The sequence below is a fragment of the Anaerolineales bacterium genome (genome assembly GCA_019637805.1).
Classification (GTDB): domain Bacteria; phylum Chloroflexota; class Anaerolineae; order Anaerolineales; family UBA11579; genus JAMCZK01.
Genome location: JAHBVB010000001.1, coordinates 903611 through 960319, shown reverse-complemented (window position 1 = coordinate 960319; position 56709 = coordinate 903611). Strand labels below are relative to the sequence as shown.

The following is a 56709-nucleotide window of genomic DNA, read 5'->3' as shown; positions in this document are numbered from 1 at the left end:
GGAGCCACCATCATCAGGTCGGCCAGCTCGTCGATCACCAGCACCATGTAAGGCAGCTTCTCGCCGCCTTGTTCCGCCATGCGGGCGTTGTAGTCTTTGATGTGGCGGGCGCCGATCTTGGCGAAGGCCTGGTAGCGCTTGTCCATCTCCGCCGTGGCCCACTGCAGTACACCGACCACACGGTCCAGTTCCACCACCACGGGGAAACGCAAGTGCGGGATGCCGTTGTAGCCGGTCAGTTCGACGCGCTTGGGGTCGACCATGATCAGGCGCAGTGTCTCCGGCGTATTGTTGAGCAGCAGGCAGCAGATCAGAGCGTTGACGCACACCGACTTGCCTGAGCCGGTGGCGCCCGCCACCAGCAGGTGCGGCATGCCGGCCAAGTCGGCGGCCACCGCCTGGCCGGCCACGTCCTGCCCCAGGGCGAAGCGCAGCGGAGAGCTCATGCGCTGGAAGGCGTCGCTCTCCATCACATCGCGCATCGCCACCGTAGCGACCTGCTCATTGGGCACCTCGATGCCCACATAGCCTTTGCCCGGCACAGGGGCCTGGATGCGGATGCGCGAGGCGGCCAGGGCCAGGGCCAGGTCGTCCGCCAGGGCGGCGATCTTGCCCACGCGCACGCGCGTGCGCCCGCCGCGCGTCTCCACGAATTCGGGTTCCACGCCAAACTGGGTAATGGTCGGGCCACGGTGGATCTCCACCACGCGGGCCGGGGCGCCAAATGAGCGCAATGTCTCTTCAATATTGGCGGCGCGCTCCGTGTCCAGGTTGGCGTTGTAGCTCAGCTTATCGCCGGGGTCGAGCATGTCTGCCAGGGTGGGCAGGACCCAAACCGGCTGCTCACCCTTGTCTTCCAGCACATCCGGCGCCTCGGCAAATTCATCTGCAGGTTCCGCCGGCCCACCGGGTGGGCCCATCAACGGCTCTGGGATGCCTTCCTCGGCAGCCAACGGTTCCAGGGGATCTGGCGCATAGCCCAACTCAGGCGCGTAGTCGGCGTAGGCTGCACCGCCTGCCCGGCGTTCGGCGCGGCGCGCCTGGCGGGCCTGCCAGGCTTGCAGGGCATCTTCCAATAAATTGAATAATGAGACTTCAAAGGTCAGCGACAAGGCGATCAGCAAGCCCGCCAGGGCCGCCACCCACAGGCCCACTTCGCCCAGCCCGTTGGCCAGCCAGCCGGTCAGCGCCGCGCCCAGCCGCCCGCCTGCGGCGCTCAGCGCCTGCAGCCAGACCAGCGTGGTGAAGAAGAGCAGGGCCGCCCCCAGCAGCCGGCGGGCGCGCAACGGCGGAATGCGCTCAAAACGGCGCAGCACCAGCCAAACACCCAGCAGCACCAGGCCGCCCAGGAAGACATACAGGCCCCAGCCCAGCAGCTGCCGCCAAAAATCCAGCCAGGCCGCGCCAAACCCGCCCGGCTCAACGGTCAGATCCAGCAGCAGGGTCAGGCCGCCGAACAAGGTCAGCAGGATGCCCAGGGCGTCCAGCTTACGGTCTGGCGAAATGCGGTACCAAAATTCCAAAAGAGCCGTGAACAAGTCTGGGCTGGAAGCGCTGTTGCGCTTCTTGCGCGGAGTGCTTTTGCGTTTTGCCATGACGCGCGAGTATAGCATTTGAGGAAAGAGGCAGCCGTGAACAGGGAACAGTTCTTGGTGTAGCGAGCCAGGTGCGACGCTTTTTGCGGGGATTTCAAGCTTCTCGCCATTCCCCAGTACAATATTCAGCCAACTTAACACGAGGTTCCTTTGTTCGAATTCGTTTTCCTGGGTACGTCCGCTTCAGCGCCTTCCGTGCATCGCGGCCTTTCGGCCCACGTCATCAAACACAACGAGATGCGCTTTCTGGTCGACTGCGGCGAAGGCACTCAGCGCCAGATCTTGCGTTCCGGCCTGGGTTTCAAGCGCCTCAACCACATCCTGGTGACCCACGGCCATCTCGACCATATTCTGGGGCTGGCCGGGCTGTTCTCCACCTTCACCCGCTGGGAAACCCTGGAAGATATTGAGATCATGGCAGGCAAGTGGACCCTGGAGCGCATTGACGCACTGCTCTACGGCGTGCGCGTAATCCCCAAGGGCAAGGGGCCGGTGAACGTCAGCCTGCGCGCCGTGCAGCCGGGCGTGATCTTCGAGGGCGACGACTTCGAGGTGCGCGCCTTTGCCGTCAGCCACCGCGGGCCGGACTGCCTGGGCTTCGTCTTTGAGGAGCACGCCCGCCGCCCCTTTCTGCCGGAAAAGGCCGAAACGCTGGGCGTGCCGCCCGGCCCGCTGCGCCGCGAGCTGGTCAACGGCCGGGCGGTGACGCTGGAGAACGGCACTGTCGTGCAGCCCGATGATGTACTGGGCGATGAGGTCAAGGGCGCCAAGCTGGTACACATTGGGGACACCGGCCGCACCGACGATATTTTGGAGCACTGCCGGGATGCGGATGCCCTGGTGATCGAAGCCACGTATCTGGAGGAAGAGCGCGAGATGGCCCGCGAATTCGCCCACCTGACCGCCCGCCAGTCCGCCGAGCTGGCGCGCGACGCCGGCGTGGGCAAGCTGCTGCTGACCCATATTTCGCGGCGCTACCGCGAGAGCGATGTATTGGCCGAGGCGCAGGCGGTCTTCCCCAATACGCATGTGGCGCGTGACTTTGACGCCTTTCAAATCAAGCGCGGGGAAGTCGTGAAAATAGACAACTAGCCCAGCACATCCCTCAACCACATGCGATAACAAATTAAAACAAAGGTGGCCGAGACTTCGGCCACCTTTGTTCCGTCGTATGACGTGCCCTACATCGCCCCGATGATCAAACCCATCACCGCAAAGACCACCGTGTTGTACCCAGCGTTGATCAACCATAGCTTGAACGGCTTGCCCTCGAACATATAGTTGACGCCAAAGGCTAACGCCACCCAGCCAAGGCCGACGGTGAGGCCATAGCTCAGCCCGGTCATCGCATCGGCGCCGGTGCCTATGTACGAGGCGAGAACGAAAGCCATGATGATCTCGAGGAGCAGTGAGCCGGCCAACAAGCGGCCCAGGTTCGGGGTCTCGCTGGTGCTAGCCTTGCCGGAACCCTTACTGCCCATGCCGATCAATTCCTGCCAGGGCTTGGCAAAAATGACCGTGTACCAAAGAAAACCTACAAAAAAAGCCGCCAGTGCGGCCAAGCCCACTGCTAGATAGTTCACTTCCATCATTTTGCTGCTCCTTAGCGATTCTCACAAAGATTTGTGCCTGCAGTATAGACTTGAATCAGGTATTACGCAAGTAAATACTTGCGTAACGTGCCACCTTTAATCTTTGACACTCTCTTACCGGCGAGATATACTCGCCATCAATTGAATAAGCATTGCCCAAGGCAATGCACTCATCCAGAGAGGTGGAGGCACATACACACACCTTCAGGATAGTCAAATAAAAGGCCCGCAAATGCGGGCCTTTTTGCTTTCCATATTACCGCCGACGAGCGTGTCGAGCTCGAAACCCAGGCGGCTGCCGCCGGCCTGTCGCTCAGCGACTACGCCCGCTCTAGGCTCTTCGATCGCTGAACCACACCCCACAAGCAAAAGCCCCCGGCGCTCGCCGGGGGCTTTGTGTTTCCATGGCAACGCTGCTTGCCATGCCTCGCTTGGTCAGCTAGGAAAGGTTTCTGCTGGCCAGCGGCGGAATGCGATCGAACAATTTGCGCAGCAGGTACTCGTAGATCAGGTGCGCCGTGGCCACATAGCCCGTCACCAGACCCACCAGGGCGCCCAACCAGCCCAGCACCGCCGCGGCAAAGTCAAAGTCCAGGCCCGACCAGGCCGGCAGCACCGGCAGGCTCAGCGCCGACCAGGCCGCCGCCAAAGCGAGGGCGCTCACCGCCGCCACCGCTCGGATGGCGCCCTCGCCCTGGATCGGCCGGCCGAGCTTGGCCGCCACCCAACGCAGCGCCTGCACCACGAAGGGCAGGGCCGCCAGCACATGGCCCATCGCCCGCAATTGCTCCTGTGAAAAATCCATCTCATCCACTCCTCGCGCCGAGGAAGGGTTTATCGTTTTCGGCCGCCCGGCCGCACCGCCTTCAGCTGGGCCTGCAGGTATTCCAGGTTGGCCTCTTGGCGCTGCACCATCGCCACCAGGCCGCCGCGCGGGTCCCCGTTGCCATTCAAGGTCTTGGCGATCTTGGCCACGTCGCTGCGGATCTCGGCGATATCGTCCCGCAGCCCGGCCTGGGCGCCGTCCCCCTCCGGGCCGGCCCGCCGCCTGACCATGTGGCCGATCATCTGGTTGAGCGCCGCGGTCAGGATCGACACGGCCCCCACCAGCGCCGCCAGCACCTCCGTATTCACACCCTCCAAGCCATCACCTCCTCTCCATCGCCCAGGGCCTACTCCAGCATGCGCGCCGGCTGCCGGCGGAAGATGCCGTATTGGTTGAACAGCTTCTTCTGCGCCCAGGTCAGCCCGCCCCCGGTGCTGGGGGTTTCGGCTTCCACGGGCAGCGGCTCGGGCGCGTCGAAATCGGCCCGCATCTGCTCGGCGGTGCCGTTGTACACATTCAGGTCCACGCTGTACGACCCAGCCACTCCATACGCAGCTCCCTCACCAGTGCCAGGGACTTCCCAACCCGCTTTGTCGCGGTAGTCGCCGCCGTACTGCCAAATGCAGTGGCCCTTAGTCCACTGGGTTATGGCCGCCCCCGGCCCAAGGGCGTAGTTGTAGTAGTAGCTGCGCTCAAACCAGCGGGCGATCCACATGCCGATGCTTGGGTCGCTGATCCACTTGGCCCCGCGGGCGATCATCGACATATACTCGCCGTGGCTGGTGTAGATCACCGGCTTATACCCACGCTGCACCAGCGCATCGTAAAAGGCCTTGAGCTCCTTGTCTGTGCTGGCGTCCAGCTTGTTGTTGATGTACTCGTAGTCGATCGCCAGCAGTTTGCTCAGGCGCTTGCCCTGGGTAGCGCGCAAGAAATTGTCCAGCTGTGCCCGCCACGGGATGCCACTGCGGTAGTAATGGTAGGCGCCAACCAGCAGGCCAGCCGCATCACAAACCGCCAGATGCTCGTCGAATTTCGGGTCCAGCCAGGTGCTGCCCTCGCTGGCCTTCAAGATCACAAAATCCACCGGCCGCACAGTTGGGTCGTAGCCCGGCTGCCAGCGGCTCAGGTCAATGCCCTGCGCAAAATCATTCCGTACTGCCATTGTTCTCACCTCATTGGTTGGTTGCGGCTGCGCCACCTTGCGCAGCCATTTCATCTCGATCCACGCCTGGCCGTTGCGCGAAAACATCGGGTAGATCACCCCCCGGTCCAGGATCGCATTGCCCAGCTCGACCTTGCCGGCTTTGCCATCCTCCAGCACGCGGATGCTCCTGACCGGCCTGTTGTACAGCCAGGGGTGCGTCGAGGGCGGAGGCCAGGGGCCTTTCATCGCCAGCGTCTCGATGCGCGCCCAGCCGTTTTTGATTTCGAGCACATTGACCACATTGCCGATCGTGGTGATCGGCTCGCCCACCGGCGGCTGCGGCCACGGCCCATCCGGAGGGATGTAGTACCTGACGTTCGCCTGCCGTTTGGCCGGCAGGTAAAACGCATTCGGCCCTTGATTAAAAGGCCCGCCAGCGATCCACAGGATTTCTTCATACGCTGCCCGGTCGGGTTGCAGCGACTCCAAATAGCGCAGCATTTCGGCGCTGAATTTGATCGGCTCTTTGGTGCCGTTGGGCTTGCTCAGGTACTGCACCACGGCCGGGTAAAAGCTGGCCCGGGCGCCCGGCGCCTGCTTCTGCGCCCAGGCATTGCTGGCATGGATCTCGCCCGGTGGCAGCACCACCTCATGCAAATTCAAGGTCGTCATGGTCTCTCCTCCTAAAACACCATCAACATATTGCTGCGGGTGTAACTGACTATCAACTGCGGGCGGTGGTCTACGGCCGCGTAGGCGTAACTGCGGATAGCGAACTGCGTGCCCGAGGACTGACCGCCAGCCGGCTGGGTGAGAGCAGTCTGTGCCAGGTCCGCAGAGTTCGCCAAGCCGAATTCCATAACTCCCCCCCGGTTAAACCAAGTCAAGGGAACGTCGTTAGCGCCCAGGCGCGGGGTGCCAACCGACGAATCATTTGTCGCCCCCATCGCGATGCCGTTGGCGGCAGTCTGCGACAAAATCTGAGCAAACTCCCCGCCAGCGCCACTGTAGGCAAACCCACCGGCCATCACTAACGACGTGGCTGGGTTGCTCAAGGTGAACCCGTTCAAAAGATGCGGCGTGAACAGGAACTGGACCCGCAGAATGGACGATGTGGCCAGCTGCGGGGCATCCGCCGCGTCAAAAACCAGGATGTGCCGCTGGCAGTACTCCTCCAGCGTACAACACGACCCCATCCGGGCCGTGCCCAGGTAGCTGCTATCAGAGCCACCGGCAATACCGGTGGCCGCATTGCGCGCCGCTGCCAATCCAGTCGCCCAGTTGGCATCGGCCTGACCATTCAGCCGCGAACGCGACCCGGACGTCGCAAAAAGCGTGACCGTCTCAATCATCTATGGGTCCCAGGTCACGGCCACGCAGCGCCACACAGACAGCGTCTCGCTATAGATAAACCCGAACAGCATCTGTTTGCCGGCAATCGTAGCCGTCAGCAACGGGGCCTGCACCGTGCTGATAAACCCCGTCCCCCAGTTGATCGTCTGCGACCCACCATTGTCCTTGATCCACACCAGCAACTTTTGCCCGTCTGTCGGGGTGCCACCCAAGTTGCTGGTCATATTGGTGATACCGGTGGCCAGCGCAGTGATCTGGTGCTGGTCGCAAAGGTCGGTGTTGATGGTTGGCGTGGCCGAGCTGACCTCATAGGTCACCCGCGGCGTGTTCTTCACCAGGTTCTCGTAGGCAATTCGTTTGACTTTGCCTGTCGGGGCCTCGCTGGTGTCGCTCACGTCCAGGATCACCGCCTGGTCCCCCACCGCAGCGACTTCCAGCTCATCCAGCCCGCTGATCGGGTTGCTGGCGATCTCGTCTGTCATTCGACCTCCGGGGCCACTTCGGGGAACAGGGTGCATTCCAGCAGGCGCCGCCCAACCTGTTTCAGGCGTTTGCCATTGATGAAAAAGTCTGCATCCACCGACAAGCTCTCGCTCAGGTGAATGCGGTCGCCCGGCTCCAGCTCCAGCGCCGCCAGCAAATGATCTTCATCAAAATTGGCGTTGAAGCTAAACCAGCCCACCTGCAAACGCGTGCGATTGAGCACCGGGAAGATCAGCTCCAACCGCGCCCGGGCATTCGCCTCCTGGTCCTCATAGGGCATCTCCAGCGTCATTTCGCTGTCGTTCACCGGGCTGTCCACCCCCTTCTCGATGGACGCCGGCTCAAAGAAACGGACACCAAAGCCCTTGATGGGAAAACTGTTGACAAAACCCGGGTTGGTCGAATCGCTGTTGTGAAACGGCACCTCGGCCGAGGTTGCCCCCGGCCGCACGATCACCGTCAGGTTGCCGTGCATGTCGTCGCTCTCGCCGTCATCCGTGCTGCCAAACGTATAGTCCCCGCTGTCCGGCAGGGTGATCACATCCATGCCGGCGATGCGCACACTAGTGCTATCCGGGTCCACATAATTGGCCGTGATCACCACCGTCTCGCCCGGCGGCACCTCGATCGGTCGGCTCACGCTCCACAACGTCTCTAGCTCAGTGCTGACTTTGCGCGGGTAAAAGGTGGCCACCACCCGGTCGACCGCATCCGCACTGCTCCAGCGCGGGTCCAGCCCTGTGACGCGTGTAAAATTAAATTTGACCTCGGTGTCTGCGATACGATCTTCCAGCGATTGGTTGAAGATCAGCGCCCCATGCGGACCGCTTTTCACCAGAATGTAGTCCAGGACCGTCGCCGCAATTTTCTGCAGTTCGCTGGTCGCCGTCGCCTTCTTCCGTGTGGCGGTGTCAAACCCGTAGGCCAGCACGGTCTCATTGGCAAACTCAGTGGGTGGCCGCCGGCGCAGCCCGTCCGCCAAAATTTGGTACAGCTCCCCGGCGGTCTTGCCCACCGCCAGCGCATTCAGGTTGGCCCGCGTAAATTCGCTGAAACGGCGCATCACGCCCTCCACGCGTACCGCCACAGACCGCTCTCCATACTCACCAGGCGCCGGCGCCAGGCTGACGATGTCGCCCAGCCCGAAATAGTAGCGTTTGCCCTGGTAGGTCACCCGCATCCGTGCCTGGCTGTTGCGCCCAAACCCCGGCCAGGCATCTGGGTGCTCCGGCGTATACCAGGCCTGGGTTTTCCGGGCATTGAAGGCGCTGTTGTCCAGCTTGAAACTGCCGGACCCGCTGCCGGCCAATCGGCCCAGCGGGTCGTGGTCGGTCTTGCCCCACTCGAAACTGGGCGGTGGGTCGCTGCGTACATCGGCGGTCACATCCACAAACCCGGGCTGGTCCAGGGTAATGCCCTCTGGCGGGATGTCCTCGAAATCCAGGAACCGCTCAGCCTGCGTGGGGTCGTCTATAAGTCCCCACCATATGTCGTCTAAATAAATATGGTCATTCAGGGCCGTATCAGAAAACAGTTTGCCAAACCGCGCAATAGATATTGATCTGGTGTCATTGTCTGCGTTGGTCACCTGATATTTCAGCACGTCGTTTTCATAAAATTGATACCCCCCGTTATTTGACCCATCGGAGATTTGGCAAACGAGTTTATATTCCGCCCCATCCACCAGCGTTATCCATGCCCCCTGAGGGAAATCGCCTGCATCATTGCGATATCCGGCTGCGATCCGGTACGGAACTGAGACCGTGTTGAGAATCAAGAAAAAGTTTCCAGCGCTATCCGGTGTTCCAATCTGAAGGGGCTGCAGATTCCCGTACCCCACATCCAGCTCGCTAGTGTTTATCTTTATTGCGGCAACCAGCAGTGCGGGAGTATCGGGTATATCCAAAATACCGGCGCGGACCGCGGTAGTGGAAATCGGCCCCACCTTCATCGAATTCTTCCCCCCCAACTTCCCAGACGCGTCAACCGACAGTCCCGTGCCCGTCAGAGAGTCAAACAAATTCTCCAGCAGCGGAGGGCCGCTCTCGGTGGTGAGCGGCCGCCCCAGCTCATCAGTCAACCAAGCCCCCATCCCAGTCACCTCGTAGCCGATCTCGTCCGGCGCTACATATCCCATCTACATCACCTGCGCCACGCCATCCCGGATCGCAGCCGGGAGGTCGTATTTGGTCATTTGGGTGTCCATCATCTGCTGCAAGATGGCTACAATTTTCAAGTTGCTTTTTTCCACGGCCGCATTGCTGGCCGTAATCTGGGCCGAGAATTCCTGGAAGCCGGCCTGGTACGACCCCGCCATCGCCCCCGAAACATCCGCCGCCGCGGCCGCGGCCTGCTCCAACACCATCGCTGCCGGCACCGCTTGCCCACCCGCGCTCACCGCCGCCGGGCGAGAAGCCGCCCGGGTCGGGCGCGTCACCGCGCTGGGCGCAATGTTGCCCACCGTGCCAAAAGCAGACGTGTTGCCAGGCTTGGTCACGTACTGGTTGCCGTCCAGCAAGTACCCGCCGCCGGCAAATCCCGCCTGGGGCGAGACGCCCATGCGCTTCAAGGCTTCCCAGGCCCGGTTGTCGATCACCTCCCACAGGCCCAGCTGGGGGTTCCACCACAAGCCCTCGGTGCCTTGCTCACCCACCTCATACAGTCCCACCCGCGGGTCCACCGGGCCGCCGCTGGCCCGCTGGTCGTACGACTTTCCATCTGCCTTGATCCCGGCATTACCCTTAGGAGTCCAGGACCCGCTGGCCGCTCCGGTAACCCCCACACCCACCAGGCTGGCGATCCAGGTGGCCCCCGTCGCCACAATATTGACCGTCGCCGAGACCTCTTTCATATGGATCAGGTCCAACCCGGCCTGCAGGTCGGTCACCAGTTGGCTCGCATCACCCAGCTCCACGCCCAGCGTGTTGGCAATGTTGGCCGCCGCCTCGCCGGCGTCGATCTTGCCCATCTCCACCTGCAGGTTCTGCGCCTCGGCGTACACCGAGCCAAACATCTCCCGGGCCTGTTGGTCGCTGATTTTGCCGGCCTCCCAGGCCGCCGCCACTTGCTCGCCGATTCCCTGCAATTCCAGGCCGCCGGCCATCTTCCATTCCAGGTCGCCCATCCAGCCGGCCACCTTATCGCCAAATTTCGGGTCGATCGCGTCCAAGGACTGCTGGATCCCGCCGGCCAGCGCCGCCCCGATCTCCTGGCCCGCCTCCGCCGCGCCGCCCACATCGCCCGCCAGCCCCTTCCAGCGCTGCATGTCCGTCATCCAGGCCTGCTGGCTGCCCCCCGCCGCCGTGATGCCGGCCCCCAGCTTGTGGTAGGCCTCGGCGCCTAGCTCGGCGTACAGCTGGTGCGCCTGCAACAGCTCCGCCCCGGTCAGCATCAGACCGTTGACATCGTACAGGGTCTGCACATAGCCGCTGCCATAGATCGGCGTGGCGCCCATCGCCTGCATCGCACGCGTCAGGTCGTTAATGTTCTCCAGACCGCTGGCGGCCACATCGATCACTGGCTCAGCCCACTCGCCCAGCTGCATCAGGAAATTTGTCCAGGCCGTGCCGGCCTGGGCTTCCAGCCGCAAAAAGCTGCCCAGGGTGCTGTCTGCCGCATGCCCCACCTTCAGCACCTGCTCTTCGGCCTGCTGCAGGAAGGCCTCGGTGAAGGCCGCTTCCACATCCAACCCGCTCGCCTTCAGCTTCTTCAACTTGTCGTCGAAGCCGTCCAGGCCTACGCCCAGCTGATCGAAACGCATCCGGCTCTGGTTGGCCAGGGTCAGCACCAGCTGGTTCTGGTTCATGTTCAGCGCGCTGCTGACCTTCGCCAGCCGCACCGCCTGCTCCTCGTCTTTGGCCAGGCCCAAGCCGATCAGATCGCTCACCGAGGCCCACATCTGCGCATCGCTGATCATGCCCCGCAGCTGTGGCCGCAGCTTGGCCTCCAGCGCCTCCCCGGTCGAGCCGATGCTCAGCGCCAGCCGGTCAAAGCGCTGTTTGTCATGTTCGGCCTGGGCGCCCTCTTTCGAGAGGTCGTAGGCCTTCTTGGTGGCCAGCGCCACCGCCCCGATCGCCAGGCTGCCCTGCGTGGCGCGCGTGATCATGCCAGCCAGATCTTTATCGATCTTCTGGATCTCCCCGGCGGTGTTGTTCACCGCCTGGAAAATAAGCCGGATCTGGGGATCACTCATGCGCGCACACTACTCCAACAAACCCAATTCTCGGGCGGCCAGCGCCGCCTCTTCCAGCACCCGCGCCGCCGCCGGGTGCTCCTGGTTCCACTGTGCCCAACCGCCCGGGGTCTTCTGCTGCGCCAGCGCCAGCCGGTACACCAGGTCGGCCTGCTCCAGGCAGGCCAGCTCGTAAAATCCCGGCGGCCGGCCGTAGACCGCCTCGGCCCCGAAGCGGTCTATTCGTCGGACGAAGCGGAGCTCTCGGCTGCTGGCGAGTCCAAGGGCTTCGGCGTAGGCGTAGCCGCTGACGCTTTTGGGACCGGCGCCGCGGCCTCCAGGTACACCGCCCGCACCTCATTCACCAACCAGGCAGCCAGCTTCACTGCCTCGCCCCGCGGCTGGGCCGGGAAACGGTCAGGGGAGAAGGCCTCCCAACCCTGCAGATCGAAACGCTCGATGCAGGCATACACGCCCGGCATCAGGGCGCCATACACCGCCATCAGGCCCGCGTTCTCGGGCAGCAGTTGCGCCCGCGCCAGGCCCTCTTCATAGGCGGCCACCTGCGGCAGGTACAGTGGATCGCGCAGCGTCACCGTACCGCTCCAGAGTTCACTGGGACTTGTGATTACTTTTCCCATTGTTAGCTCGGGTTGTGCGCCGCGACCGCCGCCGTGCCCCACTCCGGCTTCTTCGTGCCGGGGAACAGGCGCAGCTCGGCGCTGTAGGTCATCGCCTGCGGGTCCACCGCGTAATTGGCTACCGTCACCCCATCGTCAACACCGGCGCTGGCGATGCCGAACACCGGGTCGCCTGTCGTCCAGTAGCGCCGCATGCCGATGTACACCCCAAACACCAGCGGCGTATACAGGCCGTTCACCGGCACCAAAACCGTGTGGCTGCCGCTCAGCTTGGCCTCCTCGCCAGAGGCCGAGGCCGCCACGGCAGACCCCGTATCCATTGGCCCGCCAATGTTCAGCGGCATATCGCCCCGCCCCGCCAGCCAGGTCTTGAAGGCCTCCTGCAGTGCGCCCACGTCCACCCACTCCTGGGTGATCGCCACGCCCTGGATCGTGTTGACCGGCAGGTCGCGCATCACGTGGCCGGCGTCCTCGAGGGCAAATTTGAAAAACTTATTGACCGTACGACTGCTCATCTCATCCTCCAAAAGGTCTACTGACCGGGCAATCTATTGCCCAAAACTGCGCACAAAGGCCAGCGCGTATCTCGCATACGTGGCCTGGCCCAACACCACCTGCGGCCGCGTATAGCGCTCCACCGTCGTGCCCCGTGCCAGCGGCACGATTCCCGCCGCCGGCCCGGCCGCGATCGGCCCGCTGCTGGCCAGGTCGGCGAACTCGGCGTCCTCGTTCGTGTCCGCGTCCTGCAGTTTCAGCTCCACTTCGTCATCGGCATCGGCCAACATCCACAGCATGTAGCCGCCGTGGTTCGTGGCCGCCCCCGTGAAAGGGTTGTCCACGCCGGGGTCTTCATTGCCCGCCTCTACTGTGGCCAGCGGCTGCAGCAGCACCCCCCAGGGAATCGCATACAGGCTCTGCAGGCCGCCCAGGTTGCTGCTCGCAAAATCCATCTGCACCGTCAGGGTCTGCCCGGTCTGGCCCGGGTCCGCCAGGTAGTTGCCCTGCATAAACTCCCCGACAAAAGCGGGGTCGCCGGCAGCCGGCGCCAGCCCGCCCCGCCCAATCGCCGCCATTACCAACCGGTGCTCGCCCTCCCCACCGGCGAACACCTCATGCGGGCCGCTGACGGGCGTCGTGTCGAAGGCCACGTTCAGTTGGCCGATCGACAGCGTCACCTGGTTGGCCAGATAGGCGTACATCTCCACACCCACCGCCTCATCCCGCGCCCACTCGTGGTTCCAGGTCAGCGGCCCCAGGCTGCGGGCATAGCCGCTCATCTCGTAGCCATCCACCAGCACCCGCAGCGCCTTGGCTATGCTTCGGCTCATTCCGCCTCCTCTGCTGCCGGCCTACGGCTCTTCTTGGTGGCTGGTGTGGTCTTTACCGTATCCACCACCGCCGCCTCGCCCGCTTCCACCAGCGCTTCCTGGACCGCCGCCGGCAGCTCATCCAGCCAGGTGCCTGGCAGCACTCGGCGCCCATCCACCAGCTCGATCGGGCGGATCGCCCGCACACGTCCAGCCATCAGTTGATCAGCTCCTTGATCTGCACCCCAACGTCGAAACCAAAAAATTGCACATCATTCGGGGCCGGCACCACCCCAAAGGCGCTCACCGTCCCCATCACCACATCCACCGCCACGCCGCCCTCGAACGAGATTGCATGATGCTCGCGGAAGAATTTGTACAGCGCCGACACCAGCTGCACCATGCCCTCATAGTGTTCGGCCAGGCCCAGACCCTGGCCCACCTCGGCCACCAGCACCCGCCACACCAGCGTGTAGTCGATCGTCTCCTGCCCGCCCAGGCCGGCGCTGTAGCTATCACGCTGTGCATTGATCGCCCCGATGAATCCCGGCGCCGGCTGCATCAGCGGCAGCTGCGCCATCGCCGGCGCCGCCACCAGCTTCGCCGGCCCGCAGATCGTCAACCCGCTGGGCGGCGCCTTGGCCGCGATCGCAGCCGCCACCTGGCTGGGGTGGAAGGTCTCATCAACCATCAGGTCATCCTCCGGTACATCTTGAGGATCGCCATCGCCTGCTTGGGCGTGTCCTGCGGCGTAATCACCACGCCGGCCGGCGTCACCCGCGCCACCGCCTCGCTCCCTTGGCCGCTGCGCCGCATCTCGGCGGCCCGCACGATCTCCATGCACGCCAGGCAGATGTCCTCCGGCGGGGCCGCAAAGCGCCCCCAGCTGCCGGTCACCTGCACCAGCTCTTCAACGCCCCACCCGGGCACATCGGCCTTCAGCCGGATGCGATCCTTGTATTCGCCGTTCAGCGGCAGCAAGCGCACATCATTCACGGGGATCGCCGTTCCATCCGCATTCACCAGGCCGCTCAGCGTCTGCAGGGCGGCCTCCAGCGCCAGCTCTCGGCCGGCCGGCGGCTCATACAAACGTGTGGCCGCCTTGCCGCAAAAGGTCTGCCCGGTCTGCCGGTCGATGTAGCGGCTGGCGCTCTCGATCAGCGCCGCCAGCACCGCATCGTCCTTGATCACCTCCTCCGCAATGCCGCGATAGGCCTTGTACTCGGCCAGCGTGCAGTACCCGTCGCTGATCGTCGGCGGCACGTAAGGGGGGGTTTCGGGTTCTTCGGGCACCGGCTTACTCCTCGACTACTTCCGTTTCCACAGCAACGGCGGTGTCAGCCGCCTCCGCCTTCAAAACTTCCGCCACCAGGCTCTTGTGGTTAAAGCGGGCAATTGGCCCCGGTTGCACACCCAGCTCGGCCAACAGCTGCCTCAGCTGGTCCTTGCTCATCCTGGCCAGCTCAGACTCCCGGACGCTCAAGATCTTCTCGGCTCGGTCTTGGGCGATTTCATCCGGCTCAGGCCGGCCCTCGCCCTTGCGCAGCGGGCCGCGCTTCAGGCTGTAGGTCGCTTTCCGCGAGCTCGGCGCCGCATGCCCCGTCTCGATCAAGTGCTTGGCGTCCTCCTCGCCGGCCTCCACCACCATCCCAGGCGCCAGGTAAAACTCATTGCTGCGCCGGCCGCGGTAGCCGTTCAAGATCTCGATTCGCATCTAGCTTTCCTTTCAGTGCTCACGGGGCGGGCCTTATTGGCCCGCCCCGCAGCTTAGGCTATTCCTGCAGCGCCACCAGGGCCCCGCCCAGGTCATCCGCCACCACCGCGCCCATGTTTCCGTACACCAGGCCGCTGTCGCCGTTGTCCCACTTGGCCGCACCCACCATCACGCAGTCCTTCAGCAGGATGCGCTTGTTTGCTGGGTCCAGGCCGCCGGCCACCGCAAACGCCTGGGTCAGCGCCGTGCTGGCCAGGTTGATGAACGCGCAATCGCGGAATAGCTGGTAACGGTCCAGGCCAGCATTGCCCAGCAGTTCGACGAAGATCGCCCCGGCATGGCCGGCCTGTAGCGTGAAATCGCAATCAACAAAACGATTGCGCGCCGCGCCGCCCGTGGCCGCGAACACCAGGGCCGCCATGCCAGCCCCGGCCGCGATCGTGTCCACACCGATCGTGCAGCGCACAAAGGTGTTCTCGCTGCCGCCCGAGATCTGCAGGCTGGCCCCGCCATCGATCGCCTGGCTGGCGTGCCCGCCGCCGGCGAAATGTACGTTTTCGAAAAAGTTGCGCTGGCCGCTCACCCGCACATTCACCAGGCTGCCGTCATCATCCACTCCCTGGAAGATGTACAGGTTGGCAAACACACAGCCCTGCCCGCTGATTGTGATCAGTGGGCTCACATCCTCCGCGGCCTCCGCCTGGAAGATGCGCGCCCGCTGCCCGGCCTGGGTCGGGGCACAAACCCCCACCAGGTGGGCGTAGGATTTGCTCCAGGTGAAGCTCGCCTCCAGCTTCACGCTGCCCGCCCCGGCGATGTAGAACAGCACATCCTGCCGGCCGTCGCGCAGCGCCGCGTAAGCTGCCGGTAGCGTGCGGAACGCCGTCTCCGGGCTCAGCCCATCATCGGCATCATTGCCGCGCTCCGGGTCCAGGTAAAACGCCAGGCCGCCGCCCTGCGCCAGCAGGCCCTTCGCCAACTGGCCATCCACCAGGTCACTCAATCGGGCGCTGCCCCTGTGTAGTTGTTGCAACATAATTTCCTCCTCAGTGGGCTGGCCGGTCAGGCCAGCCCACTTTGATTTGCGGTTTTAGACCTTGACGTTGTAGGAGATTGCTGCGGCTTCTGCGTCGCGGTTGATCAGGCCCAGCATCGCCAGCGCCACGATCTCGTTCGCGTCGCTGGAGGGGTAGCGCGTCACCTCGATCGTCATCCGGCGCCAGTAGCCCAGGCGCCATTGGTCGTAGCGCACTGCCAGGATCGCGCCGCGCGTGTTGTTGGTCACTGTGTCCAGGTCGATCTTGCCTGCCGCATTGGCCTTCAGGCCATAGCTCGCGTCCTGGTTGACCCGATGCATGTTGCCGGTCGCCTGGACCTGGTAGCCCCAGATGCTCGTCAGGGTGCCTGCCTCGATTGTCGGCGCCGCAAACACATCACGCGTTTTCACCTCGGCCAGGCCCAGGCTTGCCCAGTGCGTCCACATGTCAAGGATGAATTCGACCTTGTCCTTGTTGCCTGCATTGCGGCCGCCCAGGCCCATCAACTTCACCGTCTCCAGGAAATCGCTGGCGTCAAAGGTCTCGCCGGCATCCCGCGCATTGCTGCCTGACCCACCCAGCAAGGCCAATTTCCGGAAGCCGTCCGCGATCAGGAAGGCCTCGTTCCCAGCCGGCGTACCGGCGATATCGTTGATGTTGGTGCTTGCGGTGGTGGTCTTGTCGCCATCGATCGCGATGTGATCGATCACCTCCTTGCCCTCCTGCACGATCGAAGCGCGCAGCTCTTCTGCCCACGGCACGAAGCTCTGCTCCTCCAGCTCGCCCGCGTAAACCGTGCGGGCGCCGATCTTGCCCATCGTCAGCTGGCGCTTGCCGGTGCCGCGCCGCGATGCCGGCACCGTCACTTCCGGGCGGCTCAGCGCCCCGTCCTCCAGGTCAGCTGCCTGGGCCACTTTGTAGAAACTCGGCGGGGCGCCCTCGAGGGGGATGTTGATCGCCTCCACCCCATGCGGCACTTCGACGGCAGGGATCTTGCCGGCAATGCTGCCCTCCTCAACGATCCGACGCCACAGGTCATTCGAGTAGGCTTCGCCCACCCACTCATCGCCATAATCAGCGAGCGTGGTCTGGTTCAGTTCATTGGCTTTCAGCGGCATCCCAGCCGCCTTCATCGCCCGCAGCACCCGGCTGTTCTGCCGGCGCTGCACCTCGGCCTTGGCTTCCACTGTGCGGATCGCCAGGGCCTTCAACGCCCCATCGCTCGCTCCGCCACGGGAGCGTCCGCCGGCCTTGGCCGCACTCAACACACCGATGGTCAGCGCCAGGGCGCCATCGTCCAGGTTGTCGTACTTGGCCGTTTCCGCATACTTCAGCAGGTCGGGAAGCTCGTCGGGGTTGTCTGGCAGCCGGCGGCCTTTGGTGGCCGACTCTTCCAGCGTTTTCTTCTCTTCCTCCCAGGCCGCCTGGGCCGCCTTAACCGCCGCGTCCTTGGCGTCCTCGATTTCCTTTTGGCGCTTTGCCTCGGCGTCCAGCTCGGCCTGCAGCGCCTTGCGGCCCTCCAGGCGCGCAGCCTCCAGCTGCGCTTGGCTAATTTCAGGTTCCATCGCTTTCACTCCTTTGGATTGGTTGGGTTGGTTGGTCTGGCTGGCCCCTGCTCCGCCGCGCCCAGGAGCTTCCTTGCCCCGGACCTCCGCGGCCTCTGGTTTGGTCTCCAGCCCCTCAGGCAGGTCGATGCCCGCCTGCTTGTAAATGCTCTTCAAAACCGGCAGCGCCACCGCATATGGGTTGGCCGGCGCCTGCCCCAGTGACAGATCCAGCAGGCTGATCTCGGCCACCGGCCATTCGCGGATATGCCCATCCTCATCGACCCGCACCAGGTGGTTCACCGAGCCAGATGAGGCCCTAAGCATTCCTTCGCGCGCTGCCTCCCATAGGCGCCGCGCCAAAGCGCTGGTTTGGTCCAGCAGGATGCGGTACCACACTCCGTCGCTGCGCTCCTCTGAGCTCACCGTGCGGCCCACGTATTTGGGCTCGCCGTCTGGCCCACGCCCATCCTCTCGATAACCGTGGTAGTACACCGCCACTGGCTCTGGGAAAAACTCTTCGCGTCGGTTGGTGCGCGGTGAGAAATACTGGCCGTCTGCATCGCGCCCATCGAATGGCCCGCCGTAGGGCATTCCCAGCACCTCCAGCACCATGTCGTCCAGGGCCTTGACCTTCATCGCTGCATCGATCCGGTATCTCTCCATGCCCGGCTCCTCCCACGAGCCAAAACAACAAAAAAAACGCCCGCCACCAGACTCCGTTTTTTGGAATCTAGTGGCGGGCGCTCATCTTCCGCCTGACTTCCCATGGGTTACCGGGAAGTAGCTCTATTGTCCGCCGCCAAGGCCTCAGCCCGGCGACATGCGCAACCTTACTGCAAAACCTCGGCGCCTGTCAAGCGCGGCGCTCTATTTCAACCCCAGCCGCTGCAGCCCGTGCTCGATCCAGCGCACATAGATCCGCCGGCCCTCGCCCAGCTTGCTGCGCGCCGCATCGATCAAGCGCCTCCAGCCCAGCGCGGCCATATGCCGCGCCTGCTTCACGCCGCCCAGGTGCTCCGCGTAGCTCGCCGCATTGCCCACCTCCGTGCGGTAGCCCCGCGCCGACACGCTGAAGCTGGCGCCGTAACGCTCCGAGCGCAGATCGTTGTACCCGTTGCTGTATTGCATGCCCACCCCGCGCTGGTAATAGGGCGCCGGGGGTTGGCTGCCCGGCCCGGTCGGTGGGTAGGCCAGCACACCATCCTGCTCCAGCACCACGCCGGCAAATTCCTTGCCGGCTGCCTCGGCCGAGCGCTCCAATTGCGGCGGCAAGGCCCTCAACATCGCCTGCACCTCCGGGCCGCCTTCGATCCGGATGTGGATCTCCGTCATCTCGCCTCCTCCAGGATCGCCGTGCGCACATGCGTCCAGCAACCGCAGCCCGGGTGCGTATCGCGCGGGCTGTGGTATTTTTGGCCGCTGCTCCGGTGCACGAATGGCTCGCCGGGCCGCCGCGAGACCCCATCCAAGCCCTGGCACACCGGGCACACATTCGGCGCCCGGTTGGTAAACCAGGTCTCCACCACCTCCACGTCCGGGAAATCTCTGGCCAGCTGCTCGCCGGCCAGCCGGTTGATCTCCCCATACGCCTGGGTGATCTCCGTGCGGGCCACCAGGATCGCCCGCTCTTTGCCGAACGGCAGCATCTCCACCAGGTCGCGCAGCCGCATGCCCGGCGTCTCCAAATACAGCGCCACCGCCTCCTGCACCGCTCGCAGCGTCGCCTGGTTGATGTTCGTGATCAGCTCCCCGAACTGGCTGCGCACATGGCCCGTGGCCAGGGTTTGATACAGCGCCAGGTCCAGCCCGATCGAGGCCTGCTGGGCGAACAGCTCCGTCGCATGGGCGCCGGCCTCGCTCAGCACCAGCAAGATCGCCGCCTCAGCCTCCTCATCGCTCAAGCCCAGCTCCCCCAGCTGCAGCCACAGGTCAGATTTTGCTGAGGGTCGAAGACCCTCAGCAAAATACAGCACCGCCGCTTGCTGCGCCGCGAACAGCTGCCGCACCGCCTTCGCCAGGCGGTCCTCCAGCCGCTCCTTCTGCGCCCGGCCCGGCTCGCGCCGGTCGCGCCGCTTGTAGGCCGCGTCCAACTCCACGCCCCGCGCCGCCAGCGCATCCGCGGCCTGGTCGATCTGCCGGTAGCTATCCAACATACAACGCGTCGGGGGGTGGCCGGCGGCCATTCCGCCGTGTGGCCGCTTCGACGGCTAGGGCGTCCTCCAGGTTGCGCAGCGCATCCACCCGGGTCATGCCCCAGCCTCTGCAGCCGCCCACCTGCGGGCTGTGTGCCTGGTAGCCCTTGCCGTCTCGCCGTATCTCAACAGTCACCTCTTTGGGGTCAAGCATCTTCTCTCACCTCATCGATCAGGTCTTGCAAACGCTGTTTCAGCGCCCAGTCTCCGCCCAGCACCTCGGCCTTCAACTCCGTTTGCTCAGCCTCGTCCAAGGTCTCAAACCGGAATTCGCCCACCTTCTCCGGTTTGCCTTCCTCCAACCGCTTCTGGGCATAGCGGCGGAACTGCTCTCGCTCCTTCTCAGCGCCCGGCCGGCGCACTGCCTTTTCGGCCGGCAGAGCCGTGTTCGTGTCCAGCCGTTCCAGGTCACCGCCCATATCCCGCGCCAGCTGCCCGCCCCGTCCTCCGGGCAGTGGAGCTTCGCTGTAGTACTTCTTGCGCACCTCGTCCACCGTGTGTGTGCGCTCGTAGGCCAGTTGCTCCCGCAGGCGCAGCTCGGTGTCCCTCGGCCGCACATCCTCAAAGTTGCCCAGCAGGTTCTTGCCGTAGCTCGGCAGCAGCTGGCTGGTGACTTTCTCGCCCAACAATTTGTGCAGCGGCCACACGCTCAGTTCGTAAAAAGCGTCCCGGCCGCTCTTTGAATTGGCCTCTGTGCTGTTCACCGCCAGCCAGCTGTTCAGCCCCGGCGCCAGCCAGTTGAAGATCTCCTCCTGGTTGGCCTCGCGACCGGCCAGGAATTCCATGTCCTTGCGCGTCATCGAGGTCGCCACCCAGTTCACGCCGCCAACCCCCACATTACGCAGCATCATCATCCGCTGCTCTTTGTCCGCCTGCTTCACCTGGGCCTTCAGCTCCGCCCACTCCTCATCGCCGATCGGATCAGGGAAAGCCAGCAGCCCGGGCACCCGTCCGCCCTGGTCGTGAAAATAACTCGTGTTGTGCTTCTGCATCGCTAGGTCGCCCTGCGCCACGATCGCCAGTTGCGAGATCCGCGACAGCCCCACGTACATATTCATCGAATGGAATTCGCGCGTGTGCAGCACCTCCCAGGGATCCAGATAAACGACTGGGGCGCCGCCGCCCGGATCGTACTTGTAGCCGCGGATCCCCTGCCTGCCGTCCGGCACCGGCTGTATTTTGTGGCTCGGCACCAGCCACATCTCCTGGATTGGCGCCGTGGCATGCGCTTTGTTTAGCCAGGCGTAGGCGTTGCCGGTTAACAGTTGGTACGAAAAGAACGCCCGCCAGAACTCGAAACCGGCCCACAGCGGGTTTGGCCGCCGGTGCAGCAGCTCGTAGGGATGGTTAGGAATATCGCGCGCCTCCTCGCCCTCCAGCTGCACCACGTTAAACAAGCCGCCGGCCGCCTGCTGCGCCACGGCCGAGATCGCCATGCTTACCCACGCCAGCCTTTGGTACAGGTCCTGCTGGTTGTAGGCCACCGCCAGGCTGGGCATCGCTCGCTCGCGGTCTCCACTCACCAACGCTGGCCCAGGCACCGTCGCTTTGGCCGGTGCCCCCACCGCCTGCCGGTAGGCGCCCACCGCCCCGCCCGCCACATTGCCCAGTACGCTGCCCAGCCCCAGCCCTAACTTGTCAAATATGCCCATGCCTGCTCCTCGTTTACGCGAAACCCACTAGCTTCGCGCCGCTGATCCCGTGCTTCTTCTCGTACTCGCGGGCCAGCTGCATGCCCTTGGTGATTGTGTCGATCTGGTCGTCCTTCTCACCCGGCCGCGGGAAGACGCTGGCCTCCTCCACAAAGTCCCGGTTCCACGGCCCGCGCACCAGGCAGACCCGCCCCAGGTCGTTCAGCGTCTGCAGCGGCAAAGCCATCTCTTCCTTGCCCGCCTCAGGTTTCACCGCATAGATCGGTCGGCTCTGCAGCTCCGCCCGCAAGTCCTGGATCGCTGCCAGCTGGAAGGCCACATTCTCCAGCCCCCAGATCTCGCCGGCCGGCACCTCCCCGGAGATCTCCACCAGCCGCCGCCGGCTCTCCGGCCAGGCCGCCCGCCAACGCCGCAGGTCGCGGATGTACAGCACCCCATCCGGGTCAAACGCGATCGCCGCCCCGCAGGTGTAGTCGGCCTTGGCGCTCTCGCTGGTCGCCAGGTCCCACACCCGGAACCAGCGCAAGTTCTCCGGCGCCCGGTCTACCATCTGCCATTCCTTCGCAAAAAAACCGCCCGTGCGCGGCCGCGGTGTTTGCATGTGCAGCGCCAGCCAGTCGTGCGCCGCCGTGTTCGCCCGGATCTGGCGCACCTGCTCTGGTCCGTACTTGCCCGGCCACAGCACCTCGCCAGGCTGCCGGTCTAACGGGTCTTTCAAGTTCAAATAAATGCCTTGGGCCAGGGCCGACCGCTGCTCGCTCTCATCCTTGGCGTATTCGCTTTCCTCCGGGGCCACCGTCGGCAGGCTCAGCACCCGCCACTGGTCCGCATCCGGGTTGTGCAGCATCTCTCTCATCAGGTATCCGGCCAGGTCGTTTGGGTGCCAGCGCGTCTGCACCAGCACCACCGCCGCAAAGTCCTCCAGCCGCTGGTAAGCCACCGAGCTCCACCAATCGATCACCTTTTGCCGGTAGGCCGCGCTCTCGGCCTGCTCGCGGTCTTTATACGGATCATCGATCACCATCAGGTGCGCGCCCTTGCCGGTCAACGGCCCGCCCACGCCTGCCGCCGCCAGGCCGCCGCGGTGCGGAACCGCCAGCTCCCAGCCGCTCACCGCCCGGCTGTCCGGGTCCAACCCCACCGGCTCATCCACCAGCGCCTTTTGGCCAAAGATGCCGGCATACTGCTCCGAGAGAATAATGTCGCGCACCGCCCGCGAATTGCCGTGCGCCAGGTCGGCGCCGTAAGACGCCAGGATCACCCGCATGTCCGGGTTCTTCCCCAGGAACCAGGCCGGGAACACCTTGGACACCTTTTCGCTCTTGCCGTAGCGCGGTGGGGTCAGGACGATGTGCCGCCCGTAGCCCTCCCGGCCGCGCGTGCGCACATAGCGCTCGGCGTCCTCCAGGGCATGGTCGATCAGCCGGTGGAATCGCTGCGTCTCGTACCAGGGCAGCAGGTACTCTGTGGCCGCGGTCAGCCGCCGCCGGCCCAGCTCGCGCCGCGCCAGCTCGCGCTTGGCGTCCGTCGGGCTAACCAGCGTGTTTGGTTGGCTCAGCATCACTGCCGTTCGGCTCCCCTTCTTTGGCCAGCACGCCCCAGTCGCCCTGGCTCAGCTGGATCAGTTCCTCATCGCTCAGGTCCTCAACCCCACGCTTGGTTTTGAAATCACCCTTCAGCAGCATCGCCTTCAGCTGGCTGATCGGCACATAGTCCCCCGTCATTTCCAGGAACATCTTGCGGTCCGGGTGCGCCTTGTAATCTGCCTCAGCCGCCACTTCTTTAAGTGCCGCCAACACATCTGCCCGCGCATGGTACAGCTCGGCCGATTGCAGCATCCCCACCGTCGTCTCGATCATGGGGTTCTTCTGTCGCCACACGCTCAGCCTCCGGTCGCTGCTCAGCCCCAGCACCTGCGTGGCCAGCTCTTCCTGCGTCGGTGGCCAGCGGTTTTTGCGCGGGCTGGCCAGCCAGGCGATAAAAGTCGCCTGCCGCCACGGCCAGCCGCGGCCCAGCAGCCACACAAAACTGTCCAGCCACTTTGGCAGCTCATGCGGCAGCGACGCGCCGTCCTTTGCGGCCCAGGCTCGCCTATCGCCCCGCACCAACAACATCAGGGCCTCTCGAGCTGCCGCGCTGATATCCGCCGCGTCCTGTGCGCTGGGTGCCCCGTCGTCCTCCAGCGCATCAAACTCCGCCCCCAGCCCCAGCTGGGTGTAGGTCATGTCCTTGTTCTCGATCGGCACCCTGGGCCTCCCAAACAAAAAAAACGCCCGCCACCAGACTCCGTTTTTTGGAATCTAGTGGCGGGCGCTCATCTTCCGCCGGACTTCCCATGGATTACCGGGAAGTAGCTCTCTTGTCAGCCGTCAGCTTATCACGCTAACAAATGCAATGTCAATCAAAAAGGCCGCCGGAGGGCTCCGGCGGCCTTTTTTTCTAGGGTTTAGCCATCAATACTCGTTCTACCAGCAAAACGAATAGTCCGGCAAGAACCGCTACGGCAAAGGGTTCCAAACCCATGATTGCCCTCCTTTCTGTTGTCTCAAGAAGAAACATCAGAAAGCGGCGGGAATGGTGTATCCTATTGAAAAACTTGACAATCCTAAGCACACAGCCTTATTATTGTCGTACACCGTGCAGAAAATGCACCGTTTCCCGCAACCGCCGCGAGTGCTAGCTCGTGGCGGTTTGCTTTCATCAGGGAACAAATTCTTGCTCCTGACACATAATACTGTAGCTTTTCACACGACGACCTTAAAAACTTGTTTGCCTTACGGAATTCAAATCTAACTTAAACAAAAACCTTAGAACAAACTCAAGTAATAAACAATTTTTATTTTTTTTCTTCTGAGTCTTTTTTACCTCAGCGATGGCATCTCCAGCCGCTCGCCCAGCGCAAACTCCTCCGGCCCCGGTCCATACCAGGCCCGCTCCACCACCCACGCCCGCAGCATCGTCTCGCTGACCCCCAACGGCTGCAGGAAGGTCACCGCCATCCGCAAGATCAGGTCCACATAGCGGCTGGTGTCTATCTGCTTGCCGCGCAAGCCGCCCCCGCCTTCCCAGGCATGCACCCGCGGCTCGCCGCGCACATACACAAAGCGCACCAGCTGGCCGGCCCGCACCGGCCGACCGGCCGCCTCCATCTGCAGCCCGGCCGTCGCCGCGCTGGACCGCACCCGATAGTCCCCCGGTGGTTTGCTGATGTTCACACTGGCCACCAGCTTCTCCAGCGGCACCCCGCCGCTGCGCATCTCATCCACCCGCTGCCGCAGCAAGGTCACCACATCCTGCACCCGGCCGGCTGGGTGGCCGCTCCCGCCCAGGCACTCCAGCAATTCCTGTTCCAGCTCGCTCACCAGCCGCGGTGTATCGTGCCGCCGGCTGGGTGTGCCGCGCACCTTCCAGCTGCCATCCTCCAGTTGGCCAAAGTAGCGGTTCGGCACTGGCACCTCTGCGTTGCCGCGTGCCGGCAGGAACGCCACGAACTTGTAGCGCGCCTCCACCGAGATCGGCAGGCCGATATCCTTCTCCACCTTGTCCAGCACGCGCCGCACCTCCTCCTGGCTGATCGGCCGCTCATCGGCCCGCTTGATCCACAGCGAGTCCACGTACATGTGCAGCACCTCAAAGCCCAGCTCTTCGACAATGCGCATGGTCCGCAGCAAGGCGTCCCGGCTGAACGCCGTGATCGCCTCATGCGCCTCAACCTTGCCTTCCCGGAAATTCTTATAGCCCTGGTAGCCAAAGCACACCACCAGCAACCACTTCAGCGCCGTATTGCGTGCCTCCAGCGCCTGGTACTCCAGGCTGTCCTTCGCCATCTCGGCCAGCATCGCTTTGATCGCCAGGCGTTTCTCCAGCAACGGCGCCAGCGTCTCCGCCACCACGCCCCGCCGGGTCTGGTCGATCACCAGGTCGATCTCCGGCACCTTCTTGACCACCTCGCTGGCCACCCCCACCGTCTCGGGCGAGACGTTCCACAGCGCCATGATCGAGGGATACATCGAGGAGTAATCGATCTGCACCACGTGGCAATGCAGGCCCAGTGTAGGTTGGTAGATCAGCCCGCCCTTGTCGGCCGCATACAGCTGCCGCAGCGTCTTTGGGCTTTCCACCCGCAGCTTCTCATACGGCACCAGGTGGCCGCGCCGCAGCGTGGTCAGCGTGAACATCGCCGTGATGCCGGACCCGGGCGATTTGCGTGCCATCTCCTGCACCGGCATCGCACTCACCTGGGCCTGCTCGATGGCGCCCTGCACCCCATAGTGGCTGTAGGTCGTGGCGTTCTTCCCGTCGATGTGCCAGCGCCCGAACAGGTGGGTCTGCTGCCCGCGGTAGATCACCCGCCCATAGGAGAAATAGCTGTTCTCCCGGATCTCCCGGGGCGGCCGGCTCTTGTCCCGATTGGGGTTGAATTCCATGCCGGCCTTCTTGGCCGCCCGCCGCAGCAAGGGGAACAACCAGGTGTCGCCTCGCTCAGCCAGGATCAGGTCAGGGTCCTCCAACGCCAACAAGCTGTTCATCCCACTGATCAGCAGCCGCGCAGAGCTCAGCGGGATCTGGTGCTGACGCTGCTCGCTCTGCAGGTGCAGCACCCGCGGCCGCTCATGCAGCGGGTCCGTGTCCGGGAAAATGCGCAGCAACCGCAGGCTGGGCTCCTCCGGGAAGACCTCCCAGCGGCTGTTCAGCGGCCGTATTGCCTTTACCCAGCCATCCTCGATATCCACTTCGCACAGGCTCATCGGGAAAACATCGAAGGCGGCCGCATAGCGCAGCGACACGCTCAGATCGCAGTCGAAATAGGTCAGCTGCGGAAAGCGCTCCTCCACCTCCCGGAACAGCCGCGGCTGCAGGGCTGGGTTCAACACCGTGATCGCCATCACATCAAAAACCTGCCCGGTCGAGTCTTGCCTGCTGGTTCGTTCGCGCAGCGTGTGCACCGGCTGCTTGCGCAGGTAATCCCACAGCTGGCGCAGCACGGCGAAGTCGCCCGTGGCATAGAACGTGATCGGGAATGCCTGCTGCAGCTGCAGCCGCCGGCCGTCTTTGCAGGCCAGCCACAGCACCAGGCCGCGCCGGCGCTCGTCGGCATACAGGTCCAACAGCCAGCCGATCTCTGTGCTCACTCTCCGCCCTCCAGTTGCGCCCGCAGCTCGTCCAGCTGTTTTTGCTGCTCCAGCTGCATCGCCAGCAGCACCATCTCGAAGGGCAGCAGGTGCCCGCTCATCGTGATCGCTGCAATGTGCCGCCGGGCGCCGCTGAACAGCCGCCGCAGGATCATGCGCTCCTCTGGCGTGAGCGCCTTGCCCACCGGCCCCAGCTGGCTCTCCATCTGGCGGATGAAGTCGGTCACGGTCTGCGTCGTGCGCCCCATCAGAACAGCCTCAGTTCTGCCGGCGCGGCCAGCCGTTCGCTCGGCTCATCCACCAGGTCGGCGGCATCGACCAGCGCCTGCAACAAGTGCGCCCGCGGCCCATCGGCCGGCTGGCCGTTGCGCACGCTGGCCAGCACTGGGGCTTTCAGCCGGCGGATCTCCTGCAGGCACTCCGCCACCAGCAAGCCGCTGCGGCGGTGGCTCACCGCCTCGTCGTAGAAGGTGGCCAGCATGTCCATGATGATCAGCGGAGGGCCAGCCTCCTGGGCCTGCAGGGCTCGCAGCACCTCCACACAGGTGAAGGCTCGCACCACCCGGATACGGTCCGCGTAGGTCATCAGGTCAGGGGTATGGGCTCGTATTCGATAGGCGATCCGGATCGGGTCGAAGTGGTTGCCGCCATCCAGCACGTGCACCGGGCCGGCAAATGCCAGGGCTGCGATCAGGTCCAGCAATGCTTCCCGTTGGGGGTGCGGGCCAACCAGCACCGCAAACAGCGGCCGGCCTGGGGCCATCAAGCGCATCAGATCCATGCGCTGGACTCTAACAGAACACCTGTGCTATGATAAGTCTTGTCAAGCAGTTGGCGCCCAAAATGAGCGAAATTAGCCCCCATTCCATGCCGGCGGAGCTGCTGGCTTTCCGCAACACCCTCCGCCAGGCCGACCAGCAAGCTTTCGACCAGCTCTACCTGGCTGCGGCCGAGAACCTCAAGCTCATGGACCAATTGCCCCTGGTCATCCCCCTGGAGAAAGTCCTCCTGGCCATCCTCATCGAGCAGCAAAAGATGATCAATCAGTTAGTGAAAAGATAAGGTCATTTTCACAGCAACCATCCCAGGATCGCGCCGAAAATAACTGAAATCAGGCTCCAAATAATTGTGGTAGGGTTTACTTGGTCCGCAAAAATAAGCATTCGTGAGCCTGGGGCATCAGGTTTGCCTGACCAAAGCTCAAAATTTTCTTCGCCCTGCACTGAAAACCGATATTCTGCTTTGAAAGCTTGAATGTTTTCAAAATGCGGAAATTCTCTCACTTCGTCTTGCCTTGTCCTTATGTAGAGATCAAGCTGCGAAAGAAAAACAATGTTGAGCTCATAGGGAACATCGGTCACCTCCAGCTCAAAGGGCAGTGGCGAGCCTGTGTTGTATGGGAAAGTCCAATATTGAAACGGGGTAAGACGCCTCCAGTCGGTTGGTCTGGCTTGAATGCTGAACTTACTAGGATGCAGAACTTTGAGAAACCTCGCCACAATATCCTCTCCGAAGAACTTATTCTAAGGCACCTAGTCGCAAAGCAATTTCTTGCTGATACTCCTCGGCTGCTTGGGCGATCAGATGCTCCAGGCACTCGGAGGCTGTCTCAAACCGAACCCGTTCATCCCGGCCAACCCTGAAGGCAGGCAGGTGATCAGGAATAGGTTGGGTGTCGTAGGCAAAATGACTGCCCTGCTTCAGTACCCAACCATTCATCCACCCCCCAATCTGCAACACAATCGGCAGAAATTCGTCGACATTATCGGTCTGCAAAGGGACAACACCTTGCTCCCTATCAGGATGGCGTTCGGCTGCATTTGCAGCAATTGCACGCAGCCCAAGCTCGCCGTATAAAGGCCTGTCCACATGCAAAGACCTTAATGCCTGCAGGGTTCCAGATACATGCACCCTTACCTCAGCCCCCACAGCATTTTGAAAAACAAAATTCCTGTAGTCACCTGTGCTCAACTCTTCACGCAAGAATCTCATAACTCCCCTCCGTTTGTTATTTTACCTTCTTCCTCGCCTTGCCTTTGGCTTTCTTGGCGGCCGTTTCCGCAGCAACGGCCTTATGCTCGCGCTCAGCAGCTTGCCGAACATCATTTGGCAACTCGAAACCCCAAAACTTGGCCTGCCCCTCCAGATAGGTGGCTATCTTTTGCCAGTAACTATCCCCATCCAACGTCGGCTCAGGCATGTGTCGCCAAAGCGTATACCACGCAACCATTTCCCGGCGCTGCTCCGACTTAAAGCTCTTCCCCCATGTGGACGGCAAATCATAGGGCCTTGCCTCGTCCATATAATCCTTCAGGACCTGCTGAGGTACGCCCTCCAATCGGTCGGCGAAGTGCTCGCCGGCCACCGTTCGCAAAAAAGCCTTTACCGCCGGCTTCCGCCGTGAGCGCAGCCGGGCTTTGCGATCAGCTTCTCCATACGGCGACCCGTATTGCTGCCCCGCCGCCTTCAGCGCCCCACCCACCAAAACCGGCACGATGTTGTTGGGGAGGCCTTTAAACTCTCGCCATGTATCATCGTTTACCAACAAGCGCACTTCGGCAAAATCTTTTTTCTCCAATATTTTTTCCCAGCTATCGCCATAGCCAACCATTGCATATTTGCCATCTCCTTTTTGATAAGGTGGAACTCCAGTTTTCTTGCTGGCCTGTGCTAAAAGCATTCCAAACCAGGCATTGCTTTTTTGATCGTAGCAAGCCGCCAGGCCGCAATATTGATTGCGCCGCAATGTCACCCGGAATTTGCAGCCTGAGCAGGCAGGTGGAGACTTCAGGTGCTCCGCTACCTCAGGATCAAACTGCCCTTCCTCCACCAGGGGGAATTGGCCAAATCCCCCTGCCTTGAGGTCGAGCTTCCAACGGCCCTTTCTAACTTTTTTCTCGGACTCTCTCGCAAGCAGGATAGTCTTTTGTCTGAGAGCTGATTCAGCAGAAGTCTCGATGTTGCCATCGTGCCAACTATCCGCCTTCTGAAGCACGGCCTGCAGCTCCTGGTCATCAAATCCGACTTTCAAAAGCGACACTAAAACCCTCGCATTCCCCTCGCTCAGTTCCCCGCCCGCCAGCTTCTCCTGCACCGGTTTCGGCAACTCCAGCAGCCGCACCTTCCCGCGCACCGTGCTCGCCTGCAGGCCGAACAGTTCGCCGGCCTCCTCGCTGGTCGCCTCGAACTGCTCCATGTAGGTCTTCAGCGCATGCGCCACCTCGATCGCGTTCAGCTGCCGGCGCTTCAGGTTCTCAGCCAGCCCCAGCTCAAACATCTGCCGGTCGTCCAGCTCGCCCACCACCTCCAGCGGCATCTGCGCATACTGGCTGTCTTGCTTGGCCAACAGTCGGAAGGCGGCCAGCCGCGTATGCCCGAACACCAGCTGCCAGCGGTCGCCGGCCCGCCGCGCCGAGGGCCGCTCCAGCAGCCCGCTGCGCTGGATGCTCGCCGCCAGCTCCGCCACCGCGGCCGGGTCCTCTGCCTGCCGCATCTGGTACGGGTTTGGGTCGATCAACTTCAAATCCACCATCACTTGCTCACCCATCGCTTTGCTCCTTCCGCGCCGCTCGGCGCTCCAAAAAATCCTGCGTCGCATACGCCGCCGCATGCCAGGTGCGCGTGCGTCCGCAGCGGCTGCAGCGCACCACCGCCTTGCCCGTCAGCGTCACCAGGCTGGCCTCCACCAACGTCTTCGGCGGCCAGTCGGTCGGCGGCCACGCCCGCGGCAGCAGCACCAGGCTGCGTACCTTTCGCGGCCGCTCCGGCACCAGCCCCAGCGTGTACCCACACTTGCAGGTCCACCGCGCCGGCCGCCCATCAGTCTCCATCGCCGGCCTCCAGCAACGCTGCCATCTTCTCCGGCGACAACCGCCTCCAACGACGTACGCCTGGCAATCCCAGTAGCTCGATCACGTCAAAGCTCTCTCCTGTCCCCCATGCGGATCTCGGCATACGTCCATCCTCGCGCCAGTGCTCCACCCAAACCGTGTCCGCCGGCAGCTCAAACGCTTTCTGCAGCTCAGCCACAAGACGTTCGCAGGCATTCGTCACGCTGGTGCCGGTGTTCTCGGCCAACTCACTGACCACCACTACCGAGGGCTTGCCCGCGGGCGCAAAGATGCGCACCTGGCACACCGCGTCCGCCTTGCCACTCCAAGTCGAGGCATAGCGGTAGCGCAAGTTATCGGTCAGCGCCGGGTGCCCGTCCAAATCAAACATTCCAACCTCCACTCAGTTCCATAACAGCCACAGGGTGTGCACGTCCTGCCCGCTGCGCCGGTCCACCCAGGCCCAGGCCTGCGCATTCGCTGGCGCCAGCCCCAGGTAGTGCTCCGCATCCACCGGCCGCCCCAGCCGCACGACCCGCAGCTGGCACAGGCCGCTGCGGCTAACCTGGTTCACGGTCACATGCTCACCCCGGGCCGCTTCAACCGTCTCGATCGCTTTGCCGCCCAGGTACGCCAGCTGCAGCCGGCCACCGGCCAGGCCCGCCGGCGACATGTCTTCCCAGCCGCGGTAATCCGCCTCGCCATAGATCTCCTCCTCCACCGCCCAGGTCACCTCCAGCGGCAGCAGTCGGGCCGCCTCGGCGGAGATCCCCACACCATCTAGCAGCGGCAGCACGCGCTCAGTCATCGCCACCCTCACCTGCAAACGTCGACTCTCGGCACTCTGTCGCCAGTCGGAGTAGGTCCACCGGCTCGCCCAGCAACTCCCGCAGGGCTTCCTCTGCCTCGACCAGCTCGGCCTGCATTTCGCTCAGACACATACACAGGGCCTCCAGTTCCGAGCTACACAGGGGCCGGTAGCCCGCCTTCCTGATAATCTTCACAGCGTTCTCGCTCGCTCCCCCCAGGATCGCGATTGCTCCAGCCAGCCTGGTGCGGCCCACACGTGCAGTTCCCGTGCCGCTGAAACCTGGCACGGGCGGCATTCGGGACCAAAGCCGGGCATTCGCCGCCAGCAATCGCGCCTGCAGCCGGTCCCCCGCCGGCACCACCACATCCGCTACCTCACCGCAGTGCGGGCAAAAGCCAACCTCTCCGGTTTTCACACGCTCATCCGCCATAACTCAACCCTGCCTTTCGCTTGTGCCATATCCCGCGAACAACCGCCCGCGGTGGACATAGGGGACGTAGGGGACGTACATACCCCCAGCCCCTGTTTGATTTGCGCATAGCCGCGTCCTTCTTGGGCGCAGCCCTTTATCTAAATCGCGCGCGTTTGCCATTCCCAGCGTCGCGCCGCTCGCCCCGCCTGGTCCCGAATCGCGCCTCGAATCCCCCGCGCGGTGGACGTCGCGGTCGATTCGGTGGACGTCGCGCGCGCGACGTCCACCAGAAGCAGCAGGAGCCACGTCGCCAAGGCCCTTTTTTTCGTCTTTCGCGGTTAAACAGACACTAAGTGCTACACATCCACCGGCGCAGATGCTTGCAATTACCCGTAAATGGGCCTCTCTCCGCGACGACAAAACATATCCATCATCCCCGCATGGACGTCCACTACGTCCACTACCTCCACCAATTACGGGTAAATTCCGCCTCCGCCGTGCCCCTGCATCAGCCAGCAGTAGTCCGGCGCCGTAAAATCGGCCAACGTCCACTACATCCACCACGTCCACCGGCCTGTTCACCCGTCAATCTCCACGCCGTATTCGGCGCACAGCCCTCGGATGCGCTCCTCTTCCCACACCAGCACGTACTTACTTTTCAACGGGCCGTTCTTGGCCTTCTCCGACTGCAGGTTCAAATTGTTTTTCAGATACGACCCCACACCCCGCGAAGTCAGCTTTTTTCGGTTTGGGTTGCCCCCGCCTTCCTCGCCGTCCTCTCCCTCCTCATCCGGGTCGGCATTCTCCTGGTCAATCACCCGGTTGGCCATCTTGGCGATGTTGCCCATGCTCAGATCGTAGTAGGGTTCGATTGCCTTGCCCTCTTTCTCGGTCACCGGGCCGGCCTGCCAGATCTCCACGATCGCCTGCAGCACCTTGGCCTCCACCTCCATGCTGCGCTCGGTCACCATGCGTTGCTGGTAGCGCCGCGTCAGCTGGGTGATCTCCTCGCGCACAACGGGGTCCGAGATAATCTCTTTGACAGGCATCATCACCTGGTTCAGCCGCGCCTGTACGTGCTCATCCGCCAGGTCGGGCGCCACCTCACGGTCAGGCAGCCAGGTTTTCAAGCGGAACAGCAGCAGCTCGTTACGCAGCTCGGCGCACGCTGAGTCAAACGCCCGATTCAGCTCGAAAGGGATCCCCCGAGATTTGAGCTCAGCGCTACTGTGCTTGATCGTCTCCAACGTCAGGCAGCGGCTTTCCAGGGCCTCGTCCTGAAAGCGCCGCCGCGTGGCCAAAATCTTCGGCCCATACACATCAAAGGCCACGCTTTTATAGCCACCCCGCCCATCGTCTTGCTGGCGTACAACCATCAGATCCCGCTGGTTCCCCTGGTTCATCAACTTCGTGCGCGTATCTTCTAGGTCAGACTCTGCCTGGTCGGCTTCGTCGATCACCAGGGTCCCCTTGTAGCGGTCCATAATCCGGAATAGGGATGCTTCCGTGGTGGCACCGGTTAACTTGATTAGCCGCCGGCTCAAATAGCCCACCATCCACAGAAGGCGGCTTTTGCCGCTGCCGAAGTCACCCAGCACTCGCAGGTAGACCAGTGAGCGGAAACTGTCGAAGTGATAGGTGAACATCACGTAATAAGCCAGCAGCCGAGCGTAGAACTCATCGATCAGGTAGTAGCGCAGCACCAGCGCCACAATCCTGGCCACCAGCTCGCTCTCACTCAGCCCACCACCCAGCGCCGAGGGCAGCACCACCACACCTTTCAGCAGTAGATCGTCGGGCAAAAGCGGCTTGTAAGTGGTTCCCTCAATCTCCAGCTGAGTCGCCGTGTCGATCTTCCCGTCCGGATCCCGGTAGGCAAAAAATGTGCGCTGCTTTTCTGGATCGTAAAGCAGGTCCACCAGCCAGCCCTTGATATAGCCGCCGGCCGTCTCCACCTCGCCTTCCTCGCCCTCATCGACGCTGGCCAGCAGCAGCTTCTCGGTCTCAGCCAGCATGTGGCCAAAATCCCGCACATTTACGCCCAGAAATTTTGCGAGCTTGGACCGCAGCTGCGCTCGGTCGCTACCGTCCAGCTGGGCTACCATCGCCATCACATCCTTCATAGCTTTGGCTCGCTCCGCTCCATCCATCGCCCCCACCTGAGCGGCCAAATCCTCCACGAGTGTTGGCGATTTGAGCAGCGTCGACCGCAGCGCGGCCGCTTGCGCTTCAACCGCAACCTGCTCCCCCGCCAACGCCTGATGCCAGGCGTTGGCGTCGTTGCCCTGCGGCCAGCGCACCAGGCGCACCAGCGGCCCCAGGGCCGCTGCCAGCTGGGCGCCGGCCTTGGCCGCCACCGCCCCGCCCTCTGTGTCCACGTCCAGGCCCAGGTACACCGTCTCGTGGCCCCGCAGCTGGCGCAGCAGATCCTCGCTCACGTGGCTGCCGGCCAGCGCCACCGCTGCCTGGCCCATGGCGCCCAGGCTCACTGCGTCCGCCTGCCCCTCCACCACCACCACGCTCTCCGCCTGTGGCGCCCAGACCGCATTGCGATAGGCTTGCTTGGGTCCAGCCAGCGCCGCCGGCAGGTTGTGGTGCCGCTTCTCCCTGATGCCCCGGAAGCTCACGTACACCACCCGCCCGCCAGCCACGTGCGGGTAGACCAGCATCCCCTTCGGCGCCCCGGGGATCCGCCCCGCCTGCACCCAGGCCGGGTCCACCTCCACCTGGTGCTTGCGCCCCCAGGCCGCCACGTCGCCCGTATAGCCCAGCAGCGACACCGCCCCCGGGCTCTCCGGGTCCACCAGGTTGGCCTCCAGGTCCTTGCGCAGCTCGTCGGCCTCCTCACGGTCGCCCGAGCCCGTGTATCCCAGCCCGGCCGCCTTGATCGCCTCATCGTCCCAGGCCCGCCCCCGGGCATACGTCAGCGCCGCGTGCGTCCGCCACAGGCGCTGCACATAGCGCCGGCAGATCACCGTCAGCGCGTCCTCCTTAGCCCGGGCCGCCAGCCGCACCTCGTTGTCCCCGGCCCAGCGGTCGGGCAACTCCATGCCCGCCCGCCGCGCCAGGAACTCGATGGCGTCTTTGAACTGCACCTTCTTCCACCAACACACCCAGTCCACAATATCGCCACGGTCAGGCAGGCCGGCGCCCACTTGGTTGTGGTTGTCGTGGAAAGACTGATTGCCCGTATCCACCACAAACGAGCCGTGCTGGCTCCAGCGCCGATAGCGGCCCCGCCCCTCCAGCCGGAAGCCGGCTTCCTCCACCAGGTCCTCGATCCGGTTGGCTTGTTTGATGGCCTCGATGTCTACCGCGTTCGTCATTTATGCGACCTAATTCCTGCCTCTTATTCGGGCCGCCCGGCCGTTGCCCAGCCGTGCCGCCCGCCAATAAACGTCGCACAAAAGCATTTGTGCGACCTATCCCATCCCCAGGGGGAACCCCCGCCGAAACGCGTTTTCCCCCACGTCGACCCCGCCAGGGGGGATATGGGGTAGGTTGGGAATTTCCCTGCTACTGACTTCCTACCCACCAGCGGCGGCGAATCACTTCCGGGCCGCAGGGCGGTGGATGGCGGCGCGCCGGCCTATCGCTCCGGCGGCGGCTCGGCCGGAGTCATGCGCCCCGTCCTTTATCCACGCCGTGCCAGGGACTGAACACCGACAGGTCCGCCAGCTTCAAGTCGGCATACTCCAACTGGCACCACAAGGCCACCTGCGCCTCCAGCTCCGCCAGCATCACCGTGATTGTCGTCTTATGCAGCAGGGAGCCCAGGGAAGCCACCACGGCCCGGAACGCCAGATCGCTGACCACTGGCTGCAGCCGATAGAGATCTGCGCGCACGTCAAACAGGCACATGGCCAGCAATCCCTCCAGCCAGGCGCGCCTGTCCGCCTCCGTCCAGCTCTGTGAATAGGCACCGCCATACACATGGCGGCCGATCACCCAACGATTGGCCAGGTAATAGCGCTGCTGCTCGCGGGAGAAGCGGATCTCCAACCCGGCCAGCGGCGCCGGCACCAACTCAGGAGCCATACAACTGCCCCAGCCCGATGGTGAAGCCGATAGCGAACAGCCGGCGCCGGGTCACCTTGGCCCGCCTTGCCCATATTCTTTATGCTCCGAAGCGCTAACCAGCGGCGACTGATGAGCGGGGCACAGCGCCAAATCTTCCCGCAGTCGGTAAACCTCAATCCGCGTGCTGCTGCAGCCGCAAGCAAAAAGCCTTGTTCTCCTCGCCCACACGCTGGGCCAGCGCTCCGCCTCATTCCGCCATTTGCACACCAGATCGTAGGTGCTCGGGGAAAGCCGCGACTTCAGCTCAGCATCAACCAATTCAGCGTCCGTAAATGCCTCAGCCACCGCCCACCTCCAACTTCACACCTCCGCCCTCTGACCTGCCTCTGCACTTCGACGTGCACCACCGCTGCCACGGCACCCGCGGCACAAACGCCACCCGGCAGGTCCGGCAGCGCCGGCTGGCCGCCAGCACCACCGCCCCCGGGTGCAGCTGCCCGGGCTGGGCCCGCACCACCACATCCTGCGTATTGGCCATCACCGCCGGCATCCCGTCCACCACCGCCCCCCAGGCGAAGATCGCCTGGGTCAGCTTGGCCGAGGCCGCCTGCTTCTGATTCAGCACTCCATGCAAATAGCGCCAACCCCAAGCTGGGCTCTGGCCCACCATCTCGCTCAACTCCTCGGCGATCTGGCCCAGCGTTTCCACAGCAACGTACACCGCCCCACCCGCCTTCTCCTCCACCGGATAGCCCAGCGCGGCGATCAGCTCCCTAAGGGCAAATGGGGCCTGGGGGGCCAGTTCTTTATAGGCCCGGTAGGGCGATGAGGGTTTGCCCTGCACAACAATTTCTGACATGTTTCTGACCTCGTTTCTAGGGGTGTTTCCAGTCCCAGGTCGACTGGGGGTTCCAGTTTTTTGGCCTGGCGCTTACCAACCCCTCAGCCAATCCCAAAACCGCTGCCAAAGGGACCTGGGCAGCGAGTACGTGATCACTCCAATGGGCGGCCCTTGCTCCGCCTCGCCTCTCTCCAGCTGGCGCTCGATCTCCTTCACAAACCGATAAGCATCGGGAGGGAGAATGAATGCTGGCCGATCTGGCGACTCGAACGCACTGCGCAACTCTTCCTTGCTCAGCTCGCTCATTAGTCGGCCTTTGTACATAAGAGCTTCTTGGCCAATGGAGTCGGGACCCACCGGCTCGACCATCAACGCCGCCAGACGCTCAACGGACCAGACCAGGTACTCCCTACTCTGGCGGACCTCTACGCGCAGCTCAGCCGCCACCACCGGCGCACCGCAGCCTCGGCAGAACTCCTGCTCCTGGCGGGTTGGCCGCCGGCCGCAATACTCGCAGATCATGGCTCAGCCACCGCCTTCAGCCGCCCCAACCGCAACGGCACTGCCCAGCTGTACTGCTCGGCCTCCGCCCGCGAGCGCATCCGCCGGCGCAGCAAGCGGTAGCCGCTGCCCCACACCAGGTAGACCTTGAACGCGCCCAGCCCCGCCGCGGCCCGCAGATCCTCATAGCGCACCAGCAACTGGCGCTGGTACAGCGCCGCCGCCCGCGCCCGGCTGAACTTGCGCCGGCTCAGCCGCGGGCCGGCCGCCCAATCAATGCGCGCCCGGTAGCCCAACAACCGGCCTTCCGGGCTCAGCACCTGCGCATGCCGCTCACTGGTCAGCCGCGCTGTCGCCTCGATCACCTGCATCTCAGCCTCCTGTCCTCTGTGCAGCCTGTGCCGCACAGTCGGCCAACCACCAACCCAGCCTCGGCGCAACTCCGGGCTGATGGCCGGCCGACTACCCAGCACCTATTCCTGCTCCAACTTCTTAAGCGCCGCTCCGGCCCGGGCCAGCGCCGCATCCATCTTGTCGGCCGCATCCAAGCCCGGCCCCAGCACCGCGCTCAACCCCGGCACCCGGCGGGCCTGCTCCAGCCGCAGGCGCACCATCCGCAAATGGCCGGCCAGGGTGCCCAGCGCGAAGCGCACCTCCTCGATGCGGTCACGCCGCCGCGTGCGCTGGTTCGACGGTCTCGCCATCCGGTTGCTCCCCGGCCGCCATCGCCGCCGTTACGATCAACTCCGCCAGCGCCTGCATCGCCGCCTCCCAGGCGGCCGTCCGCTCCGCCGGCAGCGGCAGCACTTCCACCACCAGGTCGAACTCCAGCACTCGGCTCACCGGCGCTCCTGCCAGCACACCGTGCACCAGCGCTTATTGCGCACATTGGCCAGCATGCACCCGCAGATCTCACAGCGCGGGGTCTCCTCCGCCCGCGCAAACAGCCGCTCGCCATCCTGCGGCGCCAGCAGCGTCACGATCAGCTGGCTGCGCCGCGAATAGATTGCATACCAGCTGCGCCCCAGCGCCCGGATCTCGTACAGCATCCGGTTGTGGCTCTGCTGCAGGCGGCGCACGATCCCCGCCTCCATGTGGATGCAGCCCTCCAGCGTTCTCACATCCGCCGCGCTGGCGCCATAGCGCTGCTTGGCTCGCCGGCGGGCGTGCCGGGCATGCGGGTGCAGCCCGCTCCAGCGACTCACAGCAGCACCCCCTCAGCCGCCGCCGCCAGCTCCTGCTTGCTCGGCGCCGCATAGCGCGCCGTCGTGCGGATCTGCCGGTGGCCGGCCAGTTCTTTGGCCGTGGCCAGGTCGCTGGCCTCCACCACCCGCTTGACAAACGTATGCCTCAGCGAGTGAGGTGTATAGCCCTCCAGCCGCGCCCGCCGGGCGCGCTCCTCGAACACCCGCTCCACCTGACGCGGGCCCAGGCGGCCGCCACGCTGGGCCAGCAACAACGGCCCATCCGCATCCCCGCGCAGCTGGATCCAACTGTCCAGCGCCTGGCGCACCTCGGCACTCAGCGGCACGCGGCGTTGCCGGCGCCCCTTGCCAAAACGCACCATCGCCTGGCCGCTGCGCTCGCCCAGCTGCACATCGCTCAGGTCCAGGGCGCAGGCCTCAGATACCCGCAGGCCGGCCCCGGCCATCAAGGCCACCGCCGCCAGGTCACGCGTCGCCTGGCTCTGCCGCTCCTGGGCGCCGCGGGCCGCCGCATCATGGATCGCCCGCTCATACTCGGCCAACAGCCGGCTCAGCTCCCCGCGCGTCATCCAGCGCGGCTCCGCCGGCGGCGGCTCCACAAAGGCCACACTGGCCGCCGGGTTGCTCGTCAAGGCGCCGCTGGCCATCGCCCAGCGCGCCAGCGCTCTCAGCGCTGCCAGGGCCACGTTGATCGTCGAGGCGGCCAGGCCGCGCACCTCTTGCAACTCGTGGCGATAGGCCCGCACATCGCGGGCCGTCAGCTCGGCCGGCGCAAACGGCCGGCCGTACGCTGCCTCAAACCAGGCGGCGAAGATCCGCAGCGCACCGCAGTACGCCGCCAATGTGCGCTCGCTCCGGTCCTCACGCTCCCGCAGGAACGCGGCAAAGTCAATACTCCAGGCCGGGCTCATCGCACTCCCGCCATCGCAAACGCGGCCGCATCGACGAAATCGCCGAACAAGCCGCGGCCGTATTGGGTCGAGATGCCGATCCATCGAATTTGGGACGCGGCACCCATGCCGCCGCCCGAGTAGCGATAACAATGCTCACTGCGCACCAGTGCGCCCGGACCTAGATGGATCTCCACATGGAACATGTCCAAATCGGCGCCGATCAACCTCAGCGTCAGCCCAGGGGTTAGGCTCACGCCCAGCTCCACCTCGAACCAGGCAATCACTGCCATGGTCAGCTCACTGCGGCCGACTTGCGCCCCCACTGTTCGGTTCTCCCGTTTTTCCTCAATTCGGGTCCTGATCAACTGCTCCAATGGGGTCGTGTAGATAGGGGTCTGCGTACTGCTAGACATCATTCCTCCTCGCCTTACGGCTAAAAACTCCAACGATTGAGAGTTCCGTGCTAGGGTTTTTGCTGCACGGCCGGCCCAACGCCCTGTAGCGCATCAGACACCAGCTGCGCCGGCGCCGGGCCATACGCCGCCAACAGGCGGGCGACTGTGTCTTTAGTAGGGAACTTGTTACCGCGAAGGAGCTTCCACGCATGCATGTAGCTACAGCCCGTCTTCTCACGGAATTCGGCCGGCGTTACGCCGTTCGCTTCTGCCCACTCAACCAAGGCAGCTTTTGCTTGTTGTCCATATGCCATGTGGTCTTCTCCTATTGCCAATTGGCAATATACATTACCCGGCAAAATATGTCAATAGGCATATATTAGAAACCCCATGGCAACTAACCTGCAGGTATCTTTCTCTCACCTTATGGCAACCGACCGGTCTTTCTCCACTTGGCTTCAGGCCCAGCTCTCCGAGCGTGGTTGGACTGCTGTCTACCTGGCCAGGCGCACACAAATCTCCCAGACACATATTTCAAGGCTGCTCTCCGGACTGCGCAGACCTGGCCCCGAGGCCCTAAAAGAGATCGCCCGCGCCTTCGATGTGCCGCCCGAGCTCGTATTTGACAAAGCCGGCGTCCTGCCGGCCCGCGGCGAGATCAGCGACGACGAGCGCCAATGGCTGCACATCTTTGACCAGGCTGCCAGCGACGAAGAGCGCGCTGAGCTCCTGGAGCGCGCAGAACTAGAGCTGGCCCGCCTGCGCGAGAAACGCAAAGGCAAATCAACCCCATGACAGCCCTCTTGACAGTTTAGAACACTCGTTCTAAACTGCGAGCATGAAGCGGGCGGAGATGCGGGAGCGCTGGGCAACCATTTGGGCGGAAACCCATCCTGCAGACCGCAGCGAACTGTTGCACAACATGAAACCTAAGCGGAGGAAACCCTTGTCAGACAAAATCTATCGAGTGCTCGTCATCCTGCTGCTCGCCGCCATTGCAGTCGGCTTGTATCTGCCGGTCTTCGAAAAACCCAGTGAAGCCTGCCAGGACACCATCGAAGCCGCCCAAAGCATGATCCTTCAGGGCAACAGTCGGATCACCAGCCTGGAGAACCTCTATCAAACCGGGGTCTACACACGAGCCGAGAACATCAACCAGCAAAACTTAATGGCCAACGAGGCCATCTTCGGCGCCCAGGTCATCCAGCTATCCCAGAACTACGCCGCTCTGGCCATCCTGGCCAACTGCCACTAGCGCCATGAGCCTGCCGCCTCGCGCACGCCTGGTCGCCTACCTGCGTGACAGCGGCGGCACAGAACAAGATCTCTCCCTCGAGCAGCAAGAGGCCGCCATTCGCGAATGGTGCGACCAGCGCGGCCACCAGCTCACCGCCATCTTTCGCGACGAGGCCGTGTCTGGTGGCTCCACTGTCGGCCGGGCGGCCTTTGAGGCCATGCTCCAACATTTGCGATCGCCCGACTGCACAGACCACGGTCTGGTGCTCTGGAGGTTCAACCGCTTCGCCCGCGATTTCGACGACGCCCAATTTTATAAAGCGGACCTGCGCCGGCGCGGCTACTCCATCCATTCCCTCAACGACAGCATCCCAGAGGGGGCCGACGGCCGCCTCTTCGAGGCCGCCATTGACTGGATGAGCCAGCGCTTCCGCGAGGATCTTTCCGCCGACATTCGCCGCGGTCTGCACTTTGTTGCCCGGGAATACGGCATCCTCCCCGGGCATCGCGCCCCCATCGGCTTTCGCCGCGAGCTGGTCAATGTCGGCCAGCGCCGCGACGGCAGCCAACACACAGGCTACCGGCCGGTGATCGATCCAAACACCGCACCCCTGGTTGCCGAGGCCTTTCGCATGCGCGCCGCTGGCGCCACCATCAAATCGATCCACAAAAAATTGCAGCTGCACACCTCACGCAATGGCTATTCAAAGATGTTTCGCCGCCAGCTCTACATTGGCCACCTCGTGATCGGCAAAGGCGCCAACCAAACCATCGTGGAAAACTACTGCGACCCCATCGTTGACCAGGCAACCTGGGACGCCGTGCAAGCAATCAGCCATCTAGCCAGCGACCGGGTCAAAAACCGCACCCACCCGCGCATCCTCGGCAGCTCCCTGATCCTCTCCGGCCTGGTGTTCTGCCTGGACTGCCAGACCAGCATGGTCGGCTCGCGCAGTCGTAACCGCCATGATCACAGCCAGGGCTACTCCTACTATCGCTGCCAGGCCAACAAAAACCGCGTCGCCGGCCCTGGCTGCCGCATGATCCGGGCAGATCTGCTCGAGCAGGCCGTTCTCTCCACCCTCGTCGACGAGATCCTGGCGCCAGCCAACCTCAGTGAGATCACCGCACGTGTCGGCCAAAAGCTGGCCGCCGGCAAGGACGAACATCACCTCAACCGCCTGCGGAAAGATCTGCAAACAACCAAAAACCGCCTCGCCAACCTGGTAAAAGCGATCGCAGAGCTGGGCCACAGCACCGCCATGCTCGACGAGGTCCGCCAGCTGGAAACCCATTTACCCCAGCTGCAGGAACAGATCCGCCAGGAGAAAGGCAGGCTCCAATCCGCCGATGGTCTGGCTCAGATCAACATCCCGGCCCTGAGCCAAGAGCTCAAATCCAAGCTCCTGGCCAATCCCCAGCAAAACAAACACATCATCCGCAACCTGGTGCACCAGGTTGCTGTATCCCGCTCAAGAGACGGTATAATCGCAAGAATTAAATACGTTTGGCCTATTGATGTGTCTATAGGCAACTCATCCAGAGAGGTGGAGGGACCGGCCCTTTGAAGCCTCGGCAACCGCCGCAATTGCGGCAGGTGCCAATTCCGGCAGATTGTTCTGAGAGATGAGGCGATAAGTTCCGTACTACTGGTCGCCTCTCAACATGAGAGGCGACTTCGCTTAAGTGAGAGACCGTGACCGAAAAACCAATTAGCCCCTACCGCCCCCACACCCGCCGCGCCTTCCTGGATGCGCTGGAAAAACGCGTCCTGATCTACGACGGGGCCATGGGCACCAGCCTGCAAACTATGAACCTGACCGCTGAACACTACGGCGGCGAAAAGTACAACGGCTGCCCGGACTACCTCAACATCACCTATCCCGAGGCGCCGGCTGTGGTGCACCGTTCCTTCCTGGAAGTCGGTGTGGACGTGGTGGAGACCAACACCTTCCGCAGCAACCGCCTGACGCTGGGCGAATACGGCTTGGGCGAGCGCACCATCGAGATCAACCAGGCGGCCGCCCGCCTGGCGCGGGCGGCCGCTGACGAGTTCAGCACGGCGGAGCACCCGCGCTTCGTGGCCGGCTCCATCGGCCCCAGCGGCAAACTGCCCAGCGCCGACGACCCGACCCTCTCCGACATCACCTACGACCAATTGGTCGACCTCTTCCGCGAGCAGGCCGTGGGTCTGATCACCGGCGGCGTGGACGTCCTGCTGATCGAAACCTCGCAGGACATTTTGGAAGTCAAAGCCGCCATCCAGGGCATCCAGCTCGCCTTCGACGAGACCGGTGAAGTCATCCCGGTGCAGTGCCAGGTAACGCTGGACACCACCGGCCGTATGCTGCTGGGCACTGACATCGCCACCGCCCTGACCATTCTGGACGGGCTGCCGATCGACGCCATCGGTCTCAACTGCTCCACCGGGCCGGAGCACATGCGCCAACCGGTCAGCTACCTGGGCGAGCACAGCCGCCTGCCAGTCTCAGCCATCCCCAACGCCGGTCTGCCGCTGAATGTCGACGGCGAGGCGGTCTATCCGCTGGAACCGGAACCCTACGCCGAGGCGATGGCCGAATTCGTGCACAAGCACAATGTCGCCATCGTGGGCGGCTGCTGCGGCACCACGCCGGAGCATTTGCGCCTGCTGGTTGAGAAGATCCACAACCACCCCACACCGCCGCGGCCCACACAGGGTCCGGTGCGCATGTCCTCCTCCATTCAGGCGGTCGACATGCAGCAGGAGCCGCCGCCGCTGCTGATCGGCGAGCGCCTCAACGGCACCGGCAGCCGCAAGTTCAAACGACTATTGATGGCCGAGGACTTCGACGGCATCCTTGAGATGGCCCGCGAGCAGATCGCTGGCGGCGCCCATACGTTGGACGTCAGCGTGGCGCTCACCGAGCGCCCAGACGAGGAATATTTGATGTCCAGGGTGGTCAAGAAGCTGGCCATGGGCGTCGAGGCCCCGCTGGTGATCGACACCACCGAGCCGGAAGTGATGGAAGCCGCCCTCAAGCTGGCCCCCGGCCGCTGCATGCTCAACTCGACCCACCTGGAAGCCGGGCGGCCCAAGATGGACCGCGTGCTGAGCATCGCCAAAGAACACAACGCCACCGTGCTGTGCCTGACCATCGACGAAACCGGCATGGCCAAGACGGCCGAGCGCAAGTTCGAGATCGCCAAGCGCATCCACGACATCGCCGTGGACGAATTCGGCTTCCGCCCGCAAGACCTGGTCTTCGACGTGCTCACCTTCCCGCTCAGCACCGGCGACACCGAATTCAACAACAGCGCCGTGGAGACGATCAACGCCATCCGCCAGATCAAGGCCGAGCTGCCAGGCGTGATGACCTCGCTGGGCGTCAGCAATGTCAGCTTCGGCCTGACACCCCAGGCCCGCGCAACGCTGAACAGCATGATGCTGCACTTCTGCGTGCAGGCCGGGTTGGACATGGCTATCGTCCATGCGGAGAAGGTCAAGCCCTACGCCGAAATTCCGGCAGAAGAGCGCCAGCTGATGGAAGACCTGATCTTCAACAAGCGTCCAGATGCGCTGCAAAAGGTCATTGAGTATTACGAACAACGCGCCCCGGTGGAAGAGGAGACCAAAGCCAACCCAATGGAAGGCATGACCCCCGAGGAACGCCTGCATTGGAGCATCTTGCACCGCCACAAAGACGGTGTGGAAGCGGCCATCGACGAAGTCATCGCCCGCAAGGAATTTCCCAACGACCATGAGGCCGCGGTACACCTGCTGAACAACACCTTGCTGCCGGGCATGAAAGAAGTCGGTGACAAGTTCGGCGCCGGCGAGCTGATCCTGCCGTTCGTGCTGCAGTCCGCCGAAGTGATGAAGAAGACCGTCGCCCACCTGGAGAATTATCTGGAGAAGGTCGAGGGCATCAGCAAGGGCAAAGTGGTCCTGGCCACCGTCTACGGCGACGTGCACGACATCGGCAAGAACCTGGTCAAGACCATTCTGGTCAACAACGGCTACGAAGTTTTCGATCTGGGCAAACAAGTGCCGGCCGAGACAATCATCAGCAAGGCGGAGGAGGTCAAGGCCACCGCCATCGGCCTCAGCGCCCTGCTGGTCAGCACCAGCAAGCAGATGCCGCTGATCATCAACGAGCTGCACCGCCGCGGCCTGGACTACCCGGTGCTGATCGGCGGCGCGGCGATCAACCGCCGCTTCGGTTGGCGCATCCTCTACACCGAAGACCAGAAGCCCTACCACTCCGGCGTCTTTTACTGTCAGGACGCCTTCGAAGGCCTGGAAACCATGGACCAACTGATCGATGGCCCGCGCCGCGAGTTGTTAATGGAAGATATCTTCACCAAGGCTGCCCGCGAGCTGACCCGCGAATCCAAGCCGCGCCGTACGGCAGCGGTCGGCGGCCGCTCGGCAGTGGGTCCCGCCGAGCAAATCCCCACGCCGCCCAAATGGGGCGTGCACCTGGTGCCGCAGATGCCGCTGGAGACTGTCTTCGAGTGTCTGTACAAGAACGAGCTTTTCCGCCTCTCCTGGGGCGCCAAGAACAAACAGGGCGAGGAATGGAAGCAGATCGAAGCCGAGTTTGAGGCCCGCCTGGCCCGCATGCAGAAGGAAGCCCGCCAAACCGGGTGGCTGAAACCGCAAGCCGTGTATGGTTACTGGCCCGCCCAGGCGGAAGGCGACAGCCTGATCGTCTACGATCCGGCCAGCCTGGACGGCAGCAAACCGCGCGAGTTGACCCGCTTCGAATTTCCGCGTCAAGAGAGCGGCGACCTGCTCTGCCTGGCGGACTACTTCGCCCCCGTAGAGAGCGGGCGCATGGACACCGTCGCCTTCCAGGTCGTCACCGTAGGCCAGGAAGCCAGCGAGCGCTTTGAGGCGCTGCAGGCCGCCAACGATTACACCGAAGGCTATTTCCTGCACGGCCTGGCAGTGCAAACCGCCGAGGCCACTGCAGAGTACCTGCACCGCCACATCCGCCGCGAGTTGGGGCTGGACGCCAAGCGCGGCAAGCGCTACTCCTGGGGCTACCCGGCCATCCCGGAACTGGAAGACCACGCCAAAGTGTGGAACCTGCTGCCCGCCGAAAAGGAACTGGGCGTGTCGCTCACCGAGTCCTACCAGCTGGTCCCGGAGCAGTCCACCGCGGCGATCATCGTCCACCACCCCGAGGCCAAGTACTACAGCGTGGGCGAAAGCCGCGTGGAACAATTGATGCGGGCCTGACCTTTGTAGGGTGATGTGTGCCCCGAGAAACAAGAACTTTGATGACTAATCTTCTGGATACCCTAAACGAATCCACCCTGCTCGCCGACGGCGCTATGGGCACCGTGCTGCACGAGCAAGGCGTGGATTTCACGCGTTGCTTCGACGAACTCAATCTCTCCCAGCCTGAGCTGGTGCAGCAGATCCACGCCACCTACTTGGCGGCCGGCGCCCAGATCATCATGAGCAACACCTTCGGCAGCAACCGCTTCCGCTTGGCGGAGCACGGCCTGCAAGACAAGGCGGCCGAGATCAGCCGGGCCGGCGTGCAGCTGGCCCGCCAGGCTGTGGCCGCTTACGGCAAAGACGCCCTGGTGGCAGCGGATGTCGGTCCGCTGGGTGTGCGCCTGGCGCCCTTTGGCCGCGTAGACCCTGACGAGGCCCGCGCCGCCTTCGAGGAACAGCTGGGCGGCTTGTTGGCTGGCAAGCCAGACCTGGTCATCATCGAGACGATGACCGACCTGCACGAGGCGCGTGAAGCGCTCAAGGCGGCCAAAGCGCTCAGCGAGCTGCCGGTGGTGGTCTCGATGACCTTCACCCGCGACGACCGCACGTTGCTGGGCGACACGCCCGCCAAAGTCGCCCGAAAGCTGCATGAAGCTGGGGCCGATGTGATCGGTATCAACTGCTCCGGCGGACCGGCCCAACTGCTGCGCATCCTCAAACAGATGCGCGCCGCCGTGCCGGATGCGCAGTTCTCCGTGATGCCCAATGCCGGCTGGCCGGAGCAGGCCGGTGGGCGCATCCGCTACCCCGCCGGGCCGGAGTATTTCGGCCAGTACGCCGTCGCCTTCCGCCAGGCGGGCGCGGCCCTCATCGGTGGCTGCTGCGGCACTACCCCGGAACACATCCAAGCCATGCGCCATGCGCTGGACAACCCGGGGGCCATCAGCGCTCTGGCCAACGGGCAGATCAGCGTGGTCGAGCAGCGTGAACCGCTGGCCGGGCCGGACAAAGGCTCGCAGCTGGCGGAGAAGATCGCCGCGGGCAAGTTTGTCTCCGCGGTGGAAATGGACCCACCGCGCGGGCTGTCCACCTACAAACTGCAAGCCGGGGCGGACCTGTTGGCCGAATCGGGCGTGGACGTGATCAACGTCGCCGACAGCCCCATGGCGCGTATGCGCATGAGCCCCTGGGCGGTCTGCGACCTGATCCAGCGTCATGTGGGCGTGGAGACCACACTGCACTTCCCCACCCGCGGCCGCAACCTGCTGCGCGTGCAGGGCGACCTGCTGGCCGCCCATGCGCTGGGTGTGCGCAATGTCTTCGTGGTTATGGGCGACCCGACCTCGATTGGCGATTACCCCGATGCGATGGACAACTATGACCTGGCGCCCACGGGTCTGATCAAGCTAATCAAGCAGCAGTTCAACACGGGGCGCGACCATGCTGGGGCAGAGATCGGCCAGCCCACCGCCTTTCATGTCGGCGCGGCGCTTAACCTGGCCCCGCCGGACGCAGAGCGGGAAGCCAAGCTGTTGGCACGCAAGCTGCGCAATGGGGCTGATTTCTTCCTCACACAGCCGGTCTACGACCCGGCCCAGGCGCGCCAGTTTTTGGAGCAGCACGCCGAAAGCCTGGAAAAGCCGCTGCTGGTTGGCATCCTGCCGCTGTTCGGCGTGCGCCATGCCAACTTTCTGCACAACGAAGTCCCCGGCATCATCATCCCGGCTGAGATCCGCCGGCGTATGGAAGCCGCGGGCAGCCAAGGCCCGCAAGAGGGCGTGCGGATTGCCATCGAACTCATCGAGCAGATCCGGGCCTGGGGCGCCGGCGTCTACCTAATGCCCGCCTTCAACCGTTTTGACCTGGCAGCTCAGATCTTAGAGTCGATCAGTTAAGGAGAAGCATGGAAACTCGCCGCTTGGGCCGTTCGGGCCTTAAAGTCAGTGAACTTTCTTTCGGTGCCTGGGTGACCTTCGGCTCGCAGATCGAAGACAAAACTGCCGACACCCTGATCCATTACGCCTACGAACAAGGCGTCAACTTTTTTGACAATGCCGATGTGTACGCCAAAGGTGAGGCCGAGAAGACCATGGCTAAGGCCATCCGCGGCCTGCCGCGTGAGGCGCTGGTCATCTCCAGCAAGGTCTTCTGGCCGACCATGCCCGGCCCCAACGGCCGCGGCCTCTCGCGCAAGCACATCACCGAATCGATCCATGCCTCGCTCAAGCGACTGGAAATGGACTACGTCGACCTGTATTTCTGCCACCGCTTTGACCCCGAAACGCCGGTGGAAGAAGTGGTCTTTACCATGAACACGCTGATCCAGCAGGGCAAGCTGCTCTATTGGGGCACCTCAGAGTGGAGCGGCGCGCAGATCAGCGAAGCGCACGGTATTGCCCGGCAGTATGGGCTGATCCCGCCCAGCATGGAGCAGCCGCAGTACCACATGCTGCACCGCCACCAGGTGGAGAAGGACCTAGCCCCGGTCTGCGAGAGCCTCGGCATCGGCCTGACCACTTTCAGCCCGCTGGCCTCGGGCGTGCTCTCAGGCAAGTACAACCAGGGCATCCCCGCCGGCAGCCGGGCGACCCTAGAAGGCATGGGCTGGGTGACTGACCGTGTTCAGGAGGGCGGCGTCGAGAAGCTCAAGCAGCTGGATGAAGTGGCCGGCGACCTGGGCATCAGCATGGCCCAGCTGGCCATCGCCTGGATCCTGCGGCGCAAAGAGGTCAGCAGCGTGATCACCGGCGCCACCAAGTTGGAGCAGCTGCAAGACAACCTTAAGGCGTCTGAAGCGGTCAGCAAGCTGGACGACAGCGTGCTGGAACGCATTGAGACAATCCTAAGCTAAAAGCGGAGCCAGTACTGGCTCCGCTTTTAGTCCAAACACCTAGGCCCGCAACTGCGCACCCAGCTCCTGTTCCAGGCGGCGGATGATGCGTTGGCGCAGCTTAGCCACGTCTTCATCCGTCAGGGTGCGCTCGGCGTTTTGGTAGGTGAGTTGGTAAGCCAGGCTCTTCTTGCCTGCACCGATCTGCTCACCGCGGAAGACATCGAAAAGCGCCAAACCGGTCAGCAGCTTGCCGCCCGTCTGGCGGATCAAGGCTTCCACCTGGCCCGCCGGCAGGCTTTCGTCGACCACCAGCGCCAGATCTTCCAACACCGGTGGATAGGCAGGCACACTCTGGCTGTCAAAACGTTCCGGCACGAGGCTGTAGATGGTGTCCAGATCGAGCGCGGCCGCCTGTACCGGGTCGCCGCCCAGGTCGTATTCAGTTTGCACTTGCGGATGCAATTCGCCGAATACGCCCAGAGGCTGGCCGTCCGCCAGTACTCGGGCGCATTTGCCCGGGTGGAAGGCGGGGTGTGCGGCAGGCTCGAACTGCAGCTCGCGCAAACCCAGGCCGTTGAGCAAAGTACTCACTGCGCCCTTGATGTCATAGAAATCCTGGGCGTCACCGTCGCCGCCCTGCCAGTGCGCCGGCTGGCGCGGGCCGCGCAGGGCCAGCACCAGGCGGGGCAGCTCATCCGGCAACGGACCGTTTTCGGAGGCACGGAAGACCGGGCCGATCTCAAAGAAGGCCAGCCGCTCTCGAATATTGGCGTTGCGCTCGACGATCTCCAACACGGAGGCCAGCAAGCTCTTGCGCAGCACGGTGCGTTCTTGCGAAATCGGGTTGCTCAGTCGGGTGTAGGGTTTATCATCCGGTGGGGTGCCGGCGGGCAGGCGCCGGGCCTCCTGCTCCGGGCTGGTCAGGCGATAAGTGGCCACTTCCTGCAAGCCCTGGCGCGCCAGCAGATCACGGATGCGCTCTTCGATCTCCAGGGTGTGATTGGCGCGCTGCGGGGGCAGGTCGTCGCCCAGGCGCGTGGCCGGGATGTTGTCGTAGCCGTAGATGCGGGCCACTTCTTCCATCAGGTCAGCCTTGCCGATCACGCCTTCGCCAATGTCGAGACGGTGGTCAGGGGAAGTTACGGTCAAGGTTTCGCTCTGGGTTTTGACTTCAAAACCCAACCGTTGCAAAATATCACTGAGTTGGTCGGTAGAAAGGTCCACGCCCAGCCAGCGCCGCGCATCCTGCGGGCTGATCTGCACCACGCTGGGCTGCGGCGGCAAGGGATATTCATCCACCAGACCCGCGGCTACCTGGCCGCCGGCCCATTGGCGCATCAGTTCCAACCCGCGGCTGACGCCGCGCGGCGCCATGGCCGGGTGCACGCCGCGTGAAAAACGGTAGCCCGCCTCAGAACTCAGACGTTGGGCATTCAGGGTCTTGCGGATGTTGATAAAGTTCCAGGCAGCGCCTTCCAGCAGCACGTTGCGAGTGCTCTCGGTGACTTCGCTCTCCAGTCCGCCCATCACGCCGCCCAGCGAGAGCGAGCCAGCCGTGTCACATACCAGCACAGTGAAGTCGTCTAGCTTGCGGTCCACGCCATCCAGGGTGGTCAGCGTCTCGCCGCTCTTGGCACGGCGGGTGCTGATCACCGGCGGCTGGCCGCCAGAGCGCTGCACCAGCACGTCGTAATCAAAGGCGTGCAGCGGCTCGCCCAATTCGAGCATGGCGTAGTTTGTTGCGTCCACCACGTTGTTGATCGGGCGCATGCCCGCCAGGGTCAGCCGGCGGCGCACCCATTCCGGGCTGGGTTTGATCTCGATGTCGCGGATCAGACCCAGCACAAAGCGCGGATTGAGCTGTGGCTCGCTGATCTCAATGCGGGCCGCACCCTCGATCTTAGGGCCATCAGCCTGCACTTCGGTTGGCATGGGCTTCAGTGGGCGTTGCAGCAAGGCGCTCACCTCACGGGCCACGCCATAGATATTGGCGTCGCGGGCAATGTTGGGCGTGATGGCAATATCAAAAACCGCATCGCCCAGCACATCGGCCAACGGCGTGCCAGCTACGGCATCCGCATCCAGGAACAAAATGCCTTCGTGCTCTTCGGAGATACCCAGTTCTTTCTCGGAACAGACCATCGAATATGACTCCACACCGCGGATCTTGGTGCGCTTGAGGGTCATCTTGTTCAAGCCGGCCTGGTGACCGTCATACAACTCGGCGCCTTCTTTGGCATAAGCCACCTTCAACGGCGGCTTAAGCTCGCCTTGGCCTTTGTATTCGAACAAGTTGGGCGCGCCGGTCAGCACGCTGTGCTCTTTCTCACCGTCGAACAGACGGCAGAGCACCAAACGGTCAGCATCCGGGTGCGGGCCGACCTCGCGGATCTCGCCCACCACGATCTTCTCGCGGTCCCAGGCCAGGCCGCTGAGCTTGGCCAGCTGCTGGCCGCTGGGGATTGGCAGGCCGACAAAGCGAATCTCTTCCACCTCCAACCCGGCCATGGTCAGCGTATGGGCCAGGTCCTCGATGGAAACACCCTCGAGGTCAACGAAGTCTTTGAGCCAGGAAATTGGTACTTTCATTAGAACTGCTCCAAAAAGCGCAGGTCGTTGCGCCAGAAATAGCGGATGTCTTCGATGCGGTATCGCAGCATAGTCAGACGCTCTGGCCCCATCCCGAAGGCAAAGCCGCTGTAGCGTTCCGGGTCGTAGCCGCCATTGCGCAGCACATTGGGGTGCACCATGCCGCTGCCCAGGATCTCCAGCCAGCCGCTGTGCTTGCACACCGAGCAGCCTTTGCCGCCACAGACGAAGCACTCCACATCCATCTCGGCGCTGGGCTCGGTGAAGGGGAAATGCGAGGCGCGGAAGCGCGTGCGCACATCAACGTTGAAAAAGCGCCGAGCGAAGTCGGTCAGCGTGCCCTTCAGGTCGCCGAAGGTGATGTCTTCGCCCACTGCCAGGCCCTCGACCTGGGTAAACTGCACTTCCGAGCGGGCGCTGACCTGCTCATAGCGGTAACACATGCCCGGCAACACGATGCGCACCGGCGGTGGATTGTCCGGGCTCTCCGCCGAGAACTCTCGCATGGCGTGGATCTGCCCAGCAGAGGTATGCGTACGCATCAGCAGTGGATTGTCTGCGCTGCCGCCCTCCACATAGAAGGAATCCTGCATCTCCCGCGCCGGGTGATTGGGCGGAAAGTTGAGCAGCAGGAAGTTGTATTCATCGGTTTCCACATCGCGCGAGCGGTAGACCTGGAAGCCCATCTCGGCGAAGATGGCATTGATGCGCCGCAGGGTTTGTGTGATGGGGTGCAGGCGCCCCAGGGGCAGGGCGCGACCGGGCAGGGTCACGTCCAGGCGCTCCGTATCCAGGGCCTGCTGCAACTTCTCGGCCTGTAAGGCGGCTTTACGCTCTTCAAAAGCGGCCTCCAGGGCCTGCTTGACCTGGTTGATCTTTTGGCCCGCCTGAGGGCGCTCTTCAGCGCTCAAGCCGCCCAGCTGCTTCAGGCTTTGGGTCAGCACAGCGTTCTTCCCCAAATACTGACTACGCCATTCCTCCAGGCCAGCCTGGTCGTTCACTTGGGTGGCCGCGGTTAGGGCCTCATTGTGAATTTTGTCTAGTTCTGCAAGCATCCTTCTCTCCTGTCGATACGTGAACGGCTGATTAAAACAAAAACTCCCGTCCCAAACTCGGGACGAGAGCGCAGCTCCCGCGGTACCACCCAACTTGAGCGCCATATTGGCGACCTCTCTGGCCAACAGCCTTGCGGCGATTTGGCAGTCCGGGTAACGGCGGACATACGGCCGGGGCTACTAAACTGCGTGTGCAGTAATTGACCCGGGCGGCTCGAGAGGGAACTTCAGCGGCTTTCCACAGAGCGGGGGTTGCAGTCCGGACTTCCGGCCCCCGCCTCCCTGGCAGCTTTCAGCGGCGTACTTTCCTCTGTCTTAGCCTGTATCTGCAATTATCCGCAAAAGATAAGTGGTGTCAAGCAGCCCATTACCCAAAGCGCAAAGGCTTCCTGTATAATCCCCGCTGGCAGCAGAAAAATGCTGTCAAATTTGATTAAACACCCGCCAGAAATTCATCAATATATGTTTTCTCCTTCCCTCACTCTTCTGCTCTGCTCCGCCGTGTTCCTGGCGGCCTGTGGCTCTCCGGCAGCCGGTCCGGCAGCTGAAGCCAGCCTGCCCGCCCCAGAACAAGCCACCCTCACGCCCACCGTATCCGCGCCGGTAGCGCGGGTTAATGACGAGGCTATTTCCAGCGACAGCTACAACCTGCACCTGGCTCAGTATCAGGCCGCCCAAGCCGACTTTGGCACACTTCTGGCAAAAGGGGATGTACCACAGGCTGTACTGGATGACCTGATCAGCCGCATGCTATTGGCCCAAGGCGCCCGCGCCCAGGGCTATGTGCTGGAGGAAGCCACGCTGCAGCAACGCTTGGATGCGGCAGTGGAAGCCGCAGGCGGCCCTGATGCCTTTGAGGCCTGGCTGGCCGAGCAAGGCTACACCGCTGACCTCTTCCGCCAGGAACTGGCGCTGGAGATCGAAGCGGGTTGGATGCGCGAGCAGATCACCAACGCCGTGCCACACAGCGCGGAACAGGTGTTGGCTCGCCAGGTGCTGCTGGCCGACCAGTTCTCGGCCGACCGCCTGCTGTCGCAGCTCAGCGGCGGCACCAGCTTCCAGCAGATCGTTAACAATAACGATGGCCTGGGGCTGGGCTACCTGGGCTGGTTCCCGCGGGGTTACCTGCTGCAGCCTGCTGTGGAGGAGGCCGCCTTTGGCCTGCAGCCCGGCCAAGTCAGCCTGGTGGTGGAGAGCCCGCTGGGGTTCCACCTGATCGAGGTGCTGGACCGCCAGGCCAACCGCCCGCTGACGCCACGGGCCCGCCAGGCGCTGCAAAGCCTGGCCCTGCAGGACTGGCTGGCCAGCCAGCGCGGCCAGACCCGTGTGGAGATTTTGCTACCCTGATTCGGCCTTCAGTCTAGAATTGGGGGAACGGAGCAAACATGGACGAGTTTGATTTCAAAGAGACCCCCGAAAAGACGCCCTTCCGCTTGGGCGTCGCGCTGCTTAACTGCGCCACGTTATTCCTAACCCTGGGCGCACTGGCCCTGATTGGCTTTTATGCGGCAATTTTCCTAAACCCGTTCAGTGATCTGAACCCGCTCCCTCCCGTGGTCGTGGCGCCTACTGCGCTGCCCACCCAGCCCCCGGCACAGCCGACCACGCCGCCGGATGAGCCCACCAGTACCCCGGAACCCACGGCTACGGCGACTCCCCAGCCAGTGATCAGCTACGTTCTGCAGGCGGGCGACAATCCCAGCCGCATGAACTCCACCATCTTCTATCCAGAACTGGGATGCAACTTCATGGCTGTCACCGGCCAGGTATTCGACAACGGCCCGGTGGCTGGTCTGCAAGTGCACATTACCGGCAGCCTCAACGGCGAGCCTATCGACAAAATCGGCCTGACCGGCGCTGCCACCCAATACGGCTTTGGGCAATACTACGAAGTGCAGCTAGGCAGCCAGCCGATCGCTTCGGAAAACACCCTGCAGGCCACCCTGCTGAACGCCGAGGGCCAGCCCATCTCCGCCGCGCACAGCTTCAGCACAGCGGCCAGCTGCGAAGAGAACCTGATCATGATCAACTTCAGCAAACTGCCCTAGCGGCGCATCCCCACAAAATAAAAAGGCGGCCTAATAGGCCGCCTTTTTTGATGAGGTCGCCGGTCAGGCCAGGGCGCGGGCCAGTTCCTGGCAAACAATATCCACTTCCTCTTCGGTCATGACGCCGGAGAAGGGAATGGCCAGGCCGCGGTTGCCGAGGTCTTCGGTGATGGGGAAATCGCCGGCCTGATAGCCAAAACGCTCGATCATGAAGGGCTGCAGGTGGATCGGCGCAAAGTACGGGCGGCTGGGGATGCGGGCAGCCAGCAAATGCTGCACCAGCTGGTCACGGTCCACACCGGGGGCGACACGCACAGCGTACACAAACCAACTCATACGGGTCGTGTCCGGGGCGACGTACTGCAGCTCGACGCCCGGTTGGTGCTGCAGGCGCGTCTGGTACCAGGCGGCCACCTGCTCACGCATGCGCAGCAGCTCTTCCAGGCGGCCCATTTGCACGCGGCCCAGCGCGGCACTCAGTTCGGTGATGCGGTAGTTGTAGCCCAGATGGGTGTGCTGCAGCCAAGTGTCGCCGGGGGCGCGGCCCTGGTTGCGCAGCGCCCGCATGAAATCAGCGGCCCGGTCATCATCGGTAATGATCACGCCGCCTTCGCCAGTGGTGATTTGCTTGTTGGGGTAAAAGGCATACACGCCCATGTCACCCAGGCGCCCAGCCAACTGGCCGCGGTACTCTGCGCCCAGCGCCTCGCAGGAATCCTCGATGAGCGGCAGGCCGTATTGGTCGGCGGTCTGCCGAATGGAAGTGAAGTCCGCCGGCTGGCCAAAAATGTCCACGGCCAAAATGGCTTTGAGCTGTCCGCCCCGCACGCCGCGCCGCGGCAGCCAGCGCTGCGCCGCAGCGCCGCCAGCGGTCAAGTCGGCGGCGGCCTGCGCCAGAGCTTGAGGATCCAGGTTGCCGGTGAGCGGGTCCACATCCACAAACACCGGCACAGCTTGCTCAAAAAGCATGACATTGCTGGAAGAGACAAAGGAGAACGGCGTGGTCAGCACCAGGTCGCCGGGGCCGATGCCGGCGGCGCGCACGCACAGGTGCAGGCCGGCCGTGCCGGAATTGACCGAAATGGCGTGTTTGGCGCCTGAAAAATGGCGCACCGCCTCTTCAAAGGCGGTGGTTTGCTCGCCCATGCTCAGCACGGGCGTCGCCAGCACCTCGGCTACAGCTTGTTGCTCTGCCGGGCCAATACTGGGACTGGACATGGGGACGCGCATTGTATCGCTCAAATTCGCCTCGGCCTGGGATTATCTCACAGCCATAACGTGGCTGCGCCGGACGCCAAGAAGGCTCCGCAAAAGGTGCTGAGGAGGTTGACCCAGTCATTGGAAAACCAGGGCAAGCCCCGGCGCAGCTGCGTCGTGGCGCCGCAAGTGTGTTGCGGGTGGCGTTCGGTCTCTTTCTTGCATTTGGGGCAATAGTAGCCCGCTTGCACGGTGGCGCCCAAATAGGAATCGATCAAGCTGCCCAGCAGGCCAGAGAAACCCACCACCAAAACCACCAGCGTCAAATCCCGGCCCAGCAGCCAGCCAGCCAACACGCCGATCAGCAGCCCCGCCGCCAGGCCTACCAGGGTGCCCAACGCGCTGACCGCCCCGGAGGCTCCGGTGGGCGCCGGCGCACCAGTCGTCACCAGACGCGGCGGGGTGCGGCTGAGCACGCCCAGTTCGGTGGCCCAGGTGTCGGCATTGGCTGTGGCCAGGGCAGCGGCAAAGGCCAGCCAGGCAACCGGCTGGCTCAGCCAGCCCATAGCCCCGGCCAGCAACGCCAGCAAGGCCGCTCCGCCATTGGCCAGTACCTGCACCCAATCTCGCTGACCCGTCTTGGAAAAGTCCTCCGACACCGCCTTTTTATGGCGGTTAAAAGCGCGTGATAGGCCGCTGGATGAAGCAAAAAAGGCCACAAGCAGCATGGCGGCCGGCAGCCCGCCCAATCCATAGGTCAGCCCGCCCAGCGCCGTGGCAGCCACGGCCCCGCTGAGGTTGAGCGCACCCAATCGCCAGCCTGCCAGGGCAATGATTGCCGCCAAACCGCTGCCAATCAGGATCTGGGTGGTGTCAAAACCGAATTGCACGTCCAACATTCGTACTGCTCCTGTGGATAAGTGTCGCCATCCTGTGGATAACTGCCTACGTCACGTGGGTAACCAGGCTAAACAGCACCGCCACGAAGAAAAGCAGGCTGGTGACCAGGCTGGCGCCCCACAACACGGGCGCCAGCACACTGCCCTGCTTTTCGCGGTAAAACAGCAACCCCAGCACCAGATTGCCGATGTAAAAGAACAAATTGAGCATGGGCAGCAGGAAAAGCTGCATGCGGTTGACCATTGGTAAGGCCTGGCCGTCTGGTGTGAAGCCCAAAGAGGCGCCCACCACCATGGGAGCCAGGGCACCCACCAAGATCAGCACCACCACCGCAGCAACTGC

The 56709-nt window shown here is 63.4% G+C and carries 60 protein-coding genes and 1 riboswitch (2 of these 61 only partly in view); of the genes, 10 read left to right on the top strand and 50 right to left on the bottom strand.

The features are described from left to right. Nucleotides 1–1595, bottom strand: the 5' portion of a protein-coding gene (locus KF885_04710; GenBank protein ID MBX3048455.1) for a DNA translocase FtsK. 667 nt of this gene lie to the left of the window's left edge; only the first 1595 of its 2262 coding nucleotides appear in the window; the start codon lies at nt 1593–1595; its stop codon lies beyond the left edge, outside the window. A gap of 150 nt (nt 1596–1745) precedes the next feature. Between KF885_04710 and KF885_04705 the strand changes: the two genes are divergently transcribed. Beyond that, entirely contained in the window at nt 1746–2687 is a 942-nt protein-coding gene (locus KF885_04705; protein MBX3048454.1) for a ribonuclease Z, read from the top strand. An 89-nt stretch (nt 2688–2776) separates the two neighbouring features. Here the strand turns inward: KF885_04705 and KF885_04700 are convergent, their stop codons facing one another. From KF885_04700 to KF885_04575, 26 genes are all read right to left on the bottom strand, one after another. Further along, nucleotides 2777–3187, bottom strand: coding sequence for a DUF1761 domain-containing protein (locus KF885_04700; GenBank protein MBX3048453.1), 411 nt, complete (start codon nt 3185–3187; stop codon nt 2777–2779). A 439-nt stretch (nt 3188–3626) separates the two neighbouring features. Beyond that, a complete protein-coding gene (locus tag KF885_04695; protein MBX3048452.1) occupies nt 3627–3992 on the bottom strand; it encodes a hypothetical protein in 366 nt (121 codons plus the stop codon). Nucleotides 3993–4021: 29 nt separating this feature from the next. Beyond that, complete coding sequence (locus KF885_04690) at nt 4022–4330, bottom strand: hypothetical protein (protein ID MBX3048451.1); 309 nt, start codon at nt 4328–4330, stop codon at nt 4022–4024. A gap of 29 nt (nt 4331–4359) precedes the next feature. Then, nucleotides 4360–5832 carry a glycoside hydrolase family 25 protein gene (locus KF885_04685; protein ID MBX3048450.1) on the bottom strand — a complete coding sequence of 491 codons (1473 nt, stop codon included), beginning with the start codon at nt 5830–5832 and terminating at the stop codon, nt 4360–4362. 11 nt (nt 5833–5843) lie between these two features. Beyond that, nucleotides 5844–6512 carry a hypothetical protein gene (locus KF885_04680; GenBank protein ID MBX3048449.1) on the bottom strand — a complete coding sequence of 223 codons (669 nt, stop codon included), beginning with the start codon at nt 6510–6512 and terminating at the stop codon, nt 5844–5846. Beyond that, the gene (locus KF885_04675; protein MBX3048448.1) at nt 6513–6995 is read right to left on the bottom strand and encodes a hypothetical protein; all 483 of its coding nucleotides are present in this window, start codon (nt 6993–6995) and stop codon (nt 6513–6515) included. Then, the gene (locus KF885_04670) at nt 6992–8599 is read right to left on the bottom strand and encodes a hypothetical protein (protein MBX3048447.1); all 1608 of its coding nucleotides are present in this window, start codon (nt 8597–8599) and stop codon (nt 6992–6994) included. Before KF885_04670 ends, KF885_04675 begins: the two co-directional genes overlap by 4 nt. A 534-nt stretch (nt 8600–9133) precedes the next feature. Then, on the bottom strand, nt 9134–11188 hold the full coding sequence (locus KF885_04665) for a hypothetical protein (protein ID MBX3048446.1): 2055 nt from the start codon (nt 11186–11188) through the stop codon (nt 9134–9136). Nucleotides 11189–11406: 218 nt separating this feature from the next. Further along, nucleotides 11407–11763: a hypothetical protein gene (locus KF885_04660; GenBank protein MBX3048445.1), complete on the bottom strand. Its 357-nt coding sequence runs from the start codon at nt 11761–11763 to the stop codon at nt 11407–11409. 47 nt (nt 11764–11810) lie between these two features. Continuing rightward, complete coding sequence (locus KF885_04655) at nt 11811–12323, bottom strand: hypothetical protein (GenBank protein MBX3048444.1); 513 nt, start codon at nt 12321–12323, stop codon at nt 11811–11813. A gap of 33 nt (nt 12324–12356) precedes the next feature. Next, nucleotides 12357–13136 (bottom strand): hypothetical protein, encoded by a 780-nt coding sequence (locus KF885_04650; GenBank protein MBX3048443.1) that lies wholly within the window; start codon nt 13134–13136, stop codon nt 12357–12359. Beyond that, nucleotides 13133–13333 (bottom strand): hypothetical protein, encoded by a 201-nt coding sequence (locus tag KF885_04645; GenBank protein ID MBX3048442.1) that lies wholly within the window; start codon nt 13331–13333, stop codon nt 13133–13135. The genes KF885_04650 and KF885_04645 overlap by 4 nt, the downstream gene beginning before the upstream one ends. Next, complete coding sequence (locus KF885_04640) at nt 13333–13806, bottom strand: hypothetical protein (protein ID MBX3048441.1); 474 nt, start codon at nt 13804–13806, stop codon at nt 13333–13335. Before KF885_04640 ends, KF885_04645 begins: the two co-directional genes overlap by 1 nt. Beyond that, nucleotides 13806–14408 carry a phage gp6-like head-tail connector protein gene (locus tag KF885_04635; protein MBX3048440.1) on the bottom strand — a complete coding sequence of 201 codons (603 nt, stop codon included), beginning with the start codon at nt 14406–14408 and terminating at the stop codon, nt 13806–13808. Before KF885_04635 ends, KF885_04640 begins: the two co-directional genes overlap by 1 nt. Before the next feature lie 4 nt (nt 14409–14412). After that, nucleotides 14413–14829: a hypothetical protein gene (locus KF885_04630; GenBank protein MBX3048439.1), complete on the bottom strand. Its 417-nt coding sequence runs from the start codon at nt 14827–14829 to the stop codon at nt 14413–14415. Between the two features lie 58 nt (nt 14830–14887). After that, nucleotides 14888–15865: a hypothetical protein gene (locus tag KF885_04625; protein MBX3048438.1), complete on the bottom strand. Its 978-nt coding sequence runs from the start codon at nt 15863–15865 to the stop codon at nt 14888–14890. 54 nt (nt 15866–15919) lie between these two features. Further along, nucleotides 15920–18076, bottom strand: a complete 2157-nt coding sequence (locus KF885_04620; GenBank protein MBX3048437.1) for a hypothetical protein — start codon at nt 18074–18076, stop codon at nt 15920–15922. A 204-nt stretch (nt 18077–18280) separates the two neighbouring features. Continuing rightward, on the bottom strand, nt 18281–18745 hold the full coding sequence (locus KF885_04615; protein ID MBX3048436.1) for a hypothetical protein: 465 nt from the start codon (nt 18743–18745) through the stop codon (nt 18281–18283). Then, entirely contained in the window at nt 18742–19566 is an 825-nt protein-coding gene (locus KF885_04610; protein MBX3048435.1) for a hypothetical protein, read from the bottom strand. Before KF885_04610 ends, KF885_04615 begins: the two co-directional genes overlap by 4 nt. Next, nucleotides 19556–19759, bottom strand: coding sequence for a hypothetical protein (locus KF885_04605; protein ID MBX3048434.1), 204 nt, complete (start codon nt 19757–19759; stop codon nt 19556–19558). The genes KF885_04610 and KF885_04605 overlap by 11 nt, the downstream gene beginning before the upstream one ends. Next, nucleotides 19752–21257, bottom strand: a complete 1506-nt coding sequence (locus tag KF885_04600) for a phage portal protein (protein MBX3048433.1) — start codon at nt 21255–21257, stop codon at nt 19752–19754. The genes KF885_04605 and KF885_04600 overlap by 8 nt, the downstream gene beginning before the upstream one ends. Nucleotides 21258–21270: 13 nt before the next feature. Next, nucleotides 21271–22818, bottom strand: a complete 1548-nt coding sequence (locus KF885_04595) for a terminase family protein (GenBank protein ID MBX3048432.1) — start codon at nt 22816–22818, stop codon at nt 21271–21273. Further along, the gene (locus KF885_04590) at nt 22790–23503 is read right to left on the bottom strand and encodes a hypothetical protein (protein MBX3048431.1); all 714 of its coding nucleotides are present in this window, start codon (nt 23501–23503) and stop codon (nt 22790–22792) included. Before KF885_04590 ends, KF885_04595 begins: the two co-directional genes overlap by 29 nt. 615 nt (nt 23504–24118) lie before the next feature. Next, nucleotides 24119–26389, bottom strand: coding sequence for a hypothetical protein (locus tag KF885_04585; protein MBX3048430.1), 2271 nt, complete (start codon nt 26387–26389; stop codon nt 24119–24121). Beyond that, nucleotides 26386–26637 (bottom strand): hypothetical protein, encoded by a 252-nt coding sequence (locus KF885_04580; protein MBX3048429.1) that lies wholly within the window; start codon nt 26635–26637, stop codon nt 26386–26388. Before KF885_04580 ends, KF885_04585 begins: the two co-directional genes overlap by 4 nt. Next, nucleotides 26637–27170: a hypothetical protein gene (locus tag KF885_04575; GenBank protein ID MBX3048428.1), complete on the bottom strand. Its 534-nt coding sequence runs from the start codon at nt 27168–27170 to the stop codon at nt 26637–26639. The genes KF885_04580 and KF885_04575 overlap by 1 nt, the downstream gene beginning before the upstream one ends. Nucleotides 27171–27232: 62 nt before the next feature. On the opposite strand from KF885_04575, the gene KF885_04570 reads away from it, so the two are divergent. Beyond that, nucleotides 27233–27451, top strand: a complete 219-nt coding sequence (locus KF885_04570; GenBank protein ID MBX3048427.1) for a hypothetical protein — start codon at nt 27233–27235, stop codon at nt 27449–27451. A gap of 8 nt (nt 27452–27459) precedes the next feature. Here the strand turns inward: KF885_04570 and KF885_04565 are convergent, their stop codons facing one another. From KF885_04565 to KF885_04480, 18 genes are all read right to left on the bottom strand, one after another. Continuing rightward, nucleotides 27460–27888 carry a hypothetical protein gene (locus tag KF885_04565; GenBank protein ID MBX3048426.1) on the bottom strand — a complete coding sequence of 143 codons (429 nt, stop codon included), beginning with the start codon at nt 27886–27888 and terminating at the stop codon, nt 27460–27462. A gap of 19 nt (nt 27889–27907) precedes the next feature. Then, the gene (locus tag KF885_04560) at nt 27908–28381 is read right to left on the bottom strand and encodes a hypothetical protein (protein MBX3048425.1); all 474 of its coding nucleotides are present in this window, start codon (nt 28379–28381) and stop codon (nt 27908–27910) included. Nucleotides 28382–28397: 16 nt separating this feature from the next. Further along, nucleotides 28398–29936 carry a ParB/RepB/Spo0J family partition protein gene (locus KF885_04555; protein ID MBX3048424.1) on the bottom strand — a complete coding sequence of 513 codons (1539 nt, stop codon included), beginning with the start codon at nt 29934–29936 and terminating at the stop codon, nt 28398–28400. Then, complete coding sequence (locus KF885_04550; GenBank protein MBX3048423.1) at nt 29929–30219, bottom strand: hypothetical protein; 291 nt, start codon at nt 30217–30219, stop codon at nt 29929–29931. The genes KF885_04555 and KF885_04550 overlap by 8 nt, the downstream gene beginning before the upstream one ends. After that, complete coding sequence (locus KF885_04545) at nt 30209–30610, bottom strand: hypothetical protein (GenBank protein ID MBX3048422.1); 402 nt, start codon at nt 30608–30610, stop codon at nt 30209–30211. The genes KF885_04550 and KF885_04545 overlap by 11 nt, the downstream gene beginning before the upstream one ends. Before the next feature lie 12 nt (nt 30611–30622). Further along, nucleotides 30623–31027, bottom strand: coding sequence for a hypothetical protein (locus KF885_04540; protein MBX3048421.1), 405 nt, complete (start codon nt 31025–31027; stop codon nt 30623–30625). Then, complete coding sequence (locus KF885_04535; GenBank protein ID MBX3048420.1) at nt 31020–31160, bottom strand: hypothetical protein; 141 nt, start codon at nt 31158–31160, stop codon at nt 31020–31022. Before KF885_04535 ends, KF885_04540 begins: the two co-directional genes overlap by 8 nt. An 860-nt stretch (nt 31161–32020) precedes the next feature. Beyond that, nucleotides 32021–34768, bottom strand: a complete 2748-nt coding sequence (locus KF885_04530) for a toprim domain-containing protein (protein MBX3048419.1) — start codon at nt 34766–34768, stop codon at nt 32021–32023. 292 nt (nt 34769–35060) lie between these two features. Beyond that, a complete protein-coding gene (locus KF885_04525) occupies nt 35061–35480 on the bottom strand; it encodes a hypothetical protein (protein MBX3048418.1) in 420 nt (139 codons plus the stop codon). 319 nt (nt 35481–35799) lie between these two features. Continuing rightward, nucleotides 35800–36321 carry a hypothetical protein gene (locus KF885_04520; GenBank protein MBX3048417.1) on the bottom strand — a complete coding sequence of 174 codons (522 nt, stop codon included), beginning with the start codon at nt 36319–36321 and terminating at the stop codon, nt 35800–35802. A 72-nt stretch (nt 36322–36393) separates the two neighbouring features. Next, on the bottom strand, nt 36394–36825 hold the full coding sequence (locus KF885_04515; protein ID MBX3048416.1) for a hypothetical protein: 432 nt from the start codon (nt 36823–36825) through the stop codon (nt 36394–36396). Next, on the bottom strand, nt 36822–37175 hold the full coding sequence (locus KF885_04510; protein MBX3048415.1) for a hypothetical protein: 354 nt from the start codon (nt 37173–37175) through the stop codon (nt 36822–36824). Before KF885_04510 ends, KF885_04515 begins: the two co-directional genes overlap by 4 nt. 102 nt (nt 37176–37277) lie before the next feature. Then, nucleotides 37278–37508, bottom strand: a complete 231-nt coding sequence (locus KF885_04505) for a hypothetical protein (GenBank protein MBX3048414.1) — start codon at nt 37506–37508, stop codon at nt 37278–37280. Continuing rightward, nucleotides 37471–37647 (bottom strand): hypothetical protein, encoded by a 177-nt coding sequence (locus KF885_04500; GenBank protein MBX3048413.1) that lies wholly within the window; start codon nt 37645–37647, stop codon nt 37471–37473. Before KF885_04500 ends, KF885_04505 begins: the two co-directional genes overlap by 38 nt. After that, entirely contained in the window at nt 37644–38009 is a 366-nt protein-coding gene (locus KF885_04495) for a hypothetical protein (protein MBX3048412.1), read from the bottom strand. The genes KF885_04500 and KF885_04495 overlap by 4 nt, the downstream gene beginning before the upstream one ends. Beyond that, the gene (locus KF885_04490) at nt 38006–38920 is read right to left on the bottom strand and encodes a tyrosine-type recombinase/integrase (GenBank protein MBX3048411.1); all 915 of its coding nucleotides are present in this window, start codon (nt 38918–38920) and stop codon (nt 38006–38008) included. Before KF885_04490 ends, KF885_04495 begins: the two co-directional genes overlap by 4 nt. Beyond that, entirely contained in the window at nt 38917–39315 is a 399-nt protein-coding gene (locus KF885_04485) for a hypothetical protein (GenBank protein ID MBX3048410.1), read from the bottom strand. Before KF885_04485 ends, KF885_04490 begins: the two co-directional genes overlap by 4 nt. 50 nt (nt 39316–39365) lie before the next feature. Continuing rightward, a complete protein-coding gene (locus tag KF885_04480; protein MBX3048409.1) occupies nt 39366–39611 on the bottom strand; it encodes a helix-turn-helix transcriptional regulator in 246 nt (81 codons plus the stop codon). Nucleotides 39612–39723: 112 nt separating this feature from the next. Between KF885_04480 and KF885_04475 the strand changes: the two genes are divergently transcribed. The 6 genes from KF885_04475 to KF885_04450 all read left to right on the top strand — a co-directional run bounded on the left by KF885_04475 (nt 39724) and on the right by KF885_04450 (nt 48596). Next, nucleotides 39724–40092, top strand: coding sequence for a helix-turn-helix transcriptional regulator (locus tag KF885_04475; protein ID MBX3048408.1), 369 nt, complete (start codon nt 39724–39726; stop codon nt 40090–40092). A 151-nt stretch (nt 40093–40243) separates the two neighbouring features. Further along, the gene (locus tag KF885_04470) at nt 40244–40552 is read left to right on the top strand and encodes a hypothetical protein (protein ID MBX3048407.1); all 309 of its coding nucleotides are present in this window, start codon (nt 40244–40246) and stop codon (nt 40550–40552) included. A 4-nt stretch (nt 40553–40556) separates the two neighbouring features. Next, on the top strand, nt 40557–42101 hold the full coding sequence (locus KF885_04465) for a recombinase family protein (GenBank protein MBX3048406.1): 1545 nt from the start codon (nt 40557–40559) through the stop codon (nt 42099–42101). Next, nucleotides 42066–42166: riboswitch (SAM riboswitch) on the top strand. (Overlaps the previous gene by 36 nt.) A 156-nt stretch (nt 42167–42322) precedes the next feature. Then, nucleotides 42323–45760: a methionine synthase gene (gene metH / locus KF885_04460; protein MBX3048405.1), complete on the top strand. Its 3438-nt coding sequence runs from the start codon at nt 42323–42325 to the stop codon at nt 45758–45760. A 41-nt stretch (nt 45761–45801) separates the two neighbouring features. Continuing rightward, entirely contained in the window at nt 45802–47640 is a 1839-nt protein-coding gene (locus KF885_04455; protein MBX3048404.1) for a bifunctional homocysteine S-methyltransferase/methylenetetrahydrofolate reductase, read from the top strand. Nucleotides 47641–47648: 8 nt separating this feature from the next. Then, entirely contained in the window at nt 47649–48596 is a 948-nt protein-coding gene (locus KF885_04450) for an aldo/keto reductase (GenBank protein ID MBX3048403.1), read from the top strand. A 39-nt stretch (nt 48597–48635) separates the two neighbouring features. On the opposite strand, the gene pheT is transcribed toward KF885_04450, so the two are convergent. Both pheT and pheS read right to left on the bottom strand, forming a co-directional pair. Next, a complete protein-coding gene (gene pheT, locus KF885_04445) occupies nt 48636–51167 on the bottom strand; it encodes a phenylalanine--tRNA ligase subunit beta (protein ID MBX3048402.1) in 2532 nt (843 codons plus the stop codon). Beyond that, nucleotides 51167–52222 carry a phenylalanine--tRNA ligase subunit alpha gene (pheS, locus tag KF885_04440; GenBank protein MBX3048401.1) on the bottom strand — a complete coding sequence of 352 codons (1056 nt, stop codon included), beginning with the start codon at nt 52220–52222 and terminating at the stop codon, nt 51167–51169. The genes pheT and pheS overlap by 1 nt, the downstream gene beginning before the upstream one ends. Before the next feature lie 462 nt (nt 52223–52684). Between pheS and KF885_04435 the strand changes: the two genes are divergently transcribed. After that, a complete protein-coding gene (locus KF885_04435; protein ID MBX3048400.1) occupies nt 52685–53569 on the top strand; it encodes a SurA N-terminal domain-containing protein in 885 nt (294 codons plus the stop codon). 38 nt (nt 53570–53607) lie between these two features. Continuing rightward, nucleotides 53608–54270 carry a hypothetical protein gene (locus KF885_04430; protein MBX3048399.1) on the top strand — a complete coding sequence of 221 codons (663 nt, stop codon included), beginning with the start codon at nt 53608–53610 and terminating at the stop codon, nt 54268–54270. Nucleotides 54271–54333: 63 nt separating this feature from the next. Here KF885_04430 and KF885_04425 read toward each other — a convergent pair whose 3' ends face one another. The 3 genes in view from KF885_04425 to KF885_04415 are tightly spaced (at most 46 nt apart) and all read right to left on the bottom strand, a layout consistent with a single transcriptional unit that may run on beyond the window. Next, a complete protein-coding gene (locus KF885_04425; GenBank protein ID MBX3048398.1) occupies nt 54334–55500 on the bottom strand; it encodes a DegT/DnrJ/EryC1/StrS family aminotransferase in 1167 nt (388 codons plus the stop codon). A gap of 35 nt (nt 55501–55535) precedes the next feature. Further along, entirely contained in the window at nt 55536–56366 is an 831-nt protein-coding gene (locus KF885_04420; GenBank protein ID MBX3048397.1) for a DUF92 domain-containing protein, read from the bottom strand. A 46-nt stretch (nt 56367–56412) separates the two neighbouring features. Continuing rightward, nucleotides 56413–56709, bottom strand: the end of a protein-coding gene (locus tag KF885_04415) for a hypothetical protein (protein MBX3048396.1). It continues 633 nt past the right edge of the window; 297 of the gene's 930 nt are visible here — the last part of the coding sequence; the start codon falls outside the window, past its right edge; its stop codon occupies nt 56413–56415.

Coding starts and splice junctions, on each gene's coding strand:
- KF885_04530 (MBX3048419.1), bottom strand. CDS start 34,768: ATGACGAACGCGGTAGACATCGAGGCCATCAAACAAGCCAACCGGATC.
- KF885_04650 (MBX3048443.1), bottom strand. CDS start 13,136: ATGAGCCGAAGCATAGCCAAGGCGCTGCGGGTGCTGGTGGATGGCTAC.
- KF885_04620 (MBX3048437.1), bottom strand. CDS start 18,076: ATGGAGAGATACCGGATCGATGCAGCGATGAAGGTCAAGGCCCTGGAC.
- pheT (MBX3048402.1), bottom strand. CDS start 51,167: ATGAAAGTACCAATTTCCTGGCTCAAAGACTTCGTTGACCTCGAGGGT.
- KF885_04610 (MBX3048435.1), bottom strand. CDS start 19,566: ATGTTGGATAGCTACCGGCAGATCGACCAGGCCGCGGATGCGCTGGCG.
- KF885_04550 (MBX3048423.1), bottom strand. CDS start 30,219: ATGGAGACTGATGGGCGGCCGGCGCGGTGGACCTGCAAGTGTGGGTAC.
- KF885_04700 (MBX3048453.1), bottom strand. CDS start 3,187: ATGATGGAAGTGAACTATCTAGCAGTGGGCTTGGCCGCACTGGCGGCT.
- KF885_04615 (MBX3048436.1), bottom strand. CDS start 18,745: ATGACGGAGATCCACATCCGGATCGAAGGCGGCCCGGAGGTGCAGGCG.
- pheS (MBX3048401.1), bottom strand. CDS start 52,222: ATGCTTGCAGAACTAGACAAAATTCACAATGAGGCCCTAACCGCGGCC.
- KF885_04570 (MBX3048427.1), top strand. CDS start 27,233: ATGAGCGAAATTAGCCCCCATTCCATGCCGGCGGAGCTGCTGGCTTTC.
- KF885_04435 (MBX3048400.1), top strand. CDS start 52,685: ATGTTTTCTCCTTCCCTCACTCTTCTGCTCTGCTCCGCCGTGTTCCTG.
- KF885_04420 (MBX3048397.1), bottom strand. CDS start 56,366: ATGTTGGACGTGCAATTCGGTTTTGACACCACCCAGATCCTGATTGGC.
- KF885_04520 (MBX3048417.1), bottom strand. CDS start 36,321: ATGTCAGAAATTGTTGTGCAGGGCAAACCCTCATCGCCCTACCGGGCC.
- KF885_04675 (MBX3048448.1), bottom strand. CDS start 6,995: ATGACAGACGAGATCGCCAGCAACCCGATCAGCGGGCTGGATGAGCTG.
- KF885_04480 (MBX3048409.1), bottom strand. CDS start 39,611: ATGGCATATGGACAACAAGCAAAAGCTGCCTTGGTTGAGTGGGCAGAA.
- KF885_04465 (MBX3048406.1), top strand. CDS start 40,557: ATGAGCCTGCCGCCTCGCGCACGCCTGGTCGCCTACCTGCGTGACAGC.
- KF885_04510 (MBX3048415.1), bottom strand. CDS start 37,175: ATGCAGGTGATCGAGGCGACAGCGCGGCTGACCAGTGAGCGGCATGCG.
- KF885_04450 (MBX3048403.1), top strand. CDS start 47,649: ATGGAAACTCGCCGCTTGGGCCGTTCGGGCCTTAAAGTCAGTGAACTT.
- metH (MBX3048405.1), top strand. CDS start 42,323: ATGGGCACCAGCCTGCAAACTATGAACCTGACCGCTGAACACTACGGC.
- KF885_04580 (MBX3048429.1), bottom strand. CDS start 26,637: ATGGGGCGCACGACGCAGACCGTGACCGACTTCATCCGCCAGATGGAG.
- KF885_04535 (MBX3048420.1), bottom strand. CDS start 31,160: ATGTGTCTGAGCGAAATGCAGGCCGAGCTGGTCGAGGCAGAGGAAGCC.
- KF885_04655 (MBX3048444.1), bottom strand. CDS start 12,323: ATGAGCAGTCGTACGGTCAATAAGTTTTTCAAATTTGCCCTCGAGGAC.
- KF885_04645 (MBX3048442.1), bottom strand. CDS start 13,333: ATGGCTGGACGTGTGCGGGCGATCCGCCCGATCGAGCTGGTGGATGGG.
- KF885_04490 (MBX3048411.1), bottom strand. CDS start 38,920: ATGAGCCCGGCCTGGAGTATTGACTTTGCCGCGTTCCTGCGGGAGCGT.
- KF885_04665 (MBX3048446.1), bottom strand. CDS start 11,188: ATGAGTGATCCCCAGATCCGGCTTATTTTCCAGGCGGTGAACAACACC.
- KF885_04680 (MBX3048449.1), bottom strand. CDS start 6,512: ATGATTGAGACGGTCACGCTTTTTGCGACGTCCGGGTCGCGTTCGCGG.
- KF885_04605 (MBX3048434.1), bottom strand. CDS start 19,759: ATGCTTGACCCCAAAGAGGTGACTGTTGAGATACGGCGAGACGGCAAG.
- KF885_04640 (MBX3048441.1), bottom strand. CDS start 13,806: ATGGTTGATGAGACCTTCCACCCCAGCCAGGTGGCGGCTGCGATCGCG.
- KF885_04545 (MBX3048422.1), bottom strand. CDS start 30,610: ATGTTTGATTTGGACGGGCACCCGGCGCTGACCGATAACTTGCGCTAC.
- KF885_04430 (MBX3048399.1), top strand. CDS start 53,608: ATGGACGAGTTTGATTTCAAAGAGACCCCCGAAAAGACGCCCTTCCGC.
- KF885_04455 (MBX3048404.1), top strand. CDS start 45,802: ATGACTAATCTTCTGGATACCCTAAACGAATCCACCCTGCTCGCCGAC.
- KF885_04575 (MBX3048428.1), bottom strand. CDS start 27,170: ATGGATCTGATGCGCTTGATGGCCCCAGGCCGGCCGCTGTTTGCGGTG.
- KF885_04485 (MBX3048410.1), bottom strand. CDS start 39,315: ATGTCTAGCAGTACGCAGACCCCTATCTACACGACCCCATTGGAGCAG.
- KF885_04515 (MBX3048416.1), bottom strand. CDS start 36,825: ATGATCTGCGAGTATTGCGGCCGGCGGCCAACCCGCCAGGAGCAGGAG.
- KF885_04525 (MBX3048418.1), bottom strand. CDS start 35,480: ATGGCTCCTGAGTTGGTGCCGGCGCCGCTGGCCGGGTTGGAGATCCGC.
- KF885_04695 (MBX3048452.1), bottom strand. CDS start 3,992: ATGGATTTTTCACAGGAGCAATTGCGGGCGATGGGCCATGTGCTGGCG.
- KF885_04625 (MBX3048438.1), bottom strand. CDS start 15,865: ATGTTGCAACAACTACACAGGGGCAGCGCCCGATTGAGTGACCTGGTG.
- KF885_04685 (MBX3048450.1), bottom strand. CDS start 5,832: ATGACGACCTTGAATTTGCATGAGGTGGTGCTGCCACCGGGCGAGATC.
- KF885_04595 (MBX3048432.1), bottom strand. CDS start 22,818: ATGCTGAGCCAACCAAACACGCTGGTTAGCCCGACGGACGCCAAGCGC.
- KF885_04630 (MBX3048439.1), bottom strand. CDS start 14,829: ATGCGAATCGAGATCTTGAACGGCTACCGCGGCCGGCGCAGCAATGAG.
- KF885_04505 (MBX3048414.1), bottom strand. CDS start 37,508: ATGGCGAGACCGTCGAACCAGCGCACGCGGCGGCGTGACCGCATCGAG.
- KF885_04475 (MBX3048408.1), top strand. CDS start 39,724: ATGGCAACCGACCGGTCTTTCTCCACTTGGCTTCAGGCCCAGCTCTCC.
- KF885_04600 (MBX3048433.1), bottom strand. CDS start 21,257: ATGGGCATATTTGACAAGTTAGGGCTGGGGCTGGGCAGCGTACTGGGC.
- KF885_04425 (MBX3048398.1), bottom strand. CDS start 55,500: ATGCGCGTCCCCATGTCCAGTCCCAGTATTGGCCCGGCAGAGCAACAA.
- KF885_04555 (MBX3048424.1), bottom strand. CDS start 29,936: ATGGGTGAGCAAGTGATGGTGGATTTGAAGTTGATCGACCCAAACCCG.
- KF885_04540 (MBX3048421.1), bottom strand. CDS start 31,027: ATGACTGAGCGCGTGCTGCCGCTGCTAGATGGTGTGGGGATCTCCGCC.
- KF885_04560 (MBX3048425.1), bottom strand. CDS start 28,381: ATGAGATTCTTGCGTGAAGAGTTGAGCACAGGTGACTACAGGAATTTT.